This is a genomic window from Pseudomonas sp. (genome assembly GCF_030150285.1).
Lineage (GTDB): Bacteria > Pseudomonadota > Gammaproteobacteria > Pseudomonadales > Pseudomonadaceae > Aquipseudomonas.
The window spans coordinates 1-53,933 of sequence record NZ_JASLGE010000080.1 but is presented as its reverse complement, the minus strand read 5'-3'; the positions used below and the strand labels follow the sequence as shown (position 1 = coordinate 53,933).

The 53,933-nt window shown below is 59.3% G+C and carries 40 protein-coding genes; 29 read left to right on the top strand and 11 right to left on the bottom strand.

All coding sequences use genetic code 11. The features are described from left to right. Positions 1–2,318, bottom strand: a 2,318-nt coding sequence (locus tag Q1W15_RS19345) for a penicillin-binding protein 1A (RefSeq protein WP_300731066.1), incomplete at its 3' end; no start/stop codon positions are given. A 202-nt stretch (positions 2,319–2,520) separates the two neighbouring features. Here Q1W15_RS19345 and pilM point away from each other — a divergent pair. From pilM to gspM, 24 genes are all read left to right on the top strand, one after another. Continuing rightward, positions 2,521–3,480 carry a type IV pilus biogenesis protein PilM gene (gene pilM / locus Q1W15_RS19340; protein WP_300731065.1) on the top strand — a complete coding sequence of 320 codons (960 nt, stop codon included), beginning with the start codon at positions 2,521–2,523 and terminating at the stop codon, positions 3,478–3,480. Continuing rightward, the gene (locus Q1W15_RS19335; RefSeq protein WP_300731063.1) at positions 3,480–4,046 is read left to right on the top strand and encodes a PilN domain-containing protein; all 567 of its coding nucleotides are present in this window, start codon (positions 3,480–3,482) and stop codon (positions 4,044–4,046) included. The genes pilM and Q1W15_RS19335 overlap by 1 nt, the downstream gene beginning before the upstream one ends. Before the next feature lie 95 nt (positions 4,047–4,141). Beyond that, complete coding sequence (locus tag Q1W15_RS19330) at positions 4,142–4,654, top strand: type 4a pilus biogenesis protein PilO (RefSeq protein ID WP_300731061.1); 513 nt, start codon at positions 4,142–4,144, stop codon at positions 4,652–4,654. Further along, positions 4,651–5,178: a pilus assembly protein PilP gene (locus Q1W15_RS19325; RefSeq protein WP_300731060.1), complete on the top strand. Its 528-nt coding sequence runs from the start codon at positions 4,651–4,653 to the stop codon at positions 5,176–5,178. The genes Q1W15_RS19330 and Q1W15_RS19325 overlap by 4 nt, the downstream gene beginning before the upstream one ends. Positions 5,179–5,190: 12 nt before the next feature. Further along, on the top strand, positions 5,191–6,549 hold the full coding sequence (locus Q1W15_RS19320; RefSeq protein WP_300731059.1) for a type IV pilus secretin PilQ: 1,359 nt from the start codon (positions 5,191–5,193) through the stop codon (positions 6,547–6,549). Positions 6,550–6,553: 4 nt separating this feature from the next. Beyond that, positions 6,554–7,072 (top strand): shikimate kinase AroK, encoded by a 519-nt coding sequence (gene aroK / locus Q1W15_RS19315; RefSeq protein WP_300731058.1) that lies wholly within the window; start codon positions 6,554–6,556, stop codon positions 7,070–7,072. A gap of 149 nt (positions 7,073–7,221) precedes the next feature. Then, positions 7,222–8,322 carry a 3-dehydroquinate synthase gene (aroB, locus tag Q1W15_RS19310; protein WP_300731056.1) on the top strand — a complete coding sequence of 367 codons (1,101 nt, stop codon included), beginning with the start codon at positions 7,222–7,224 and terminating at the stop codon, positions 8,320–8,322. 10 nt (positions 8,323–8,332) lie between these two features. Beyond that, entirely contained in the window at positions 8,333–9,910 is a 1,578-nt protein-coding gene (locus Q1W15_RS19305; protein WP_300731055.1) for an AAA family ATPase, read from the top strand. A 332-nt stretch (positions 9,911–10,242) separates the two neighbouring features. After that, positions 10,243–14,691 (top strand): glutamate synthase large subunit, encoded by a 4,449-nt coding sequence (gltB, locus tag Q1W15_RS19300; RefSeq protein ID WP_300731054.1) that lies wholly within the window; start codon positions 10,243–10,245, stop codon positions 14,689–14,691. A gap of 125 nt (positions 14,692–14,816) precedes the next feature. Beyond that, complete coding sequence (locus Q1W15_RS19295; RefSeq protein WP_300731053.1) at positions 14,817–16,235, top strand: FAD-dependent oxidoreductase; 1,419 nt, start codon at positions 14,817–14,819, stop codon at positions 16,233–16,235. A gap of 196 nt (positions 16,236–16,431) precedes the next feature. After that, positions 16,432–17,499, top strand: coding sequence for a uroporphyrinogen decarboxylase (gene hemE / locus Q1W15_RS19290; RefSeq protein ID WP_300731052.1), 1,068 nt, complete (start codon positions 16,432–16,434; stop codon positions 17,497–17,499). Positions 17,500–17,893: 394 nt separating this feature from the next. After that, positions 17,894–19,366, top strand: coding sequence for an N-acetylglucosamine-binding protein GbpA (gbpA, locus tag Q1W15_RS19285; RefSeq protein WP_300731051.1), 1,473 nt, complete (start codon positions 17,894–17,896; stop codon positions 19,364–19,366). A gap of 72 nt (positions 19,367–19,438) precedes the next feature. Then, positions 19,439–19,951, top strand: coding sequence for a cytochrome b/b6 domain-containing protein (locus Q1W15_RS19280; RefSeq protein ID WP_300731050.1), 513 nt, complete (start codon positions 19,439–19,441; stop codon positions 19,949–19,951). Then, positions 19,948–20,472, top strand: a complete 525-nt coding sequence (locus Q1W15_RS19275) for a type II secretion system protein N (protein ID WP_300731048.1) — start codon at positions 19,948–19,950, stop codon at positions 20,470–20,472. The genes Q1W15_RS19280 and Q1W15_RS19275 overlap by 4 nt, the downstream gene beginning before the upstream one ends. Before the next feature lie 32 nt (positions 20,473–20,504). Next, positions 20,505–22,379, top strand: coding sequence for a type II secretion system secretin GspD (gene gspD / locus Q1W15_RS19270; protein ID WP_300731068.1), 1,875 nt, complete (start codon positions 20,505–20,507; stop codon positions 22,377–22,379). Continuing rightward, a complete protein-coding gene (gene gspE / locus Q1W15_RS19265) occupies positions 22,376–23,848 on the top strand; it encodes a type II secretion system ATPase GspE (protein WP_300731046.1) in 1,473 nt (490 codons plus the stop codon). The genes gspD and gspE overlap by 4 nt, the downstream gene beginning before the upstream one ends. A gap of 2 nt (positions 23,849–23,850) precedes the next feature. After that, positions 23,851–25,062, top strand: a complete 1,212-nt coding sequence (gspF, locus tag Q1W15_RS19260; protein WP_300731044.1) for a type II secretion system inner membrane protein GspF — start codon at positions 23,851–23,853, stop codon at positions 25,060–25,062. A gap of 3 nt (positions 25,063–25,065) precedes the next feature. Then, positions 25,066–25,506, top strand: a complete 441-nt coding sequence (gene gspG, locus Q1W15_RS19255; RefSeq protein ID WP_300731042.1) for a type II secretion system major pseudopilin GspG — start codon at positions 25,066–25,068, stop codon at positions 25,504–25,506. Between the two features lie 3 nt (positions 25,507–25,509). Beyond that, a complete protein-coding gene (gene gspH, locus Q1W15_RS19250) occupies positions 25,510–25,983 on the top strand; it encodes a type II secretion system minor pseudopilin GspH (RefSeq protein WP_300731040.1) in 474 nt (157 codons plus the stop codon). Continuing rightward, positions 25,973–26,341, top strand: coding sequence for a type II secretion system minor pseudopilin GspI (gene gspI, locus Q1W15_RS19245; protein WP_300731038.1), 369 nt, complete (start codon positions 25,973–25,975; stop codon positions 26,339–26,341). The genes gspH and gspI overlap by 11 nt, the downstream gene beginning before the upstream one ends. Then, entirely contained in the window at positions 26,334–26,882 is a 549-nt protein-coding gene (gene gspJ, locus Q1W15_RS19240; protein WP_300731036.1) for a type II secretion system minor pseudopilin GspJ, read from the top strand. The genes gspI and gspJ overlap by 8 nt, the downstream gene beginning before the upstream one ends. Next, complete coding sequence (locus tag Q1W15_RS19235) at positions 26,882–27,739, top strand: type II secretion system protein GspK (protein WP_300731035.1); 858 nt, start codon at positions 26,882–26,884, stop codon at positions 27,737–27,739. The genes gspJ and Q1W15_RS19235 overlap by 1 nt, the downstream gene beginning before the upstream one ends. Beyond that, complete coding sequence (gene gspL, locus Q1W15_RS19230; RefSeq protein ID WP_300731033.1) at positions 27,736–28,839, top strand: type II secretion system protein GspL; 1,104 nt, start codon at positions 27,736–27,738, stop codon at positions 28,837–28,839. Before Q1W15_RS19235 ends, gspL begins: the two co-directional genes overlap by 4 nt. Then, on the top strand, positions 28,836–29,279 hold the full coding sequence (gene gspM / locus Q1W15_RS19225; RefSeq protein ID WP_300731031.1) for a type II secretion system protein GspM: 444 nt from the start codon (positions 28,836–28,838) through the stop codon (positions 29,277–29,279). The genes gspL and gspM overlap by 4 nt, the downstream gene beginning before the upstream one ends. Before the next feature lie 9 nt (positions 29,280–29,288). On the opposite strand, the gene Q1W15_RS19220 is transcribed toward gspM, so the two are convergent. Continuing rightward, complete coding sequence (locus tag Q1W15_RS19220) at positions 29,289–30,467, bottom strand: MFS transporter (RefSeq protein WP_300731067.1); 1,179 nt, start codon at positions 30,465–30,467, stop codon at positions 29,289–29,291. 221 nt (positions 30,468–30,688) lie between these two features. On the opposite strand from Q1W15_RS19220, the gene Q1W15_RS19215 reads away from it, so the two are divergent. Both Q1W15_RS19215 and Q1W15_RS19210 read left to right on the top strand, forming a co-directional pair. Next, positions 30,689–31,597 carry a LysR family transcriptional regulator gene (locus tag Q1W15_RS19215; protein ID WP_300731029.1) on the top strand — a complete coding sequence of 303 codons (909 nt, stop codon included), beginning with the start codon at positions 30,689–30,691 and terminating at the stop codon, positions 31,595–31,597. 111 nt (positions 31,598–31,708) lie between these two features. Continuing rightward, the gene (locus Q1W15_RS19210; protein ID WP_300731027.1) at positions 31,709–32,482 is read left to right on the top strand and encodes a ParA family protein; all 774 of its coding nucleotides are present in this window, start codon (positions 31,709–31,711) and stop codon (positions 32,480–32,482) included. Here the strand turns inward: Q1W15_RS19210 and trxC are convergent. From trxC to Q1W15_RS19190, 4 genes are all read right to left on the bottom strand, one after another. After that, positions 32,479–32,919 (bottom strand): thioredoxin TrxC, encoded by a 441-nt coding sequence (gene trxC, locus Q1W15_RS19205; RefSeq protein ID WP_300731025.1) that lies wholly within the window; start codon positions 32,917–32,919, stop codon positions 32,479–32,481. The genes Q1W15_RS19210 and trxC overlap by 4 nt on opposite strands. 86 nt (positions 32,920–33,005) lie before the next feature. Next, positions 33,006–34,469 (bottom strand): protein adenylyltransferase SelO, encoded by a 1,464-nt coding sequence (gene selO, locus Q1W15_RS19200; RefSeq protein WP_300731023.1) that lies wholly within the window; start codon positions 34,467–34,469, stop codon positions 33,006–33,008. A 92-nt stretch (positions 34,470–34,561) separates the two neighbouring features. Then, positions 34,562–37,870: a mechanosensitive channel MscK gene (mscK, locus tag Q1W15_RS19195; protein ID WP_300731021.1), complete on the bottom strand. Its 3,309-nt coding sequence runs from the start codon at positions 37,868–37,870 to the stop codon at positions 34,562–34,564. 34 nt (positions 37,871–37,904) lie between these two features. After that, positions 37,905–39,647: a potassium/proton antiporter gene (locus Q1W15_RS19190; protein WP_300731020.1), complete on the bottom strand. Its 1,743-nt coding sequence runs from the start codon at positions 39,645–39,647 to the stop codon at positions 37,905–37,907. Positions 39,648–39,925: 278 nt separating this feature from the next. Here Q1W15_RS19190 and Q1W15_RS19185 point away from each other — a divergent pair, with 278 nt between their 5' ends. Continuing rightward, positions 39,926–40,414: a hypothetical protein gene (locus Q1W15_RS19185; RefSeq protein ID WP_300731018.1), complete on the top strand. Its 489-nt coding sequence runs from the start codon at positions 39,926–39,928 to the stop codon at positions 40,412–40,414. 82 nt (positions 40,415–40,496) lie between these two features. On the opposite strand, the gene putA is transcribed toward Q1W15_RS19185, so the two are convergent. Beyond that, positions 40,497–44,450: a trifunctional transcriptional regulator/proline dehydrogenase/L-glutamate gamma-semialdehyde dehydrogenase gene (gene putA / locus Q1W15_RS19180; RefSeq protein WP_300731016.1), complete on the bottom strand. Its 3,954-nt coding sequence runs from the start codon at positions 44,448–44,450 to the stop codon at positions 40,497–40,499. Between the two features lie 434 nt (positions 44,451–44,884). Here putA and putP point away from each other — a divergent pair, with 434 nt between their 5' ends. Then, positions 44,885–46,372: a sodium/proline symporter PutP gene (gene putP, locus Q1W15_RS19175; protein ID WP_300731014.1), complete on the top strand. Its 1,488-nt coding sequence runs from the start codon at positions 44,885–44,887 to the stop codon at positions 46,370–46,372. 232 nt (positions 46,373–46,604) lie between these two features. Further along, on the top strand, positions 46,605–47,441 hold the full coding sequence (locus Q1W15_RS19170) for a 23S rRNA (adenine(2030)-N(6))-methyltransferase RlmJ (protein WP_300731012.1): 837 nt from the start codon (positions 46,605–46,607) through the stop codon (positions 47,439–47,441). A gap of 92 nt (positions 47,442–47,533) precedes the next feature. Here Q1W15_RS19170 and msrA read toward each other — a convergent pair whose 3' ends face one another. The 4 genes from msrA to Q1W15_RS19150 all read right to left on the bottom strand — a co-directional run. Continuing rightward, positions 47,534–48,181, bottom strand: a complete 648-nt coding sequence (msrA, locus tag Q1W15_RS19165) for a peptide-methionine (S)-S-oxide reductase MsrA (RefSeq protein ID WP_300731010.1) — start codon at positions 48,179–48,181, stop codon at positions 47,534–47,536. 25 nt (positions 48,182–48,206) lie between these two features. Beyond that, positions 48,207–50,909, bottom strand: coding sequence for a GGDEF and EAL domain-containing protein (locus Q1W15_RS19160; protein ID WP_300731008.1), 2,703 nt, complete (start codon positions 50,907–50,909; stop codon positions 48,207–48,209). Positions 50,910–51,088: 179 nt separating this feature from the next. Next, positions 51,089–52,465: an alkaline phosphatase D family protein gene (locus Q1W15_RS19155; protein WP_300731006.1), complete on the bottom strand. Its 1,377-nt coding sequence runs from the start codon at positions 52,463–52,465 to the stop codon at positions 51,089–51,091. Between the two features lie 453 nt (positions 52,466–52,918). After that, a partial coding sequence (locus Q1W15_RS19150) for a 2-oxo acid dehydrogenase subunit E2 (protein ID WP_300731005.1) occupies positions 52,919–53,933 on the bottom strand: 1,015 nt, incomplete at its 5' end.

Below are 53,933 nucleotides of genomic sequence, written 5' to 3'. Positions count from 1 at the left end.
CTGACGATGCCTTCAGGCTCGGCCTGGGTGTGGGCTGGCTTGTCCTTCAGGGCGGCGCCCATGTAGTCCATCCAGATCGGCAGCGCCACGGTGCCACCGAACTCGCGACGGCCCAGGGTTTCGGGCTGGTCGAAGCCAGTCCACACAGTGGTCATGTAGTCGGCGTTGTAGCCGGAAAACCAGGCGTCCTTGGAGTCGTTGGTGGTGCCGGTCTTGCCGGCGATGTCCGGACGGCCCAGCGCCAGTGCGCGGCGGCCGGTACCCAGCTTGATCACGTCCTCGAGCATGCTGTTGAGGATAAAGGTGGTGCGCCCGTCCATGATCCTCGGCGCATAGGCCGGGGCACCTGGAGCGCTGGTCAGCGCCGGGCTGGCGTCGTTGCCGGTGCCGGTGGCAGGGGCAGCAGGCGCAGTACCCGTCGCATCGGCGCTGGCGATTGGCGCGTCGGTGGCGGCAGGTGCCGGAATCGGTGAAGAGCTGGCAACGTCATCCGGCGGTACGCTCGGCGGGTTGGCGGTGAACAGGGTGTCGCCGCTACGGCTTTCGATCTTGTCGATCAGGTACGGTGTGACCTTGAAGCCGCCGTTGGCGAACACGCTCCAGCCGGTGGCGATTTCCATCGGCGTCAGCGTGGCGGTGCCCAGGGCCAGCGAGAGGTTGTTCGGCAGGTCCTGTTTGTTGAAGCCGAACTTGCTGATGTAGTCGATGGTGCGGTCCACGCCCAAGCTCTGCAGCAAGCGAATCGAGACCAGGTTGCGCGACTTGTACAGGGCTTCGCGCACGCGAATCGGGCCCAGGAAGGTGTTGGTGTCGTTCTTCGGGCGCCAGACTTTATCCAGGTACTCGTCAACAAATACGATGGGTGCATCATTGACCAGTGTGGCGGCGGTGTAACCGTTATCCAGCGCGGCGCTATAGATGAAAGGCTTGAAGCTTGAGCCCGGCTGGCGCTTGGCTTGCATCGCACGGTTGTAGTTACTCTGCTCGAAAGCGAAGCCGCCCACCAGCGCGCGAATGGCACCGTTGTCCGGATCAAGCGAGACCAGAGCACCCTGCACGCTAGGGATCTGGCTAAATTTCAGGCTGCCATCGGCTTGTGGCTGGACGCGGATCAGATCGCCGACCTGAGCTACATCCGAAGGTTGTTTAGGTACCGGCCCCATGCTGTTGGTGTTCAGGAAGCGTCGTGCCCATTTCATGCTGTCCCACGGCACCTGCGCCTCGCCGGTACGGGTCAGCACCTGCAGGCCATTTTTGTCGACCTCGGTCACGATGGCGGGCTCAAGACCGCTGAAGGGGCGCTGCTTGGTGAGATCTTGTGCCCAGGCCTCGCGGGTTTTGCCAGGGAATCGCGACTCCGGGCCTCGATAGCCGTGGCGTTGGTCGTAGGCCATCAGGCCTTCGTGGACCGCCGTATTGGCCAGGCCCTGAAGGTCGCTCGGTACCGTGGTGGTCACGCGATAGCCCTCGGTGTAAGCCTCGCTTCCGTAGCGGCCGACCATTTCGGCGCGTGCCATTTCAGCAATATAGGGCGCACTGACTTCGGGCGTAGGGACGTGATAGCTGGCGTCGACCGGCTCAGCGATAGCGGCTTCATAGCTGGCCAGGTCGATCTTGCCCAGCTTGTACATGCGGCCCAGGATCCAGTCGCGGCGTTCTTTGCTGCGGACCGGGTTGGCGAGCGGGTTGAAGCGTGAGGGTGCTTTGGGCAGGCCGGCAATCATTGCCATCTGCGCCAGGCTGAGGTCGCGAATGGACTTGCCGTAGTAAACCTGGGCCGCAGACTCAATACCGTAAGCACGGTTGCCCAGATAAATTTTGTTCACGTACAGCTCAAGGATTTCGTCCTTGGTCAGCTCACGCTCAATTTCCAGCGCCAACAGGATTTCGTTGGTCTTACGGGAAAAGCTCCGCTCACTGGACAGGAAATAGTTCTTCGCCACCTGCATGGTGATCGTGCTGCCGCCTGACTGAATGTGTCCGCTTTTTACCAGTTGTGTCGCGGCGCGCATCAGGCTGCTGGGGTCGACCCCATAGTGATTGGCGAAATTATCATCTTCTGCGGAAAGCAGGGCATTAATGAAATTGGGGGGAATGTCGGCGAATTTGATGGGCGAGCGGCGCATTTCGCCAAACTCTGCAATTAATTTCCCGTCGCTGGTGTAAACCCGCAAAGGAATCTGCAACTGGATGCTTCTCAACGACTCTACGGACGGCAAGCCAGGACTAAGATAGAGAAACGCGCCGCTTAACACGAGCAAAAGCCCGCAGATAACAGCAACGAAAGACCACCCGAAAAACTTCAGCAGACGAATCAAGGCTTTTGGATTTCCAGATTAAGGAATAGATGTGCACGTCATAGTAGTGCGCGGCGGCGCGGGTCGACAGTACGGGAAAAATCGCCCGGCATTATAAGCATTTTTCGATCATGGGCGTCATGGGCCGCATGTCAGAAGGGGTTCTGAACGGATCTCATTTTTTACCCTCCGTAAGTGACGGATTGCATTAGGGAAAACAGCCGTGCCCGGATTTTTCAGCAAGACATCTCAGCGCCGCGTGGGCATCGATATCAGTGCTCAATCGATAAAAATCGTCGAATTGCGCCGTTCACGCAGTGTGTTTACGCTTGAGGCCTATGCCATTGAACCGTTGCTCATCAAGCCCTCAGGCGATCTGACCAGCGCAGATCCCAAAAGTGTCGCTGTGGTGTTGACCAACGCATTGGAAAAGGCGGATGTGCTTGCTAGACAGGCCGTTGTGGCGGTTCCTGACGCTCTGGCGACCAGTAAGACCCTGGCGGTAGAGGCTGATTTGACGGGCGATGATCTTGAACTCTATGTGCGCCTTGAGGCTGAACAGCACGTTCCTTATGGTCTTGAGGACATGGCGCTGGACTTTGAGGTGCAAGGGCGTTCGCACAATTATCCGGGGCGATCTGATGTGTTGTTAGTTGTTTGCCGTCAGGCGACATTGGCGTGGTATCAAACCGTTTTGAATCGTGCCGGGTTGAGTGAACGCGTGATTACCGTTCAGGCCCATGGCTTGGCGCGTGCTGTTGGCGTGCTGGCGGGTGCGCAATCCTCCCGGGCAATAGCTGTGGTCGACTTTGGCTTGCGCACGACGCTGCTGAGCGTGGTAAGCCGAGAGCAGGTGATCTATTCCCGTGAGTTACTCTTCGGTTCTGACGGCCTTGATGACGAGGCGTTTAAAGTGGCTGCACTCGAGCACCTCGGACGCGGGCTTGCGCTGTTTGCCGAGTCCGGCACTGGAGGGGTTGTCAGCTCGATTCTGCTGAACGGCGAAAACCCATTGCCAGCAATGTTGGGTGTATGGATTGAAGGGCAGTGCGGGCTGCCGACACAGTTGGCCAACCCGTTTGCAACCATGGCCCTCAACCCGGTACTCACGCCTGATACCTTGCGCGGTGATGCTTCAAGGTTGTTGACTGCTTGCGGCTTGGCCATAAGAGGGTTTGATTGATGGCAAGAATCAACTTATTGCCGTGGCGCGCTGTGTTACGCGAAAAAAGGCGCAAACGCTTTTTGATTGTACTGGCGGCTTTGCTGGCAGTGACGCTAGGAGGGCTGCTGGCGATTGATCGCTTTATCGATCGGGCAGTAGAGCGCCAGCTTGTGCGTAATGATCTGATCAGAAGTTCGATGGTGCAGCTCGATGGGCGGGCTCAGCAGATCGATCAGTTGAAAGTGCGTCGAGAACAATTGCTGGAGCGCATGCAAACGATCGAGACGCTTCAGGGTAATCGCTCGGACAGCGGGATTATCCTTGAGCAGTTGGCGCGCAGCCTGCCTGACGGGGTGCATTTCACTGATGTCAAAATGACAGAGCACACCATCGTTATCACCGGGGTGGCCCGGTCCAATAATCTCGTTGCTGAGTTGATGCGCAATCTGGACGCCTCGCATTGGCTGGAAACACCTGCACTGATTGATGTTAAAGCGGGCCCGGCGCGCCCCGATGGGCCTGAACAGCTGTTTCAGATGACCGTGCAACAAACTCACCATGCGCGCACGGGGACTCACTTTTGAGGGCGCTGCGTGGGCTGCTGTTGGGGCACGGTCTCGATATGCAGGCGCTTGATGTTCGGCGTTCGGGGGCGTGGTCGTTAAAGCGGCAGGTTGGTGTGGCCCTGTTGTCCGTGGGGCTATTGCTGACGTTGGGGTGTGTGCTTCTCCAGGCACCTTTGGCACGGCTTGAGCAGCAGCGTTTGGCTGAAACCGGGCTTAAAGCCGAGTTCGAGGTTAAAGCTGCGCAGGTGGCGAGCCTGGATAGCCACATGTTGCACCTGCAGGCCCTGGAAGCGGCTCTTGGGGCGTTATTGAAACAGCTCCCCAGTCAGGCTGAAGTCCCCGACCTGCTTGAAGATGTGTCGCGCCTTGGGCTAGCCAGTGGCCTGGAGGTTGAGAGCATTCAGTGGTTGCCGCAAGTTCTTCAACCCTTCTATATCGAACTGCCCCTGCAATTGACGCTCGTTGGCGGGTATCACGATATGGGGCGGTTTATCAGTGGTTTGACGCATTTCCCACGGATTGTGACCGTGCATGATTTCTCGTTGGCACCGCTCAGTGATGGCCCGTTGCGCATGACGCTGCTGGCCAGAACCTACCGCACGCACGATCAAGGATTGATCCCATGAGTGTTTACGTTCAACTGATGTGCGTCGGGCTGGCGGTGGCGTTGTCGGGGTGCGATGACACGCGCGACATCGACCTTCTGCAAACGTACTTGCAAGCCGTGCAGGCGCGCCCGGGGCAAGCTGTGGCCCCTGTTCGGAGTGCGGAGCCCATGAGCATCGTCGAATATGGCGCGGCGGGCTTGCGCAGCCCTTTTCAGGAGTTCCATGGTGACAGCGCTGGCACGTGGAAGGTAAGCCTTGCAGGGTCGGATGAAGAGACGCTTAGAGCGAGGGCGTTTCTGGAAAGCCTGGGTCTTGAGCAATTCGAGATGGTTGGCACGCTGTCCAATGACCACGGGGCGAATGCCTTGATGCGTGCGCAGGGCGTTGTTCATCGCTTGAAAGTAGGGGATTACCTGGGTCGCAACAACGGCCAGATCGTCTCGATTGAAGCAACTCGCGTTGAAGTGTTTGAAGTGATTTCGGATGGCCGGGGCGGATGGTTGGAAAGAACCTTGGCGATCCCTCTAAAACAGCAGTCTTAACGGAAATACAGTATGAAAAGGATTTTCCCGGTCTGTGGGCTGGCGCTATGGAGTGCGCTGAATTCACCGATGGTGCTGGCCATGGCGCCTCGCGATTCCCCCTCACAGGCAGCGGCTCCCGGCTTTGTCGGGGACAAGCTGTCATTGAATTTTCAAGCGATTGAAGTGCGCACGGTGTTGCAGTTGCTGGCGGATTTTACAGGTTTCAACCTGGTGGTTAGCGACGCGGTGCAGGGCAGTATTACCCTCAATCTTCAAGAGGTCCCGTGGGATCAGGCACTTGACCTGGTGCTCAAAAGCAAAGGGCTTGAAAAACTTCAGCAGGGCAATGTGATGTGGATTGCTCCCGCAGAAGAGGTGGCTGCCCGTGAGCGGTTGGCGCTGGAGGCCCGCAATCAGTTGGCCGACCTGGCACCTTTGCGCCGTGAACTGGTACAGGTCAATCACGCGAAAGCGGCGAGTATTGCCGCGTTATTCCAGTCTGTGGCGGGGGCGCAGGCCGGTGGCAACGAGCGCGGCTCTGTCACGGTGGACGAGCGCACCAATCACATCATTGCCTTGCAGACCGAGGAACGCCTCGACGAGTTGCGGCGCATCGTGGCTCAACTGGACGTGCCGGTACGCCAAGTGCTGATTGAGGCGCGTATTGTTGAGGCCGGCGTGGACTTTGAGAAAAGCCTGGGCGTGCGCTGGGGTGGGAGTCTGCGTGTGGGTGGAAACTGGCGGGCAGGTGGCGTCAGGCCTGAAGGCTCGGGCAATGATTCGGGGGTTCAGAGTGCCCCTTTTGTGGACTTGGGGGCCAAGGGTGCTACGTCAGGGGTGGGCATTGCCTTTATCAGCAACAACGTGCTGCTGGACCTGGAATTGAGTGCCATGGAAAAAACCGGCAATGGTGAAATTATCTCCCAGCCCAAGGTTGTCACGTCGGACAAGGAAACAGCCAAAATTCTGAAAGGCACTCAGATTCCGTATCAGGAGTCCAGCTCCAGTGGGGCCACCTCGGTGTCATTCAAAGAGGCCTCGCTGTCGTTGGAGGTCACGCCTCAGATCACTCCGGACAACAGCGTCCTCATGGCTGTGGTGGTGACCAAGGATGAGCCTGACTACGCGAACATGGTCAACGATGTGCCGCCCATCAAGAAGAACGAAGTGCAGGCCAAAGTGCTGGTCAAGGACGGTGAAACCATCGTGATTGGAGGCGTTTTCTCAAAAACTCAAAGCAAAGTGGTAGATAAAGTGCCATTTTTAGGCGATCTACCGTATGTTGGCCGACTTTTCCGTAAAGACGTTGTCCTGGAAAAAAAATCCGAACTGCTGGTGTTCCTGACTCCGCGTATCATGAACAACCAGGCGACTGCTGTGAGTCATTGATTCTGTGAGAAATTTGATTCTTGTTGGGCCAATGGGGGCTGGTAAAAGCACCATCGGTCGTTTGCTGGCCAAAGAGCTGCACCTGCCGTTCAAGGATTCCGATAAGGAAATCGAAGTGCGCACGGGTGCAAATATTCCGTGGATCTTCGATAAAGAAGGCGAGCCGGGCTTTCGCGACCGAGAAGCAGCGATGATCGCTGAACTCTGCGCGGCAGAAGGCGTGGTGCTGGCGACGGGGGGGGGCGCAGTTATGCGGCCCGAAAACCGCACGGCGTTGCGCGCCGGAGGGCGAGTGGTTTACCTGCATGCTTGTGTCGAACAGCAGGTCGCGCGCACTGCCCGTGACCGCAATCGGCCCTTGTTGCGCACGGCAAATCCCGAGAAAACCCTGCGTGACTTACTCGCCTTGCGTGACCCGCTTTATCGCGAAATCGCTGACCTTGTGGTTGAAACCGATGAGCGGCCACCGCGAATGGTGGTTCTGGATATTCTTGAACGTCTGGCGCGCCTTCCCCCCCGTTAAAGTGGGGTACGAAATGCGCTATCCTCGGTGCCAGCCATGCCCGTTCAGCGGTATGGCTAAAGGCTATTGGGTTGCATCTGCACGCGATGCAGCCATCACTTGATAATTGCGAAGCGGGTCGTTGGCGTCCCGCTTCAACGCGGGGATTCATGCAGACACTGAAGGTTGATTTAGGCGAGCGTAGCTACCCGATTCATATTGGCGAAGGTTTGTTGGATCAGCCTGAGTTGCTGGCCCCGCATATCGGTGGTCGCCAAGTGGCGATTGTGACCAATAAAACCGTTGCGCCACTCTATCTTGAGCGTCTGACCCGCAGCCTGGCAGGGTATTCGGTGTTATCGATCGAGCTGCCTGATGGCGAGTCGTTCAAGAACTGGGAAACCCTGCAGTTGGTGTTCGATGGCCTGCTGACCGCACGTCATGACCGTCGCACCACGGTCATTGCCTTGGGTGGCGGTGTGATTGGCGACATGGCCGGTTTTGCAGCGTCGTGCTATCAGCGCGGGGTTGACTTCATTCAGGTGCCGACGACGTTGCTGTCCCAGGTCGATTCGTCGGTGGGCGGCAAAACCGGTATCAACCACCCGCTGGGCAAAAACATGGTCGGTGCTTTTTATCAGCCCAATCTGGTGCTGATTGATACTCAGACCCTCAACACCCTCCCGGCCCGAGAATTGTCCGCCGGGCTCGCCGAGGTCATCAAATACGGTCTGATCTGCGATGAGCCGTTCCTGACCTGGCTTGAAGAGAACATGGACGCTTTGCGTGGCCTCGATCAGGCGACCCTGACCACGGCGATACAGCGCTCCTGTGCTGCGAAGGCAGCTGTGGTGGGGGCCGATGAGCGCGAGTCGGGGGTGCGCGCCACGCTCAACCTCGGCCATACCTTTGGCCATGCCATTGAAACCCATATGGGGTACGGCGTGTGGCTACATGGCGAGGCAGTGGCAGCAGGCACCGTGATGGCGCTGGAAATGTCTGCGCGCCTGGGCTGGATCACGGATGCAGAGCGCGATCGTGGCATTCGCCTGTTCCAGCGCGCGGGTTTGCCTGTGGTACCGCCTGCCGAAATGACCGAAGCCGACTTCATGCAGCACATGGCGGTTGATAAAAAAGTAATCGACGGTCGTTTGCGGCTGGTGCTGCTGCGTCGCATGGGCGAAGCCACAGTGACTGACGATTATCCACTCGAGGTTCTCCAAGCCACGCTGCGTGCGGATTACCGTGTGCTGGCTCAGCTTAAAGGTTAATAAAATTCCGATGACTAGTTTGCATGCCGACGAGGCGTTCCTCGGTCACTTCCAACTGAACCACGACCCTTTTGCACCTCGGGTGCCGGGCTTCAAGTTTTTCCCTGCGCAGCGCAAACCGGTGCTGGGGCAGTTGCATCACCTTGCTCGCTACAGTCAGTTGCTGCTGGTGGTTACCGGGCCTGAAGGCAGTGGCAAAACCCTGCTGCGCCAGGCGCTGGTCGCCAGCACGAACAAGCAGTCTGTGCAGAGTGTGGTGGTATCGGCGCGCGGAGCGGGTGATGCCGCCGGTATCTTGCGTCAAGTCGCACAAACCCTGAACGCGGCGCGTGCCGATGTGGGCGCGATTCTGGCGCAAGTGGTGCAATTGGCGCTGACCGGCCAAGAAGTGTACCTGCTGGTCGACGATGCCGAGCAGCTTGATGAATCGGCACTCGCAGCGCTGCTGGCGCTGGCAGCCGGGGCGCCGGAAGGCCGTCCGCATGTGTTCCTGTTCGGCGAGCCGTCAATGATTGCCGGCCTGGAGCAACTGAGTGCGGGTGAAGAACGCTTCCATGTGATCGAGCTGCAACCGTACACCGAAGAAGAGACCCGCGAATACCTGGCTCAGCGGCTTGAGGGGGCGGGTGCCGGAATCGAACTCTTTAACGCACAGCAACTCTCAGCTATACACGAGAGCTCCGAAGGTTGGCCCGGTGTGATTAACCAGGTCGCCCGTGATGCAATGATCGAAGTCATGATTGCCAGCCGCTCAGCGGTCAAGCGACCAAGTATGGGGTTCAAGATGCCGAAAAAACACGTAATGGCCATCGCTGCCGTCGTCGTCGTGGCGGTTGCCGCCGCCGTTATGATTCCAGGTCGCGGGAAGTCACCGAGCCCTTCAACTGAAGAGCAGACGCAATTGGGGCAGGCCGCACCGAAAAGCGGCTCAGGGCCATCGGTTGATTTCGCCGGCTCATCGCAGCCCATGCCGTTGCCGCTGGTCGGTCAGTCGCAGCCGGTGATGCGTGGGCCGCTGGCGGAAGCCGCGGGCGGTATTTATGAAGGCGATGATGGGGGCGCGCCTGCCGTTGATGGCGGTGTTTCCCAGCCGCCTACGGTCACCACCACTGCGCCTCCGGTGGGTGTCCCGGCAGGTCCAGCCCCAGTGGCTGCTCCGCGACCAGCGCCTGCGCCTGCGGTTGCTACGGCCAAGCCTGCACCTGCACCCGTGACCAAGCCCGTTGCCACCCCGACGCCTGCGCCAAAACCGGTGGTCAAGCCTGTCGAGAAGCCAGTCGCTGGCACCAAGCCTGCGCCGGGCGCTAGCTGGTACACCAGCCAACCAACGGGTAATTACGTGGTGCAAGTCGTCGGTACCAGTTCCGAAGCGTCTGCGCAAAATGTGGTGAAAGAGTTGGGTGGCGAGTCTCGTTACTTCAAGAAAACCCTCAACGGTAAACCGTTCTTCGTTGTCACCTACGGCAACTTCCCAAGCCATGCCGCGGCCACTGCGGCAATCAAAAACTTGCCAGCCAAGACGCAGGCTGGTAAACCTTGGCCTCGCACTGTCGCCAGCGTACAACAAGAGCTGGCAGCAGCTCGCTGATGACCCGGCGACCTTACCCAGGTCGCCGTTCTAGCCCATCAAAATATTCGCCTGAGCATGCGGCTTTTCAAGCCGTGTGCCTTGTGGTATCTGCGCTGTGCGGCGGTCAACATTAAAAATGTTTTGACTAGCACAGCTAATCGCTTTAAACCTTCATAAATGCGACATAAGTTTACGGTTAATCGCCGCTTAATTTGTGGGTCTTTGTGACGGTGTGTAGAATGACCACCCTTTTGCTCTTGCCAAGCTGGCGCACGTTCAGCGCGGGATGCATGTGGTTGAATTAAAAAGAAATTTGCCCCTTTTTGGGGCAGCCTGGTGAGAAAGTGTCTATGAAAGCAGGTCTGTACCACCCCGATGAATTCAAGGATAACTGTGGTTTCGGCCTGATTGCCCATATGCAGGGCGAACCCAGCCATACCCTCTTGCAAACCGCCATTGAGGCCCTAACCTGCATGACCCACCGCGGTGGGATCAACGCAGATGGCAAGACCGGTGACGGTTGTGGCCTGCTGATTCAAAAGCCCGATCAGTTCTTGCGTGCAGTCGCCAAAGAACAGTTCGGCACCGATTTGCCCAAGCAATACGCCGTCGGCATGGTGTTTTTTAACCAGGACCCCATTAAGGCTGAAGCGGCCCGCGCCCATATGAACCGCGAAATCCTTGCGGCGGGCCTGCACGTGGTGGGCTGGCGCAAAGTACCGATCGACACCCGCGTGCTGGGTCGTCTGGCGCTGGAGCGTTTGCCACAAATCGAGCAAGTGTTCATCGCAGGCGACGGCCTCAGCGATCAGGACATGGCGATCAAGCTGTTCAGCGCCCGGCGCCGTTCTTCGGTGGCCAACGCAGCGGACACCGATCACTACATCTGCAGCTTTTCTCACAAGACCATCATTTATAAAGGCCTGATGATGCCGGCGGATCTCACCGCCTTTTATCCGGACCTGAGTGATGAGCGCCTGAAAACCGCCATCTGCGTGTTCCACCAGCGCTTCTCCACCAATACCCTGCCGAAATGGCCGCTGGCACAACCCTTCCGTTTTCTCGCCCACAACGGCGAGATCAACACCATCACTGGCAACCGCAACTGGGCAGTGGCCCGTCGCACCAAGTTCGCCAATGACCTGATCGGTGATCTGGACGAGCTCGGCCCGCTGGTTAACCGCGTGGGTTCTGACTCCTCCAGCATGGACAACATGCTGGAGTTGATGGTCACCGGCGGCATTGACCTGTTCCGTGGCGTGCGCATGTTGATTCCGCCTGCATGGCAGAACGTTGAAACCATGGACCCCGACCTGCGGGCGTTCTATGAGTACAACTCCATGCACATGGAGCCGTGGGACGGCCCGGCGGGAGTGGTCATGACCGATGGCCGCTACGCGGTCTGCCTGCTTGACCGTAACGGCCTGCGGCCTGCGCGTTGGGTCACCACCACGAACGGCTACATCACCATCGCGTCGGAAATCGGCGTGTGGAACTACCAGCCGCAAGACGTGATTGCCAAAGGCCGCGTAGGCCCGGGTCAGATCCTCGCCGTTGACACCGAAACCGGTCAGGTGCTGGACACTGACGCCATCGACAACCGCTTGAAGTCGCGCCACCCGTACAAACAGTGGCTGCGCAAGAATGCCCTGCGCATTCAGGCCACTATTGAGGACAATGACCACGGCTCTGCGTTTTACGACGTCGACCAGCTCAAGCAATACATGAAGATGTACCAAGTCACGTTCGAAGAGCGCGACCAGGTACTGCGCCCGCTCGGTGAGCAAGGCTACGAAGCCGTGGGCTCCATGGGTGACGACACGCCAATGGCCGTGCTGTCTCAGCGCGTGCGCACACCGTACGACTACTTCCGCCAGCAGTTCGCGCAGGTCACTAACCCGCCGATCGACCCGCTGCGTGAAGCCATCGTCATGTCGCTGGAAATCTGCCTCGGTGCCGAGCGCAATATTTTCCAGGAGTCGCCGGAACACGCTTCACGCGTCATCCTCAGCTCGCCGGTGATCTCGCCGGCCAAATGGCGTTCGTTGATGAACCTGGATCTGCCGGGTTTTGAGCGTCAGATCATCGACCTCAACTACGACCAGGCGTTGGGCCTTGAAGCGGCTGTGCGTCATATCGCGGACCAGGCTGAAGAAGCCGCTCGTGCGGGCCGCACCCAGATTGTGCTGAGCGACCGCCATATCGCACCGGGCAAGCTGCCGGTTCACGCCGCTCTGGCCGTGGGTGCTGTTCACCACCGCCTGACGGAAAAAGGCCTGCGCTGCGACAGCAACATCCTGGTCGAAACGGCGACCGCGCGTGACCCGCACCACTTTGCCGTGTTGATCGGCTTCGGTGCTTCGGCGGTGTACCCGTTCCTGGCGTATGAAGTGCTGGGTGACTTGATCCGTACCGGCGAAGTGCTGGGCGACCTTTACGAAGTGTTCAAGAACTACCGTAAAGGCATCACCAAGGGCTTGCTCAAGATCCTCTCAAAGATGGGCATCTCGACCATTGCGTCCTACCGCGGTGCGCAGTTGTTTGAAGCCATTGGCCTGTCGGAAGAAGTGTGCGACTTGAGCTTCCGTGGCGTGCCAAGCCGCCTGAAAGGTGCCCGTTTTGTCGATCTGGAAGCCGAGCAAAAATTGCTGGCAGCCGAAGCCTGGAGCGCACGCAAGCCCATTCAGCAAGGTGGCCTGCTCAAGTACGTGCACGGTGGCGAGTACCACGCCTACAACCCGGACGTGGTGGCTACCCTGCAAGCGGCTGTGCAGCAGGGCGACTACAGCAAGTTCAAGGAATACACAACGCTGGTCGACAAGCGCCCGGTGTCGATGATCCGTGACTTGTTGCAGGTCAAAACCCTGGAAACCCCGCTGGCGATCGAAGAGATTGAGCCACTGGAGTCGATCCTCAAGCGTTTCGACTCAGCGGGCATCTCACTGGGGGCCTTGTCGCCAGAAGCGCACGAAGCCTTGGCCGAAGCGATGAACCGCTTGGGCGCACGCTCCAACTCCGGTGAAGGCGGCGAAGACCCGGCGCGTTACGGCACGATCAAAAGCTCGAAAATCAAACAAGTGGCCACCGGCCGTTTTGGCGTCACCCCGGAATACCTGGTTAACGCCGAAGTGCTGCAAATCAAGGTTGCCCAAGGTGCCAAGCCGGGCGAGGGCGGGCAACTGCCAGGCGGCAAAGTAAACGGCCTGATCGCCAAGCTGCGCTATGCCGTACCCGGTGTGACCCTGATTTCGCCACCGCCACATCACGACATCTATTCTATTGAAGACTTGTCGCAACTGATTTTCGACCTCAAGCAGGTCAACCCCAAAGCGCTGGTTTCGGTGAAGCTGGTGGCCGAAGCGGGCGTCGGCACCATCGCCGCTGGCGTGGCCAAGGCCTACGCCGACCTGATCACCATTTCCGGTTATGACGGCGGCACCGGCGCATCGCCGCTGACCTCGATCAAATACGCGGGCGCACCGTGGGAGCTGGGCTTGGCGGAAACCCACCAGACCCTGCGCGGCAACGACTTGCGAGGCAAAGTGCGGGTGCAGACCGACGGCGGCCTGAAAACCGGCCTGGATGTGATCAAGGCCGCCATCCTCGGCGCTGAAAGCTTCGGCTTCGGTACCGCGCCAATGATCGCGCTGGGCTGCAAATACCTGCGTATTTGCCACCTCAACAACTGCGCGACCGGTGTGGCCACCCAGAACGAATCGCTGCGTAAAAACCACTACATCGGCACCGTCGACATGGTGGTCAACTTCTTCACCTATGTGGCTGAAGAAACCCGCGAGTGGCTGGCCAAGCTGGGCGTGCGCAGCCTCGAAGAGCTGATCGGGCGTACTGACTTGCTGGATATTTTGCCGGGCGAAACCGCCAAGCAGAACCATCTCGACCTGACGCCGTTGCTGGGCAGCGACAACGTGCCTGCCGACAAGCCGCAGTTCTGCCAGGTGGACCGCAACCCGCCGTTCGATAAAGGCTTGCTGGCCGAGCAAATGCTCGACATGGCGCGCTCGGCCATCAACGACCTGAGCGGTGCTGAGTTTGCACTCGATATCTGCAACTGCGACCGCTCCATTGGTGCGCGGATCTCGGGTGAAATCGCCCGTGCCCACGGCAACCAGGGCATGGCCAAGGCACCGATCACCTTCCGCTTCAAAGGCACTGCCGGTCAGAGCTTTGGTGTGTGGAACGCCGGTGGTTTGAACCTGTACCTGGAAGGTGACGCCAACGATTACGTGGGCAAAGGCATGACTGGCGGCAAGCTGGTGATTGTGCCGCCAGTAGGCAGCGTCTACAAAACCCAGGACAGCGCCATTATCGGCAACACCTGCTTGTACGGTGCCACCGGCGGCAAGTTGTTCGCCGCCGGCACCGCAGGCGAGCGTTTCGCCGTGCGTAACTCCGGCGCGCACACCGTGGTTGAAGGCACGGGCGACCATTGCTGCGAATACATGACGGGCGGCTTTGTCTGTGTCTTGGGCAAAACCGGTTACAACTTCGGCTCTGGCATGACAGGCGGTTTCGCCTACGTGCTGGATCAGGACAACACCTTCGTCGACAAGGTGAACCACGAACTGGTGGAAATTCAACGTATCAGCGGTGAAGCGATGGAAGCCTATCGCAACCACCTGCAACACGTGCTGGACGAATACGTTGAGGAAACCAACAGCGAGTGGGGCCGTAATCTCGCGGAAAACCTCGATGATTACCTGCGTCGTTTCTGGATGGTCAAGCCTAAGGCTGCCAGCTTGAAAACGTTGCTTTCCAGCATCCGTGCCAATCCGCAATAACGATGCAGGGGCAAGCTTGCAGCTTCAAGCTGCAAGCTTGAACGCAGAATGCGGTGTACCGGTAAACGTGTTTGTCTTGCAGCTATGAGCTTGAAGCTTGTAGCTGTCGTAAAGAGGTTTTGAAGATGGCCGAACGTCTAAGTAACGACTTCCAATTCATCGATGTCGGGCGCAAAGATCCGAAGAAGAAACTGTTGCGTCAACGCAAAAAAGAGTTCGTGGAAATCTACGAACCCTTCAAACCCCAACAGTCGGCCGACCAGGCCCACCGCTGCCTGGGTTGCGGTAACCCGTACTGTGAATGGAAATGCCCTGTGCATAACTTCATTCCCAACTGGCTCAAGCTGGTGGCTGAGGGCAATATTCTCGCCGCCGCTGAACTGTCGCACCAAACCAACACCCTGCCCGAAGTGTGTGGCCGGGTGTGCCCGCAAGACCGTCTGTGCGAGGGCGCTTGCACCCTCAACGATGGTTTTGGCGCGGTCACGATCGGTTCGGTCGAGAAGTACATCACCGACACCGCTTTCGCCATGGGCTGGCGACCGGACATGTCCAAAGTGGTGCCGACGGGCAAGCGCGTGGCGATCATCGGTGCCGGGCCTGCGGGCCTGGGTTGTGCCGACGTGCTGGTGCGTGGCGGCGTGACCCCGGTGGTGTTCGACAAGAACCCGGAAATCGGCGGCCTGCTGACCTTCGGTATTCCGGAGTTCAAGCTTGAGAAAACGGTGTTGAGCCATCGTCGCGAAGTCTTCACCGGCATGGGGATCGAGTTCCGCCTCAATACCGAAATCGGCAAAGACATCAGCATGGAAGAACTGCTGGCCGAGTACGACGCGGTCTTTATGGGCATGGGCACCTACACCTACATGAAAGGTGGTTTTGCCGGTGAAGACTTGCCGGGCGTGCACGACGCGCTGGATTTTTTGATCGCCAACGTCAACCGCAACCTGGGCTTTGAAAAGTCGCCGGAAGACTTCGTCGACATGAAAGGCAAAAAGGTCGTGGTGCTGGGCGGTGGCGACACGGCCATGGACTGCAACCGTACCTCGATCCGCCAGGGTGCCAAATCGGTGACCTGTGCGTACCGTCGCGATGAAGCCAACATGCCCGGTTCGCGTAAAGAGGTTAAAAACGCCAAGGAAGAAGGCGTCAAATTCCTCTATAACCGTCAACCGATTGCGATTGTGGGTGAAGGCAAGGTTGAAGGTGTGAAAGTGGTCGAGACCCGTCTTGGCGAACCGGACGCCCGAGGCCGTCGCAGCCCGGAGCCGATTCCGGGTTCCGAAGAGATCATCCCGGCAGACGCCGTGATCATCGCGTTCGGTTTCCGCCCGAGCCCGGCCCCATGGTTTGAGCAGTTCAGCATCGCGACCGACAGCCAGGGCCGCGTGATTGCGCCTGAGCAGTCGCCGTTCAAGCACCAGACCAGCCACCCGAAGATCTTCGCTGGTGGCGATATGGTGCGCGGTTCTGACCTGGTGGTCACCGCGATCTTCGAAGGCCGTACGGCAGCGGAAGGGATCATGGATTACCTGGGCGTTTAACCTAAATCCTGTAGGAGCGAGCTTGTCTCGCGATCTTTTGATCTTTAAAAAGCCCGCGAGCAAGCTCGCTCCTACAGGGCGGTGGGGGTTGTATACCCTGCGTCAAATCGCCCCGATAGATAAAAGGCACGGCTCTTGCCGTGCCTTTTGCGTCTGTCTCTGAGAAAATGCCCTCACTTTTTTTCCGGATGCTGACATGACTTCTCTCAAGAATGACCGTTTCCTTCGCGCTTTGCTCAAGCAACCCGTAGACGTAACGCCTGTCTGGATGATGCGTCAGGCCGGCCGTTACTTGCCGGAATACCGTGCCAGCCGCGCCAAGGCCGGTGATTTCATGAGCCTGTGCAAGAATGCCGAATTCGCCTGCGAAGTCACAATGCAGCCTCTGGACCGCTTCCCTCAGTTGGATGCGGCCATCCTGTTTTCGGACATTCTGACCATCCCCGATGCCATGGGGCAGGGCCTGTATTTTGAAACGGGCGAAGGTCCGCGCTTCAAAAAGGTGGTCAGCACCCTGGCCGACATCGAAGCACTGCCCATTCCCGACCCGCAAAAAGACCTCGGTTATGTGATGAACGCGGTCAGCACCATTCGCCGCGAACTCAACGGCCGTGTGCCGCTGATTGGCTTCTCGGGTAGCCCGTGGACCTTGGCCACTTACATGGTCGAAGGCGGCTCGTCCAAAGATTTCCGCAAAACCAAAGCCATGCTCTATGACACCCCGCAGGCCATGCACTTGCTGCTCGACAAGCTGGCGCAGTCGGTCACCTCGTACCTCAACGGCCAAATCCTGGCGGGCGCGCAAGCGGTGCAGATTTTCGACACTTGGGGCGGAAACCTGTCATCAGCGGCGTATCAAGAGTTCTCCCTGGCCTACATGCGCAAAATCGTCAGCGGCCTGATCCGCGAGCACGAAGGGCGCAAGGTGCCGGTGATCCTGTTCACCAAAAACGGTGGGTTGTGGTTGGAGAGTATTGCGGATGCCGGTGCCGATGCACTGGGCCTGGACTGGACCTGCGATTTGGGTGAAGCGCGCCGTCGTGTCGGCAATAAGGTTGCGTTGCAAGGCAATATGGACCCGACGGTGCTGTACGCCAACCCGGAAGCGATTCGTACTGAAGTCAAACGCATTCTGGCCAGCTATGGCAAAGGCTCCGGCCATGTATTCAACTTGGGGCACGGCATCACGCCAGAAGTGAAGCCTGAGCACGCGGGTGCTTTTATCAGCGCGGTTCATGAGTTTTCGGCGCAGTATCACGTTTAATCGCATGAGTTAAATGAAGCGCCCGGCCTATGCCGGGCGTTTTAGTTTTCGCGCTATTTCTAGATTTGGAGTAATTATTCTATTTTTTATGTAAGGCTTTTATATTTTTTAAATAAGAATCAGATCGGCGTCTTAAGGTTTTTTTCCGTATTTAAGTTTATTACTACAGCTATGTAGGGAATGTCCTACATCATTAATATTCCAGACTCGTAGAATTCGTTTCGCTTCAAGTAAGTACTTATTCCTGGGGTGAGTTAAAGATTCCAGGTTGTGCTTTCTCTCAGGTCTCAAGAATCTTTTTGGTTTTCTGGAGCTTCTTGGGCGCTGATGTTTCGTACAGTGTGTTGTCCCCATAAATACTGTTAGTTGATATAAGCCGATCTGGAGTTTAAAGATGAAGTTTACACACGCGAAATCGCGTACGTTGATGGGGTGTGCCTCCTCGTTGGCATTGATGGCAAGTTTGTTTGCCTCGCAACAGGTTGCCGCTCATGGTTATATGAGCGAACCGCCTTCGCGCGCTTATGCTTGCAAGCTCGGGCTAAATGCCAACTGTGGCCAAGCCCAGTACGAGCCACAAACTGTGGGTGAGGCTCCAAAGGGCTACCCGGCCAGCGGCCCTGCTGACGGTAAAATTGCAAGTGGCGGCCTGGCTCCGTTTGCAGTGCTGGATGCTCAATCGGCCACGCGTTGGCACTCGACAGATATCACCGATCGCAATATCAAGTTCGGCTGGTTTTACACCGCTGCCCACAAGACTACTCGCTGGGAGTATTTCATCACCAAAGCGGGCTGGAGCGCGAACAAGCCACTGACTCGCGATACCTTTGACGCAGAACCGTTTTGCAGCGTCGAATTCGGCGGCGGTGTACCGATTGATGGCCCTGCGGGCGGCAATGGCCCAGGCGAGCAAAAACATGACTGTGTGATCCCTGCAGACCGCAACGGTCAGCACGTCATTCTGGGTGCATGGACTGTTGATGACACCGGTGCCGCTTTCTACAACGTTGTCGACGTCAACATCGTCGCTGCCGCTCCGGACCCGGATGGCTGGACCAACGTTGGGGCTATCTCGCCAAACCAGGCATTGCTGCCGGGTGACACGATCAAGGCGCGTGCCTTTGTGGGGAGTGCCGAAAGCCCTGAGAACAGCTTCAGCGTGGGCATTGCCAGCGTTGAAGAGGGCAAACCTGCCAACGTGTCCTTCAAACTGGCTGAAGCTGTGAATGCTGCAAACAAGCCTATTCGTGCCGGTGTGCGTAACGAAGAGGGAGCCATTGAGCCGATCAAGGGCACCAACATTCTGTATGTGAAGCCTGAAAGTGGCATTACGACTTACCAGATGGAAACCACCCTGGTACCAGACCCTAATGCCTACATGCATGTCCATAATGTGGCACCACAATACGTGCTGGACAAGGGCCGTACCAATGTTGAATTCACGGTGATGACCAACAAAAAAATCACCGTTGAAGCCACTGTGTTTAACGAAGCCGATAAGGCTGTCGGCGTGACGACACAAACGGTCGACGCAACCACTACGCCGCTGAGCATTGCGGTTAAAAGTGCACCGGGTGCTCACTCGTTGAAGCTGATCGCTACCAGTGAAAATGGCCGCGAGAACTTTCAGGAACTCAAAGAGCTGTCGATGACCGGCGAGGGTGCTTCTCAGGAGTACGATGCGGTATTCCCTGAAGGCTTGAAGAACTACACCGTCGGAACACGTGTTCTGCAGGAAAAGACTGGAAAAGTATACGAGTGCCTTCCGATTGGTAATGGTGGCTATTGCACTCAATACACGCCGAGCTCGACTCAATACGAACCGGGTACCGGTTCAGATTGGGAAATAACGTGGGCTGAGCAGTAAGCACTTCTTGATACACCGGGCTATTGATGGTCAATAGCCCGGCCACATATTGCCCCAGGAGTCATTATTGTTATGAGTGTAAGGACTTATACAGTAACGCAAAAAATACTTCACGGCCTGTCGGCGCTATTGATTGTGTGGTTGTTGGTTTCGGGGTTTTATGTGGCGCTGGTTAATGTATCAGCGCTCTCAAAACAATATGTAAGTGAATTTAATGTCTCACTAAGTCTGTTGTTGATGGGGGTTTTCGTGCCGAGGTTGTTTATATCGTTTGGGCGAGGCATTCACGCGGTTGCCGAATCCAGGCAACTGATGCCGTGGTTGGCTTTTATTATTCACACCCTGATCTATCTGGTCGTTATCACGGTACTGGTTACAGGTATTTTGATGATGAGCGGCCCGATCAATTTTTTTAATGTGTTCACCTTCCCTCAACCGCTTACCGATTCTGTATGGATTAAACGGTTCGCTCTGCTTCATACCCAGGCGTGCGCGGTTTTGGCGTTGTTGGTGACGGTTCATGTCGGCGCGGCGATCAAGCATCAGCTGTCGGGCCGTGCCCTTTTGCAACGTATGTTTACGTGAGTCGTTACGGCCCCTTGGCACTGAGTGGCGCGTTGTGGATGCTGGCGGTGTGCTATGGCGCTTATCAAGCGTTTCAGGAACACGTGTTTCGCCAGTCTGTGGCCGCATCGCCCGTTGCCGCTTCTGCGCCTGCACCCGCGGCACCCGACGCCATTCGTTTCAACCCTGCTGCGATCGTCACCGTACTGGGCTTCGATGCCGGGGGCGGGCGGGTGAACAGCGCTGAGTCACTGCAGTTGCGCGCCAGTTTTGTTTCCAGCCAAGGCCCTTCTCAAGCCTTGTTGGCAGGCGCTCAGGGAGCACGTTTTTTTCAGATCGGCGAGCAACTGCCGGGTGGCAGCGTGTTACGGCGTATCGAAGTCGACCATGTCGTGCTATGGCGCAACGGCCGTGAAGAACGCCTGACGTTGAAGCCCGCAAGCCGGCACCTGGTTTCGACCTCGGATGCAGCACGTCTGAATACGCCTGGTACCCCCCGCTACCTACGGCCTCCTTCCCCAACCCTCCGAGAGACGCCATGACCCTGTCACGTGTGTGTTGCATCAGCGCCTTAATGATCGGTGCGATGGTATTCCAGCGTTCAACGCTGGCCGAGAATCAGTTTTGGCGGCTGGCGATGAAAGATGCCGAACTGCGTGATGTGGTGCAGGAAATGTCTTCGGCACTGGGCGAGACCGTGGTCCTCGACCCTCGGGTTCAGGGGCGGATAACGGTCATATCTGATCAGGATCTGGACCGTGAAGGGGTCCGCCGGCTGTTTTACTCAGTACTCGATGCCCATGGGTTTTCAATTATTGACCAAGGCGACCGCTTGCTGATTATTCCCGCCGCCGAGGCCAAGGTGCGCGCGTCTGACCCGCAGGCCAAGCCCGCTCCGGCTCAGGGCTTTGTCACGCAGGTGATTGAACTCAATGCCAGCACGGCGGCTGATCTGGCAAACCTGTTGCGGCCGCTGGTGTCGAGCAATGGGTATGTGGGGCCATCGGCCTCTGCCAATGCCCTGATTATTACTGACACGGCGGGCAATACGGCACGTATCGCCGGCATCGTCCGCCAATTGGACGCGGGGACGCAGTATGGCCATACGGTCGTAGCGCTCAAACATGGCGTGGCCAGTGACATTGCCAAAGTCATGGAGCAATCGCTGGACAAGAAAACCACCGGTGCGAAGAGCCAAGTGATCGCCGATTCGTCGGCCAATCGCCTGATCATTCTGGGCAGCGACACCGTGCGCAAGCGTTTGGTCACGTTGGCCCGAACGCTTGATACCCCGGCCAACGCCGAGCAGGAAAACGCGCGGGTGATTCGCCTTCGTCACAGTGATGCCAAGCAATTAGCCGAGGTGCTGGAAGCGGTAGGGCAAGGGATCAAGCAAGAGACCGCGTTGGCCGGGGCCACGCAGAAGGCGTCGAGCCGTGACGTGAAGGTCGCCGCGGATGAAAGCCAAAATGCGTTGGTGATCATGGCGGACCCGGTGCAGGTGCGAACGCTGGAGCGCATCGTGCAACAACTCGATCAACCCCGTTCTCAGGTACTGATTCACGCCGCTATCGTCGAAATTTCAGGGGATATCGTTGAAACCCTGGGCGTGCAATGGGGGGTTAATTCGGGCAGTGCCCAGGGCGCTGTTACCTTTCCAGGTACCAATGTTCAGATCGGCGGGTTGTCGGCAAGTGACGTCAAACTTCCGGAAGGGGCTGTGCTGCAACTGGGCGGCGACCGTTTCAACGCGCTGATTTCGGCGTTGGCCAGCGACACCAACAACAACGTGCTGTCCACGCCAAGCCTACTGACCCTGGACAACCAGGAGGCCGAGATTCTGGTAGGGCAAAACGTGCCGTTCAAAACCGGTTCCTACACGGCCACGGGCGAGGGCTCGCAAAACCCCTTCACCACCGTGACACGTCAGGACATCGGTATCAGCTTGAAGATCAAGCCGCACATCAATGATGGCACTTCGCTGAGGCTGGAGGTCGAGCAGGAGAACTCCGAGCTGGCTCCCTCGTTGCAAGGGGTCGATTCAACCGATTTGATTACCAACAAGCGCGCGCTTAAAAGCACCATTCTGGCTGAAGACGGCGAAATCATTGTGATCGGCGGGTTGATCAAGGACAGCGTGCGTACCCAGGTCAGCGGTGTGCCCTTACTGCGCGACATTCCGTATTTGGGTGCCCTGTTTCGTTGGAACAAGGACTCGCACACCAAGACCAACCTGATGATTTTCTTGCGCCCGACCATTGTGCGTAGCAAGACCGACCTTCGCGACATCAGCGATGACCGCTACAACGCGTTGCGCTCGCTCAGCCAGCCGGGGCCAAAAGACAGTAATTCGCTGCTGTTGCCCAGTGACCCGCACCATCTGTTCGACGCCCCTCAGCAAGCCCCAGGCACCGTTGACCTGCGCCAACCCAAAGCTGCGCAGCCATGATGGTGCCCCTCGCGCGTTTGCCTTTTAGCTACGCCCGGCGTCATGGGTTGCTGCTGGATACTTCGACCACCCCGGCCCAGTTGGTCATGCGTGCCGACACGCCCTTGAGCGCGGTGGCCGAAGCCCGGCGCTGGGCGGGGAGTGAGGTGACGTTGCTGAGCCTGGCGGATGCAGCCTTTGCCCAGCGCTTGGCCAGCAGTTACAGCGCCGGGCATAGCGCGGCCGAGCAAGTGGCCCTGGGCCTGGATGACGAACTCGACCTGATGAGCCTTGCCGAGCAAGTCCCGCAAACGGCTGACCTGTTGGAGCAGGAAGGTGATGCGCCGATCATTCGTCTGATCAATGCCTTGCTGCGCGAAGCCATGCGTGAAAAAGCCTCCGACGTGCACCTTGAAACCTTCGAGCATTACCTGGCGGTACGCATGCGCATCGACGGCCAACTGCGTGAGGTGCTGCGGCCCAAGCGCGAACTGGCCAACTTGCTGGTGTCGCGGATCAAAGTCATGGCCCGGCTCGATATCGCGGAAAAACGTGTACCGCAAGACGGGCGCATCAGCCTGCGCCTGGCGGGCCATGAAGTTGATGTACGGGTTTCGACCTTGCCCTCGGCCCACGGCGAGCGCGTGGTGATGCGGTTGCTGGATAAACAGGCCGGGCGTCTGGACTTGAAATGCCTGGGCATGCCGGCTGCAACCCTGGGCCGCTTTGAGCACATTCTGGCGCGCCCCCACGGCATATTTTTGGTCACGGGGCCTACGGGCTCGGGAAAAACCACCAGCCTGTACGCGGCCTTGAGCCATCTCAATCACCAAACGCGCAACATCCTCACCGTGGAAGATCCGGTGGAGTACCACTTGCCGGGCATTGGCCAAACACCGGTCAACACCAAAGCAGACATGACCTTTGCCCGTGGGCTGCGGGCCATTTTGCGTCAGGACCCGGACGTGGTCATGGTGGGTGAAATCCGTGACCCTGAAACGGCCGACATTGCGGTACAGGCGTCACTCACGGGGCACCTGGTGCTCTCCACACTGCACACCAACAGCGCCATCGGCGCCGTCACCCGCCTTGTGGACATGGGGGTGGATGCCTACCTGCTGGCATCCTCACTGGTGGGCATTCTGGCGCAGCGGTTGCTGCGCACGTTGTGTGCCGATTGCAAGGTGCCTTACACCGCCGAGGCGGCGACCTGCCTGCGGCTGGGTGCCGAACCGCAGGCCGCGCTGACCCTGTATCGCGCCCACGGGTGCGGCCATTGCCAGCAAGGCTATCGCGGGCGTACCGGCATTTATGAACTGGTCAGCATCACTTCGGCACTGGCCGGGCTGATTCATCAGGGTGCCAGTGAAACGGACCTCACGCGTGAAGCCCGTCAGCAGTCTCACAGCCTGTTTCAGGACGGGCAGCGGTTGGTGCTCGAGGGCCTGACCAGTGTCGATGAACTGCTGCGCGTGACACAGGAGGACTGAACATGCCCGGTTTCGACTATCAGGCCCATGACGTCAACGGACGCCGTTGCCGGGGCGTGCAAGAGGCCGACAGCGCACGCCATGCACGGCAATTGCTGCGCGAGCGCGGGTTGCGTCTGACGCAATTGACTGCCGCGAAACATTCGGGGCAGCCGGGTCAGCCTGCACAGGGGCGAACGCGGTTGGGCGTGACCGACCTGGCGCTGCTGACGCGGCAATTGTCGACCCTGATTCAAGCGGGTTTGCCCCTCGAAGAAGCGCTGGGGGCGGTGGCCGCGCAAAGTGAAAAGCGTGCCGTCAGCGCGGTGCTGGCCGCCGTGCGCAGCCGCGTCACCGAGGGCCATGCCCTCGCAACCGCACTGGCCGCGTTCCCCCGGGCGTTCCCGGACTTGTTTCGCGCCACGGTGGCGGCGGGGGAACGCAGCGGTTATTTGGGGCAGGTGTTGGAGCAATTGGCCGACTACACCGAAGCCCGACAGATGTCGCGGCAAAAAATCCAGTTGGCCTTGGTGTACCCGCTGATTTTGTTGATCACCTCGTTTGTCATCGTTGGCTTTCTGCTCGGCTATGTGGTGCCGGACGTCGTCAAGATTTTTATCGGCAGTGGCCAGCCGTTGCCTTTCCTGACCCGCGCCCTGATTGCTCTGAGCGATGGCCTGCGCCAACAGGGTTGGCTGTTGCTGTTGGCCGTCATCGCGGGGGTGAGCGCTGCTCGTTGGGCGTTGTGTCAGCCTCGACTGAAGCTGCGCTGGCATGTGCTGTTACTCAACGTGCCGCTGGCGGGCGGTGTTTTGCGGGCGATGGAAGCGGCCCGCTTTGCCAGCACCCTGTCCATTTTGGGCCGCAGTGCGGTGCCTTTGGTGGACGCGCTGGAGATCGCCGCCACGGTGATTTCCAACCTGGCGATTCGCCAACGCATGCTCGATGTGGCGCGTTCTGTACGCGAGGGCGGCACGCTGGCCCGAGGGCTGGAACGCAGCGGCGATATCCCGCCGATGATGCTGCACCTGATCGCCAGCGGCGAGCGCGCCGGTGAACTGGACAGCATGCTGGCGCGGGCCGCCGAGCAGCAGGAAAAAACCCTCGCCGCGCGCATCGCGCTGGTGGTGAGCCTTTGTGAACCGATCATGTTGGTGCTGATGGGCGGCGTGGTGTTGTTGATAGTGCTGGCCATTCTGTTGCCGATTCTCAGCCTTAATCAATGGGTGAATTGACCGATGAAATACCCCTCAAAAGCTTCGCAGCACGGTTTTACTTTGATTGAAATCATGGTCGTGGTGGTGATCATTGGCGTGCTGGGTGCCATTGTCGTGCCGCAGTTCATGAGCCGCCCGGACCAGGCCAAAGTGACGGCCGCCCGGACGGACATTCAGGCCATTTCCACGGCCCTGGAGATGTACCGTCTCGACACCTTCAATTACCCCTCCACCCAGCAGGGCCTCGAAGCCTTGAGCAAACGCCCGAGCGGTACACCGGTCGTGAAAAACTGGAACCCGCAGGGCTACCTCAAAAGCATGCCGCTGGATCCGTGGGGTGCGCCGTACCAATACCTCAACCCGGGCTCCCATTCCGCAGGCTATGACCTGTTTTCCTATGGCTCGGACGGTGCGCCGGGGGGCGAGGGCTACGCCGCTGACATCGGCAACTGGAGCGACTGAGCCATGCGTCGGGCGATGGCCGGGTTTACCTTGATCGAAATGATGGTGGTCATCGTAGTGATCGGCGTGCTCATTTCAGTGGTGCAGATCAGCCTGGGGGATAACCGCCCCCGGCAGGCCCGTCAGGAGGCTGACGTGCTGCTGCGCTTGATGCACGGGTTGCGTGAGAAAGCCGTACTCGACGGCCAGGAATACGGCCTGCGCTTGACCCCCGACAGTTATCAATTGATGGGGTTTGATAGTGAACGCTGGCAACCGCTTGAACGGCCCGTGCACATACCGGACGGGCTGGTTTTGGCCTTGACGCTGGACGGGCACGCGCAACCGCTGTCGGGCACGTCGCCAACGCCCCAGTTGCTGTGGCTAAGCAGTGATGAAAGCACCGCGTTTGAGCTGCACCTCGACAGCCCGCCCGAGCGCTGGCTCACCCTCGCCAGTGATGGGCTCAATGCGCCGCAGGTGTCTGATGAAGGCTGAGAAAGGCTTTACGTTACTGGAAGTCATGATCGCCCTGGCCGTGTTCGCCACGTTGTCGGCTGCGGTCACGTCTGCCAGCCAGTTTGTGCTGGGGCAAAGCGCGCGGGTTGAAGCGCGTTTGCTGGCCGCGTGGCTGGCGGATAACCACCTGACGGAATTGAAACTGCAGCACGCGCCTTTGGCGGTGGGCAGCCAGCGCTTCGAGACCCGCTATGCCCAGCGCGATTGGACCCTTACCCGTAAGGTCGAGCCCGGGACAGGCAGTGGTTTTTTGCGGGTTGAGCTGAGCGTCAGCCCGGCGGGCAGCGACCAGGTGCTCGAAACCGTCACGCAGTGGGTTGCCATCCACCATGACTAAGTCCCAGACGGGTTTTACCTTGCTTGAACTGGTGATCGCCATGGCGGTTTTTGCGCTGTTGGGGTTGGGTTGCTGGCAGTTGTTCGACGTCGTGGTGCGGGCTGAGCGCAGCAGCAGCGCCCATGAGCAGGCATTGCGCAACCTTCAGCGTGCCGTCGCGTTAATTGAGCGCGATGTGCTGCAGGTGCAAACCTCAATAAAACACCCGGGACTGAGCGTGCACCCTGACCGCCTCACCTTGCGCCGAGGCAATTGGCGCAACCCGTTGGGACAGCCGCGCAGCGAGGTGCAAGACGTCACCTACAGCGTTGAAAACGGCGTGCTCTGGCGTCGCAGCCAAGGGCTGGGGCTGGCAGATATTCAGGCTCAGAAAGTACTGAGCGGAGTCAGGGACTTGCGCTGGCGCGTGTACGGCAGCGAAACCGGCTGGCGTGGCGAGTGGACCACCGGCAAAGCCCTGCCCAGCGCACTGGACGTGCAATTTTCGGTTGGCAACTATGAGCAGATTCGCCGTGTTCTGCTGTTGCCGGAGGGCGAGTAGTGCCCGGTACCCAGCGCGGCGTGGCGTTGATTACCGTGCTACTGGTCATGAGCCTGGCACTGCTGATCACGGCGGGCATGTTGCGCAGCCATCGGTTGGCGCTTGGCAGCAGCGGCCAGCAACTCCATCACTTGCAGCTCCGGCAACTGGGGCTGGCGGGTGAGGCCTGGGGCCTGCAACGCTTGCAGGTGGTGATGAACGACCCCAAGGCGGCGCTGGTGTTGGGGCCAGCGTGGGTGGGCGTGCAACCGCCGCTGCTGCTTGAGCAAGGCCAGATTGATGTCAGCGTCGAAGACCTGGCCGCCCGCTTCAATATTCGCCCGTTACTGGCCAGTAACGGGCCTGACGAGGTGACAGCGCAACGCTGGCAGCGGCTGCAAACCGGGTTGGGCCTCACCCCTCTCAGAGCCGATGCATTGGCAGGCATGACGTTCAGTGACATCAGCCAATTGCGCCAGGTCCCCGGCGTCGACGCGCAGACCTACGCCCGGCTGCAGCCCTGGATTGTGCTGTTGGACGGCACCGCGACACTGAATATCAACACCGCCTCGGCCACGGTATTGGCGACCCTTAAAGGCGTAACGCCGGTTGTCGCTCAAGCGCTGGTGGCGCAGCGCCCGGCGCAAGGCTACACCCGGGTCGAAGACTTTATCTTGGCCCCGGCCCTGATCGGGCTGGGTGTTAACAGCGCCGGGCTCGGTACCACGAGTCGCCAGCTCCGCCTCACCACGCAGGTGCGTGTGGGGCAAGGCCAACTGCGCCTCGAAAGCGACGTGGCACGGGACAAAAAAAGTGGCCAGTGGCGCATTTTGCAACGGCGTTTTCTGGCACCTACACACAGCGGACCTCTTCCATGAACAGTTGGCTTTATCTGAGTGCGGCGGGCTTCGCCGGTGCTGAAAACCCTGATATTCACGATGCGCCTGTGTGCTTCTGGCACGCGGATTTGAACCTGTGCCATGCCCCGCTCAGCGAGGCCTGCGCAGCGTTACACGGGTGCGCAGTCAAGCTGATCCTGCCGATGGAGCTGTGCAGTTACGTGCTCACAGAGGCTTGGCCCGGGCGGCGGCAACCCGCTGTGCAAGCCCTGGCGTTTGCGGTGGAGGAGCAGTTGGCCAATGACCTCGAAGACCTGCACTTCGCGGTGGGCCCCCAGGACGCGCAGCAGCGCTACCCTTTGCTGATTATCGCCAAGCAACGGCTCGAACACCTGCTGAGCCTGCTCAAGACCCAAGGCTTGAGGGTGGTGAGTGTGCAGGCGGACGCGGACCTGTTGCCCGCTGATCGCCCCGGCGGCTTGTGGTGGGACGGGCGCTGGATCATTGGCGGCGCGCAAGACGTACGGTTGGCGTTGTCAGACGCCGACCTGGCCGTGCTCGGCAGCGCGTTACCGGCCGATATGGCATGGGGCGGTGTCGAGGCCGAGCAGTGCTTGAGCATGACCCCGACGCGGGGTATCGACTTATTGCAAGGCCCGTTCAAACCCGCGTCGCGCCGTTGGCCGTGGCGAACCCTGGGGGGCACCGGGGTGCTGGCCTTTGCGTTGGCGCTGGGCTTTACCCATGCGCGCAGTGGCTTTCTGGAGGCGCGGGCCGCGCAGTTGTATGCCCAGAGCGAAGCCCGGTTCAAAGCGCTGTACCCCGGGCAAGACCGTATCGTTGACCTGTCGGCGCAATTCAGCGCTTTGCAACAACGGGGCAGCGCGCCTGTGGACGGCCACCTGACGCGTCTGTTGCAACTCTCCGAGCGCGTGATAGGTGCCAGCGGTGTCGAGGTGCAGCGCATGGAATGGCGCGCCGCCGCGGGCTGGACCCTCGCCATTTCGGCCGGCAGCTTTGCCGAGCTGGAGCGCTTGCGTGAGCGTTCTGTGCAGCAAGCCTTGGCGGTCACGGTGGCGAATGCGAGCCAGCAGGGTAACCGGGTCACTGCGCTGCTGACCCTGGAGGACACGCTATGAAGGCTCGTTTGATTGGACGATGGAGACAATTGCCGCAGCGTGACCGCCAATTGTGCGGGGTGCTTGCCGTGTTTTTGGCGGTGATTGTCGGGGTGTACGGCCTGTGGTTGCCCGCGCAGCAACGCCAGGCGGCGGCTCACAGGCTGTATGACAAACAGTTGGCGCTGGCCACACAATTACAGCAGGCCCGGCCTGTGCGGGCGGCTCCGGTATTTGACCAACCCCTGTCGACCCGCCTCAGCGAAAGCGCCGCCAGCGCAGGGCTGGCGGTGCAGCAATTTGATCTGGACGCGGACGGGGTGCGCATCACCCTGAGTGGCGATGCCGTGACACTGTTGGCGTGGCTCAACCGCATCGAACACGAAGGCGCGGTATTTCAAAGCCTGGCCCTGGATAAACGCGACGCCAGCCTTGAGGCTCGCCTCTACCTCAACAACTGAACCGGCGGCTCAGGCGGCTTTTGCGTTGCCTGGCAGCACGGGCAGTCGGGCCAGGTGCAGCGCCACCAGCAGGGCGATCACCAGCAACCCGCCGATAAACAGGCCAATCCCATTCCAGCCGCCAAGGTGCCAGAACACGCCGCCCAACGTCCCGGCAATACTCGACCCGGCGTAGTAACTGAACAGGTACAGCGATGACGCTTGCCCCTTGGCGCGGGTGGCACGCCGGCCGATCCAACTGCTGGCCACCGAGTGAGCCCCGAAAAAGCCAAAGGTGAACAGCACCATGCCGATAATGACGAAGGCGATGGGTTCGAGCATGGTGATGGCCATCCCGATCAGCATCAGCACAATCACCGCCCACAGCACCCGACGGCGCCCCAGTTTGTCGGCCAGCGCACCAATTTGCGCTGAGCTGTAAATACCCGACAGGTACACCACCGACAGCAAGCCGACCATCGCCTGGCTCATGTTGTAAGGGTCAGCCAGCAAGCGATAACCGATGTAGTTGAACAGCGTCACAAAGCTGCCCATCAACAGGAACGCCTCCAGAAACAGCCACGGCAAACCGGCATCGCGAAAGTGCACGGTAAAGCCGTCCAACAGGCTGCGCGGTTTCATCGGTTGGGCGTGGAAGTTGCGTGAGGGTGGCAGGATCTTCCAGAACACCACCGCCGCCAGCAGTGCCAGCCCGCCGATGATCAGCATTGCGGTGTGCCAACTGACAAAGTCGATCAATACCCCGCTCAGCAACCGCCCACTCATGCCGCCAATGGCGTTGCCGCCGATATACAGGCCCATTGCCAGGCCGATGTGCTGCGGGTGAATTTCTTCACTCAAGTAAGTCATGGCCACGGCGGCCAGGCCGCTGAGCGATAAACCCACTAACGCACGGGTGATCAGCACGCCTTCCCAGGTGGGCATCAGGGCGCTGAGTACGGTAAACAGCGCCGCCGAAAACAGCGCAAACACCATCACCGGTTTACGCCCGAAGGCATCAGAAATGGGCCCGGTGATCAGAAGGCCGATGGCTAGCATTGCGGTTGCCACCGACAGAATCAGGCTGCTTTGCGCCGCGTTAATCCCGAAGTCATGGGACAGTATCGGCATCATGGGCTGCACGCAGTACAGCAGCGCAAAGGTCGCAAACCCGCCCGAGAACAGCGCCAGCACGGTGCGCATGAACATCGGGGTGCCTTTTTCGATAAACACGTCATTGAATTGAGCGACAGCATCATCCAGCGCTGAAGGGGTAACTTCGTGGGCAAGAGGAGCAAAAGCAGTTTTCACGGGGACCTCAAACAGGCGTAAAGCCGAGCGGCAATGACAAAAGAGTATAGGTGGCTAACGATTCTTTCCAATATATTATTCGACCTGTTTAATAGGTTTTACGACCTAATGGAGAAGGTATGGAACTGCGCCATTTGCGCTACTTCATTGCTGTGGCCGAAGAGCTGCACTTTGGCCGGGCGGCTCAGGTACTGGGCATTTCCCAACCGCCTCTGAGCCAGCAAATTCAAGCGCTGGAGAACGAGTTGGGGGCGCGATTGTTCGACCGCACCAACCGCCGCGTCGAGCTGAGCGAAGCCGGGCGGCTGTTTCTGGAAGAGGCGCGCCTGGTGCTGGCACAGGTGGATAAAGCTGCCGATGTGGCCCGCCGCGCGCAATTGGGTGAGCTGGGCGAGTTGAAGATTGGCTTCACCTCGTCGGCCCCCTTCAGTTCGAGTATTCCCCAGGCAATTTTTGCCTTTCGTCAGGCGTTCCCGGCGGTGCACCTCAACCTTCAGGAGATGAGCAGCCGCGAGGTGCTGGACGGCCTGCTGGATGAGAGCCTCGAAGTGGGCATGATTCGGCCCTTGTTATTGCCCGACTCAGTGGTGGTCACGGAGTTGTTTCGTGAGCCTTTGGTTGCGGTCATCCGGGCGGATAGCCCGCTGGCGCAAGGGAGTGAAGAGGGGTTGTATCTGTCGGCGTTGGCTGAGGAGCCTTTTGTGTTCTTTCCGCGCAGTTACGGCAGCGGCTTGTATGCGCAACTGTTGAGCCTGGCCCGCCAGGCAGGTTTCAGCCCGCACTTCTCGCAGGAAGCCGGGGAGGCCATGACGATTATCGGGCTGGTTTCGGCGGGGCTGGGGGTGTCGGTGTTGCCGGCGTCGTTCCAGCACATGCGCATTAATGGCGTGGTGTACCGGCCGTTGCTGGACCCGGACGCCAACACGGCCGTATTGCTGGTGCAGCGTAAAGACCATGCGTCGCCAATGGCGCAGGCGTTTGCGGAATTATTGACCCGTAAAACCGTGACGGCACCGGCGCGTGCGTGAGGTGAAAGTCGGTTGTTGCGCAGAAAGCTGTGGTTCATTTCGCGGCAAGGTAGCGAAGCCGCGCAAAGGCCAACTACACTCGGGCACTTATCGATACACGGAGGTTTTGAAATGCGTCGCGTGGTGTTCAATCAAAAAGGCGGTGTGGGTAAGTCCAGTATCGCTTGTAACCTGGCTGCGGTGAGTGCCAGTGAAGGCTACCGCACCTTGTTGGTAGACCTGGACGCTCAGGCCAACTCCACTCAGTACCTCACCGGGCTCACCGGAGACGACATCCCCATGGGGATTGCCGAATTCTTCAAGCACAGCTTGTCGGCGAGCGTGGGCTCCAAAAAGAAACGGGTCGATATTTACGAAACACCCTTCGAGAATTTGCACGTCATCACGGCCACCGCCGAGTTGGCGGACTTGCAGCCCAAGCTCGAAGCCAAACACAAGATCAACAAGCTGCGTAAGTTGCTGGATGAACTGGCCGACGACTATGACCGCATCTACATCGATACGCCTCCGGCCCTGAACTTTTATGCCGTATCGGCGTTGATCGCCAGTGATCGTGTACTCATCCCGTTCGATTGCGACACGTTTTCACGCCAGGCGCTGTACGGCCTGCTGGCTGAAATCGAAGACTTGAAAGAAGACCACAACGAAGACCTGCTGGTCGAAGGCATCGTGGTCAACCAGTTTCAGGCCCGGGCCAGTTTGCCGCAGCAAATGCTCGACGAATTGATGGCTGAAGGCCTGCCGGTATTACCGGTGTACCTCAGCAGTTCCGTGCGTATGCGCGAATCGCACCAGGCGTGTCAGCCCCTGATGCATTTCGACCCGCGCCACAAACTGACCCAGCAGTTTATTGAACTGCACGACTACCTGGATCAGAACGCCTAAGCACTGACGCCCTGGCTTTGCAGCCAGGCCTTGAGCTGGGGCAATGGGAAGGCACCGCTTTGACGGGCGATTTCCTGACCGTTTTTAAACAGGATCAGGCTGGGGATTGAGCGAATGCCCAATTGCCCGGCCAGTTGCGGGTTGCTTTCACTGTCGAGCTTGGCCAGCCGGCACTTGCCCGCCAACTGGCTGGCGGCCTGTTGAAAAATCGGGGCAAAGGCTTTGCATGGCCCGCACCATTGAGCCCAGACGTCGATCAACAGCGGCAGGTTGCCCTTGATCTGGCTGGCGTAGTCCGTTTGCTTCAGCTCGAAGGGGTGAGTCAGCAGCACGTCATTTTTGCAGCGGCCGCATTTCGGATGCTCGCCCACGCGTGCAGCGGGGATGCGGTTCAGGCCGTTGCAGTGAGGGCAGGGAATCAGCAGCGGGTCGGTCATGACAGTTCTCCACGAAAGAGGGTCAGTTCAGCAGAGGATGGCCCAATGTGCCACCCGTGTTGTGTGCGCTGTATCGGCGCCGTTCATTACGATGAACAACTGATTTCCAGGTGCTTGCCCCATTCAGGCGGCCGCTGGGCATAGCGTTCCATGCCCGGTTGCTCGGTAAACGGTTGGGTCAGCACGGTGTGCAATCGCTTAACTTCGCTGTAATCACCCGCTTCAGCCGCGCCGATGGCTTGTTGTGCCAGGTAATTGCGCAGGATGTACAACGGGTTGACCGCGTGCATGCGTTCGCGGCGGGCGGTTTCATCCGTCGGGCCTTCGCGCTCGACCCTGGCCACATAGCGCCCGGCCCAGTCGTCAAAGCCCTTGAGGTCGATAAACTCATCGCGCAAACGTGCCACGGCCTGCGCGGCGGGGGCATCACCCAAGTGGCGGAAAAACAGGGTGTAGTCGATGTGGCTGCCTTGCATCCGCTGCAACAGCGACTCGACCAGTTGCTGATCGCCGTCTTCAGCGGTGGTCAGGCCCAGCCGGCGGCGCATCAGGTCCAGGTAATGGGCTTGATACAGCGGCAGGTACAGCGCCAGGGTTTCGCGCAAGGCTTCAACGGTGATAAACGGTGTGAGGGCTTGGGCCAGCGCGCTGAGGTTCCATTGGCCGATGGGCACTTGGTTGCTGAAGGCGTAACGGCCCTGATGGTCGGAATGGTTGCAGACAAAGCCCGCGTCAAAATCGTCGAGAAAGGCAAACGGGCCGAAGTCGAAGGTCATGCCCAGAATCGACATGTTGTCGGTGTTCATCACGCCGTGGCAAAAGCCGTAGGCCTGCCATTGGGCGATCAGCGCGGCGTTGCGCTCGACCACTTCGCGGAACATCGCCAGGTAAGGTTCCGATTGCTCCAGGCACTCGGGGAAGTGCATCGCCAACACATGTTCGCCCAGTTGTTTTTGCAGTTCGGGCTGTTGGGTGTAATAGAAGTATTCGAAATGCCCGAAACGCACATGGCTCTGCGCCAGACGCAGCACCATGGCGGCACGCTCCTGTTTTTCGCGCCACACCACGGTGTCAGAGCCGATCACGCACGCGGCGCGGCTGCTGGGAATGCCCAGCGCATGCAAAGCTTCAGAGGCCAGGAATTCACGGATCGATGAGCGCAATACGGCGCGCCCGTCGCCCATGCGCGACCAGGGCGTCATGCCCGCGCCCTTGAGGTGCAGGTCCCAATGCTCACCGGCATCGTTGTACACCTCGCCCAGCAGCAAGCCGCGGCCGTCTCCCAATTGCGGGTTGTAGCTGCCGAACTGATGCCCGGAATAGACCATGGCGCGGGGTTCTGCATCGGCCCACAACGTGTGCCCGCCGAACAGTTTGGCAAACACCGGGTCTTCGGCGGCGGCGAGGTCGAGGTCGAGCAAGGCCAGGGCCGCCTCGCTGGCAACCACGACACGCGGTGCATCGATGGGCTCGGGCAGCACGTGGGTCGAAAACGCATCACCCAAACGCGCGAAACGGTTATCGAAGATCAGTTCATCGAGGGCTTTCATTGGCGGCCTCCAGAAAAATGTGTGTATCCCATAAACCGGTGTAGGTTTTAAGATCAAAAGATCGCGAGCAAGCTCGCTCCTACACGGGGGTGTCAGTCCGTTTTTGGCACTTGCGGGTCGATGGGTACCAGCTTGTATTCCTGGCCTTCCAGGTTTTTGAGGTACACCTCCATCTGCTGGAACGAGATGTTGATGTGGTGCTTCTTGAATTCGCGGTTGATAAAGCGGTTGACCTCATCGACCACCGGGTTGCGGTCACCCAGGTCGCGCACGTGCATGCGCAGTTCATGGTCCAGGGTGCTTGGGCCGAAGTTCAGGAAGTACACGTGGGGCTCGGGGTCTTTGAGCACGCGTGGGTTTTCCTGGGCGGCCTTGAGCAGCAGTTGCTTGACCAGGTCCAGGTCCGAGCCGTAATCGACGCCCAGTTTGAGTGTGACGCGGGTGATGGTGTCGGTCAGCGACCAGTTGATCAGTTGCCCGGTAATAAAGGTTTTGTTCGGGACGATGATGTCCTTGCGGTCGAAGTCGGTGATGGTGGTCGCACGGATCCGGATCTTGCTCACGGTGCCGGACAGGTTGCCAATAGTAATGGTGTCACCGATACGCACCGGGCGTTCGAACAGGATCATGATCCCGGAGATAAAGTTGGCGAAGATTTCCTGCATGCCGAAACCCAGCCCGACCGACAGGGCCGCCACCAGCCATTGCAGTTTGTCCCAGCTCACCCCGAGGGTCGAAAGGGTCGCGACAAAGCCGATGCCGATGATCACGTAAGTGAGCAGGGTGGTGGTGGCGTAGGCGCTGCCCTGGGCCAGGTCGAGCCGGGACAGCACCAGCACTTCCAACAGCCCCGGCAGGTTGCGCGCCAGGGCAATGCTGATGCCAATGATGACCAGCGCGCCGAGCACGTCGCCAATGCTGATAGGCACCATGCTCATCGTTGCACCGCTGCCGCTGGTGTATTCGTACAGGGTGATGTTGTCCAGGTAAGAGAATACCGAGATCAAGTCGGACCATACCCAGTACAGCACCCCGACAAAGCATGCGAGCAGGGTCAGACGAATCAGTCGCAGGGATTGCTGGTTGACCTGTTCGATGTCTAGCGTTGGTTCCTCGATGACGATCTCGTTCCCTTCGCCGGCCTCTTTAGCCGCCTGGCGTTTGGCCAAGGCCCGCTGGTAAGCCAGGCGTCGAGCCGCCACGGCCAGGCCGCGCACAAAGGCCGCCTCGATCACCAACCACAGCATGAGCAGGTACAGGGTGTTGATCAGCCGGTCGCTGAGTTTGAGGGCGGTGTAGTAGTAGCCGAAACACACGGCCACAAACAGCGCGAGTGGCAGCAAGGCGAACGCAAAGCCCAGCAATTTGCGCAAGCGATAGGCTTTGGTTTCAGTCTCGAAGTCGTTGAGCAGCAGGCGGCACAGCAACCAGGCCATCGCGGCGTAACAACTCAATACGACGACGATGCCCAGCACATCGTCTGCCAGGGCCGCCGGTTGCTGTTCGGCAAAGGCGACCACGGCAACTAGGGCCAGTACCACCAAGCCCAAGCGTCGAATCCAGCCCTGCAGGAACGCCACCTGGGGTTTCTCCCAGCGAAAATGCAATTCGGCGACGCCACCCGGGGCCAGAATCCGGTAGGCGGTATAAAACACCAGCCAGGTTTCCGCCATTTGGATCAGGGCCGCGCCCATGTCGGCATTCATCCCGCGCGCGTCACTCTGTAGCGCGTACCCGCACAGGGCCAGCGCCATGGAGACGGGCAACGCCAGCAGGATGTTGATCAAAATCGCCAGCGGTGTGTTCCATTGGTTGTCACGTTTGAAATGGCCAATGTCCTGGTGAATCTCGTTCAACTTGGTATAGAGGTAATTGCGCTTCCACAGCAGGGCCACCATCAGCAGCACCAACGGTAAAAACAGCAGCGGCCGCTGGGCCAGGCCTTCACGCAGTTCCCCAAGGCTGGAGGCCCAGGGCAACGTCACGATCTGCTGTTTGAGCTGGCGCGGCGCGCTTTCCAGCCATTCCAGGTCCAGCGGTTTATTGCTGGGGATCCAGAACATTTGCTCATCCAGCGTGGCGCGCAGGCTCTGGGCGGTGCTGAGCAATTGTTTCTGGTTCAGTTGCAAGGTGATGGTTTCGTTGAGCAGAGCGCTCAGCTCGCGGTTCAGGCGGTCGAGTAGATCGCTGCGGGTATTCACCAGCTCAATCAGCGTTTTGCGCAGTTGTGGGGTGATCTGGTCGGGCGGTTGTGTGGCCAGCAGGTTATCGACGTAGGAGGTCGGGTTGCTGATCAGTTCGCGCTGCTGGTTGACCTCAAACTGGTAAAGACGAATATCCGCGATTTCGTCAGCCAGGTTTTTGTCCATTTTTTGCAGGCGGGGCAAGGCCTGTTTTTGCTTATAAAGAATCTTGGACAGCAACAAGCTGCCCTTGAGTACGCTGATTTGTTCATCCAGGGCTTGATCGCTCTGAGTGATGTTGTCCAGTTGTTGCTTGGTTTCAAGGTTCTGCTGGGTGACTTCGTTAAGCCGGTCCGTGCTGCGTAACAGGTAGTCGGACAGCCTCAGGTTGGCCGCGCTTTCGGTGGCCAGCAAGCTGCTGCTGCCCGACTTTTTCGCTTCGATGGATTGCTCGGTCACGGTCTGTTGCGACTGCGCCAGACGCTTCTGGTTGATCAGGGTTTGCAGGTCCTGAATCTCTTTGTCCTGGCGGGCGGTTTTTTCCAGCAACAGGTCATGCTGGCTGCCGCTCAGGTCTTGCAACTGGCTGTTGCCGGCCAGTTCCTGGCGGCGCAAGGCAATCAGCGCGTTGAGCGAGGCGGCTTCGGCGCTCAGTTGATTGCGCTGATCGGCCGTCAGCACCTTGCCGTTCTCGCGGCCTGACTTGAGCGTGGTGTTGATCTGTTGAATGCGTGTCTGGCTGCTGCTGATCTCGGCCTGTGCCCGTTCGGGCCGGGTTTGGGCGGCGATGCTCATGCTGTTGGCGTTGGCCAGGGCTTTCTGCAATTCCCCTTGCTGGGTGGTGCGGTCGGCCAGCAACTGTTCCAACTGGGGCACCGACAAGGTGGTGTAACGCTGTGCCACGGGTACCGGCGGGGTGGCTTTCAGGCGGGCCAGCTCGCGCTGATTTTCGCTGGTCTGGCGCGGTGCGCTTTCGAGCTGTTGCTTGACCGCACTCAGGCGCTGTTCGTAATCGGCTTTACTGGCCAGCAGGTTAAGGGTTTGTTCCAGCACCCCCTGCAGGGCTTTCTGATCGGCCTCGGGCAGCTTTCGGTCGGCAATTTTGTCGAGGCTTTGCTGGACCGATTCCGGGGAAGGCGGCTCGGCTGCCTGAAGCGTGCCAACGCAAAGGCTCAGGCCGAGCAGGACTGTAAACAACAACGGGCGCAGAGTGGGCATAGATACCGGTCAGACAGGCGTAGGAATTTGGAGTTTAGAGGAACAACCCCGGGCTCGGGGCACTTCCTTCGGGGAATCTGACGCCCACTTTGCCTATCTTGTTCCCGTCCATGACGGCCACTGTCCAAAGGGTGTTGTTCCATTCCACCTGGTCGCCGACCACCGGCGCGCCGCCGACTTTTTGTGTAATGAAGCGGCTCAGCGGCATATCGGGGTCGATGCCGTCGAGCTGCAGCCCATAAAGCGCCGATACCGCGCCCAGTTGAGCGTCGCCTTCAAGCACAAAGTCGCCGAAGAAACGCAGGTCCAGGCCGCGGGTGGGTGGCTGGCTGAACAGTTTGCCCAGGGCTGGCAAGTTGTGTTCGTGGCCAATCACACAGAGCAAATCGCCTATTTCCAGCGTGGTGCTGCCCGACGGATGGAGCAGTTGTTGACCGCGAAACAGCGCCGCGATACGAGTGCCTTCGGGCATTTTCAGTTCACGCAGGGCGGCACCGATGCACCAGTTTTGTGCGTCGAGTCGGTAAACGAACAGTTCCCACTCGCTGGTGACATGCACTTCCAGGGCAGCGCGGGAGATCGGGGCCAGGTCTGGCGGTACCGTCACCTTCAACAGTTTGGCGACCCACGGCAAGCTGGTGCCTTGTACCAGCAGCGACACCAGCACGATAAAGAAAGCGAGGTTGAAGTACAGCTGCGCATTGGGCAGGCCCGCCATCAGCGGGAACACGGCCAGAATGATCGGCACCGCGCCGCGCAAGCCCACCCAGGAAATAAAGGCTTTTTCGCGGGTATGAAAGGCCTTGAACGGCAGCAGCCCGATCATCACGGACAGCGGGCGGGCGAACAGAATCATCCACAGGGCCAGCACCAGCGCCGGCACCGCGATGGGCAGCAGGTCGTGCGGCGTAACCAGCAGGCCGAGCACCAGGAACATGCCGATCTGGGCCAGCCAGGCCATACCGTCGAGCATGTGCAAAATGCCGTGGCGGCTGCGGATCGGACTGTTACCGATGACCAGGCCGCACAGGTACACCGCCAGGAAACCGCTGCCGTGCAGGGCGTTGGTCAGGGCAAACACCACCAGGCCGCCGGCAATCACCAGAATCGGGTACAGGGCATTCGCCAGGTTGATGCGGTTGACCATTTGCAGCATCAGCCAGCCGCCCGCCAGCCCCACGGCCCCGCCGATGCCGAACTCGCGGAGCAAGTCGAGCAGCAGGGTGGCGTGCAGTGTGCTCTCACCGCTGGCAAGCATGTCGATCAGCGTGACCGTGAGGAACACGGCCATGGGGTCGTTGCTGCCGGACTCGATCTCAAGGCTGGCGGACACCCGTTCGTTGAGGCCTTTGCCGCCCAGCAGCGAGAACACGGCGGCGGCATCTGTGGAGCCGACGATGGCACCGATCAGCAAGCCCTGGATCAGGTTAAGGTTGAACAGCCATGCGGCCATCAATCCGGTCAGCCCGGTGGTGATCATCACCCCGACCGTGGCCAGCGATAGCGCAGGCCATAGCGCCACACGAAAACTCGACACTCGGGTGCGCAAGCCACCGTCGAGCAAAATCACCGCGAGGGCGAGGTTGCCCACCAGATAAGCCGTGGGGTAGTTGTCGAAAATAATACCGCCGCCATCGACGCCAGCGACCATGCCTACGGCGAGGATGATGACCAGAATCGGGATGCCCAAGCGTGAAGACAGGGAACTCACCAGAATGCTTGCACCTACCAGCAACGCGCCGATCAAGAACAGGCTGTTGATGGTCGTCGCATTCAAAGGCAGTACTCCGGAAAAACGTAAGGGGCGGGGCGTCAACAGCGGATGCAGTCAACGTGCCAGCGATTCTAACCTGCACGATTGGCGCACTGTCAAAAAGCTTTTGCGAGGTCGGCACAAACATACGCTAACGCGTAAAGCGGCCCGCTTATTCGTCACGTACGCTGGCGGCGGTCGTCAGTCTCGGTGATTTCGTATGAAGGTTTAGGATTAGTCTTACATTTTATATTGAGACAAAGTGTGCCTACTACAGGGCCTCATTTCGCTAAGGACGAGCCATGAAAGCCCCCCTTTCTCCCAGTGTCACTGCCCTGGGAACCCCCTGTGTGCCCGACCACCGTCGGTTCACGTTGTATGCCGTAACCATCTCGCGGTTCATGCTGCTGTACCTGCTGACGTGCGGTGGCTACTTGTTCTATTGGTCATACCGCAATTGGGCCTCCTACAAGGCCGCCACCGGCGACAATATCAGGCCGGTCGTACGCGGTGTGCTATGGCCGTTTTACATTCTTGCCTTGTTTGAATGGGTGCAGAGCGGCCTTGATAAAGTGGGCAGTTTTCACCGGTGGTATCCCGAAACCCGCGGCCTGTTGATCATGGTGGCGTTTGCGTTAAGCGCCCTGATTGCCCTGTTCTTCGACCGGCCTTCGGACACGGTGTTTGTGTGGGCGACCATCGCGGTATTGATCATCGGCAGTGTGCTGCTGTTTCTGGGGGCTCAACGTGCAATCAACCTCTTGGATGACGCTGCCAAGGGCGCTGCCTAATTCACCATGTGACGTTCAGAGCGGGCGAAAAAAAACCGGATAGCGGTTTAGGCTACCCGGTTTTTAGACCTGCGTTACACCGTTAACCGATGGTCATCAGGCTTGCGTTACCGCCTGCGGCTGCGGTGTTGACGCTCAGTGCGCGTTCAATCACCAGGCGTTCCAGGGCGATGGTGGTTTCGCCTTGAGACAACCCTTGCACGCCGACGATGGCACCTGCGCGCTTGGCCACTTGCTGGCACACGTCCCGCAGTTGGTCGCAGTCGCCGTGGTGCAGCACGGCGTCAAACACGGCTTCGTCCTTGGTCCAGTCAGCCACGAAGGTGAGGCGTGCCTTCACCTCCTTCGGCAGGCGGGCGAACAGGTCTTTGGCCATTTTGCCGTCTTGCACTACCGCTGAGCCGCCCACGGCCAGTACGGCCGCCAGTTGGGTCAGCAGGTCGCCTTCAGCATCGGCCAGGCACAGCACGTGTTCGCGCGGCAGGATGGCGTAGCTGTTGCGCTCGCCGGTCGGGCCGTTGAGCAGGCGCGTGATGCCGCTTTGCGAGTGGGCGGCGTATTCGTCGCACAGCTCGGCCAGCGCCGCTTGCTGATTGCTTTGTGCCCAGGTTTGCAGCGCTTTGAGCGGCTTGCTCAAGGCTTCGCGGGCCTGGGTGTCTGGCGCGTTGATGGCGTCGACTTTGGCAAACGATTGCTCAATGGCATCACTTGGGCGCGTCGACAACAGGCGGAACAGGTACAGCGGGCCACCGGCTTTAGGGCCGGTGCCCGACAGGCCTTCGCCGCCGAACGGTTGCACGCCGACCACGGCACCGACGATGTTGCGGTTAACGTACACGTTGCCCGCGTTGACGGTGTTGACCACCTTGGCAATGGTCTCGTCGATGCGGGTGTGTACGCCCAGCGTCAGGCCGTAACCCGACGCGTTGATCTGGGCGATCAACTGGTCGATGTCCTTGCGCTTGTAACGCACCACGTGCAGCACAGGGCCAAAGATTTCGCGCTCCAGTTCATCGAAGCTTTCCAGTTCGATCAGTGTTGGCATGACGAAGGTGCCGCGCTTGCTTTCTTCGATGTCGGCAATCGCCATCTGATAAACGCTGCGGCCTTTGTCGCGCATGCCCTGGATGTGTTTCTCGATACCGGCCTTGGCTTCGGCGTCGATCACCGGGCCAATGTCCACGCTCAAACGCTCCGGGTTACCCATGCGCGATTCGGCCATGGCTCCTTTGAGCATTTCGATCACGCGGTCTGCCGAGTCTTCCTGCAAACACAGCACGCGCAGTGCCGAGCAACGCTGACCGGCGCTGTCGAAGGCGGAAGACACGACGTCAATGACCACTTGCTCGGTCAGTGCAGAGGAATCGACGATCATCGCGTTCTGGCCGCCCGTTTCAGCGATCAGCGGGATCGGACGGCCCTGAGCGTCCAGACGACCGGCGATGTTGCGTTGCAGCAGGCGGGCCACTTCGGTAGAACCGGTGAACATCACGCCCTTGACGCGATCATCGCCCACCAGGCGGGCACCGACGGTTTCACCACGGCCCGGCAGCAGTTGCAGCACGCCTTGCGGAATGCCGGCTTCGAGCAGGATGCGCACGGCCTGAGCCGCCACCAACGGGGTTTGTTCCGCCGGTTTGGCCAGTACCGGGTTACCGGCGGCCAGTGCAGCGGCCACTTGGCCACTGAAAATGGCCAGCGGGAAGTTCCACGGGCTGATGCACACCACCGGGCCCAGTGGGCGGTGGGCGTCGTTGGTCAGGTCATTACGGGCCTGTACCGCGTAGTACCGCAGGAAGTCCACGGCTTCGCGCACTTCAGCGATGGCGTTGGCGTAAGTCTTACCGGCTTCACGGGCCAGCAAGCCCATGAGCGGCTGGATATCGGCTTCCATCAAGTCAGCGGCGCGTTCCAGGATCGCAGCGCGCTCAGCCGGCGGCGTGGCCTGCCAGATCGGTGCAACGTTCAGGGCGCACTGGATGGCGTTGTCGGCATCTTCAACCGTGGCTTCTTGCACGTAACCCACGATGTCACGCAGGTCTGACGGGTTAAGCACCGGCGCAGGGGCTTCGTTGCTGGACGTGCAGCCGAGCATCGGCAGCGCTTTCCAGTCGTTGTGCGCGGTGGCCAGCAAGGCACAGGACAGCGACGCCAGACGGTGTTCGTTGGACATGTCGATGCCGCTGGAGTTGGCGCGCTCGCTGCCATACAGATCGCGCGGCAATGGAATACGCGGGTGCGGCAGGCCAAAGCCGCCTTCTTGCGTGGCCATTTTCTCGATGCTGCTGATCGGGTCGGCCACCAACTCATGAATAGAGATGGTGTGGTCGGCGATGCGGTTCACGAACGAGGTGTTCGCGCCGTTTTCCAGCAGGCGGCGAACCAGATACGCCAGCAAGGTTTCGTGGGTGCCAACCGGTGCGTACACGCGGCACGGACGGTTTAGCTTGCCTTCGGATACTTTACCCACGACTTGCTCGTACAGCGGTTCGCCCATGCCGTGCAGGCATTGGAACTCGTACTGCCCCGGGTAGTAGTTCTGACCGGCAATGTGGTAAATCGCCGACAACGTTTGGGCGTTGTGGGTGGCAAATTGCGGGTAGATGGCTTCTGGCACTGCCAGCAGCTTTTTCGCGCAGGCCAGGTAAGACACGTCGGTGTACACCTTGCGGGTGTAGACCGGATAGCCTTCCAGCCCTTCGACTTGGGCGCGCTTGATTTCGCTGTCCCAGTACGCGCCTTTCACCAGGCGAATCATCAGGCGATGACGGCTGCGGCGCGCCAGGTCGATCACATAGTCGATCACATACGGGCAGCGCTTCTGGTAGGCCTGAATCACGAAGCCAATGCCGTTCCAGCCCGCCAGTTGCGGTTCGAAGCACAGGCGTTCGAGCAGGTCGAGCGACAGCTCAAGGCGGTCGGCTTCTTCGGCATCGATGTTCAGGCCGATATCATATTGCTTGGCCAGCAGGGTCAGCGACAGCAGGCGCGGGTACAGCTCGTCCATGACGCGCTCGTACTGGGCGCGGCTGTAACGCGGGTGCAGGGCCGACAACTTGATCGAAATGCCCGGGCCTTCATAAATCCCGCGACCGTTGGACGCTTTGCCGATGGAGTGGATGGCTTGCTCATACGACGCGAGGTATTTTTGCGCGTCATGTTCGGTCAGTGCCGCTTCACCGAGCATGTCGTAGGAGTAGCGGAAGCCCTTGGCTTCAAAGCGCGTGGCGTTGGCCAGGGCTTCGGCGATGGTCTCACCGGTGACAAATTGCTCGCCCATCAGGCGCATGGCCATGTCGACGCCCTTGCGGATCATCGGCTCGCCGCTTTTGCCGATGATGCGGCTCAGGGAGGAGGTCAGGCCCGCTTCATTGTGCGTGGACACCAGCTTGCCGGTCAGCAACAGGCCCCAGGTCGCGGCGTTGACGAACAGCGAAGGGCTGTTGCCCAGGTGCGGATGCCAGTTGCCGGTGCTGATTTTGTCGCGGATCAGCGCGTCACGGGTGCCTTTGTCCGGGATACGCAACAGCGCTTCGGCCAAGCACATCAGGGCCACGCCTTCCTGGGACGACAACGAGAATTCTTGCAGCAGGCCTTGCACGATGCCGGCACGGCCACCGGCGCTCTTCTGATTGCGCAGTTTTTCGGCAATCGAGGCGGCCAGGGTTTGCGTGGCTTCGGCCATCGGTGCGCTCAGGCGGGCCTGTTCCAGCAGCATCGGTACCACTTCAGGTTCCGGGCGGCGGTACGCCGAAGTGATCGCGGCGCGCAGAACAGACTGCGGCAGGATGCTTTCTGCGAACTCCAGGAAGCACTGGTGCGTGTGATCGGCTTGCACGTCGTCGGCGTCATCGCTGGCAGTACCAGGGGTGCCGCTCAACTCTGTCAGGGTTGCACCACCCTCGAGTTTTTCCAGGTAATTGAAGATTGCCTGCTTGATCAGCCAGTGTGGCGTGCGATCAATCGAGGTTGCGGCCGCCTTGAGGCGCTCGCGGGTCGGGTCATCGAGTTTGACCCCAAGGGTGGTGGTAGCCATATTTTTATCCTCATGGGTGCCACAGTTGCGCGGCATCAGCTGGTGGCAAGATTAGCGCTGCGTTGCGCGGGGTGCAACTAGGTGCAACCCGCTTTTGTCGGAATTTTCCCCCTTTATATATCCCCTCTGCAGGTGGGGTTTATGACGATAGGGTGGGCGCTTTTGCTGCGAAAAGCTGCAAAAGGTACGGGTTTGAGTCGAAAAGGCGACAGGGTGCAACTGCTCGGTCAGAAACTGGTTGCACCTCGTTTGCTTTGTTGCATAGCATTCGCGGCCTAGGTGCAACCGCTTAAGGCGGGGGTTCATCGGCGGGTAGATTTCCTGGGGAAGCGCCCGCCATCAGTGCGCGGCTATGTTTTTCGTCTCAAACAGGACGTTTGTGAGCGTTCAACGAGACTGCTGCTAAACATAAAAACAATGCCAAGGCTTTATTCATGAGTATTACCAACCCAACCCTGATCACGTTCGTGATCTATATCGTGGCAATGGTGTTGATTGGCTTTATGGCCTATCGCTCCACCAACAACCTCTCCGATTACATCCTGGGTGGCCGAAGCCTGGGCAGCGTTGTGACCGCTTTGTCCGCAGGTGCTTCGGACATGTCGGGCTGGCTGTTGATGGGGTTGCCGGGTGCCATTTATATTTCCGGTCTGTCGGAAAGCTGGATTGCCATTGGCCTGGTGGTCGGTGCCTACCTGAACTGGCTGTTTGTGGCGGGTCGCCTGCGGGTGCAGACCGAACACAACGGCGATGCGCTGACCCTGCCGGACTACTTCGCCAGCCGTTTTGAAGACAAAAGCGGCCTGCTGCGTATTATCTCGGCCATCGTGATCCTGGTGTTCTTCACCATTTACTGTGCTTCCGGCATTGTGGCCGGTGCGCGTCTGTTCGAAAGCACCTTCGGTATGCCTTACAGCACCGCCCTATGGGCCGGCGCTGCAGCGACCATTGCCTACACCTTTGTGGGCGGGTTCCTGGCGGTGAGCTGGACTGACACCGTACAAGCCACCCTGATGATCTTCGCGCTGATCCTCACGCCGATCATCGTGCTGCTGGCCACCGGCGGCGTGGACACCACGTTCCTGGCCATTGAAGCCAAAGATCCCAGCAACTTCGACATGCTCAAGGGCACCACCTTTATCGGCATCGTCTCGCTGATGGGCTGGGGCTTGGGCTACTTCGGCCAGCCGCATATCCTGGCGCGCTTCATGGCGGCCGATTCGGTCAAGTCGATTGCCAAGGCACGCCGCATTTCCATGGCGTGGATGATCCTGTGCCTGATCGGCACCGTGGCGGTGGGCTTCTTCGGTATCGCTTACTTCTCGGCGCACCCTGAAGTGGCCGGGCCTGTGAACGAAAACCCGGAGCGCGTGTTTATCGAGCTGGCCAAGCTGCTCTTCAACCCGTGGATTGCCGGTGTGTTGCTGTCGGCCATTCTCGCGGCGGTCATGAGCACCCTGAGCTGCCAGTTGCTGGTGTGCTCCAGCGCCCTGACCGAAGACTTCTACAAAGCCTTCCTGCGCAAAAATGCCTCCCAGCTTGAGCTGGTATGGGTAGGGCGTTTCATGGTGCTGGTGGTTGCATTGATCGCCATCGCGTTGGCCGCCAACCCTGAAAACCGTGTGCTGGGCCTGGTGAGCTACGCCTGGGCAGGTTTTGGTGCTGCATTTGGTCCTGTGGTGCTGATTTCGGTGCTGTGGAAAGGCATGACCCGTAACGGTGCGTTGGCCGGTATCCTGGTCGGTGCCATCACGGTGATTGTGTGGAAACACTTCAATCTGTTGGGGCTGTACGAAATCATTCCGGGCTTTATCTTCGCCAGCATCGCCATTGTGGCGGTCAGCGTGCTGGGCCAAGGCCCAAGCAAGAAGATGATCGAGCGTTTCGACGCGGCCGAGAAAGACTTCCAGCAAAACCACTGAGTGCCTTGAGCTTCGGCTCAATCGGTGCCTGAGAAACGGCCCGTCTCTTCAAGAGGCGGGCCGTTTTTTGTGGTGTGCACTCGGGGCTATGGCCATGGCGAACGGCCGTTTATAACAGGCTGTTGCGACCTCAGGTCGTCTGATTCAGGCACCGTCCGGCGTGGATACGGGCACCCCCTCCTGACGTTAGGCGCTGCACAGGGTAAACTTCGGCCCCTGCGCAGGAGCAACCATGAACTATCGTCACGCCTTCCACGCCGGCAACCACGCCGACGTCTTCAAACACATTGTCTTGACCCGCCTCATCGCCTTGATGTCGCGCAAAGAGCAGCCTTTTGCCTACCTCGATACCCATGGCGGTATCGGTTTGTATGACCTCAAGGGCGACCAGGCCAATCGTACGGGCGAGTACCTGGAAGGCATTGCAAGGTTGTGGGGGCGTAAAGACTTGCCCGCGCTGACGGCGGACTACATGCAAGTGCTGCACAAAATGAACCCGGACGGCGAATTGCGTTACTACCCGGGTTCGCCTGAGTGGGCGCGCCGGTTGACCCGCTCTCAGGACCGCGTGCTGTTGAACGAGAAACACCCTGAAGACGGGTTGTTGCTCAAAGACAACATGAAGGGTGATCGCCGCGTTGCGGTGCACTTGGGCGAAGGCTGGCATGTGCCGCGAGCGCTGCTGCCGGTGGCTGAAAAGCGTGGGCTGATGCTGATCGACCCGCCTTTCGAAAAGCTTGATGAAATGAAGCGCTGCACCGACTCATTGAAAGATGCCATTGGGCGTATGCGCCAGACAGTGGTTGCGATCTGGTACCCGATCAAAGACAAACGCCAACTGCGACGCTTCTACCAGGACCTGGCAGGCTCGGGTGCGCCTAAATTGCTGCAGGTTGAGCTGTTCGTGCACCCGCTGGACACCCCCAACAGCCTGAACGGCTCGGGCCTGGCGATTGCCAACCCGCCATGGGGGCTGGAAGAAGAACTCAAGGAACTGTTGCCGTGGCTGGCCAAAACACTGGGCCAAACCCAGGGTGGCTGGCAGATGGAATGGATCATCGCTGAATAAAGATCACCTCACCCTGTAGCAGCGAGCTTGCTCGCGATCTTTTAAAGATCAAAAGATTGCGAGACAAGCTCGCCCCTACAAGGGGTGTGGCGTCAGATCGGGCACGTCACGCCTGTACCGCCGATGCCGCAGTAGCCTTGCGGGTTTTTCGCCAGGTATTGCTGGTGATAAGCCTCGGCAAAGTAGACCGTGGGGGCCTGGTCGATCTCGGTGGTGATCTCGCCCAGGCCAGCCTTGGTCAGTTCAGCCTGATAAGCCGCTTTGCTGGCCTGCGCTTCGTCCAGTTGCTCGGGCGTGGTGCAGTAGATCACCGAGCGGTACTGAGTGCCGATGTCGTTGCCCTGGCGCATGCCCTGGGTTGGGTTGTGCAGTTCCCAGAACATCGTCAACAGCTCTTTGTAGCTGACTTTGTCTTGGTCATAGACCACCAGCACCACTTCGGTGTGGCCGGTCAGGCCCGAGCAGACTTCTTCATAGGTCGGGTTCGGCGTAAAGCCGCCCGCGTAGCCGACGACGGTGCTGACCACGCCTTCACGTTGCCAGAACTTGCGCTCTGCACCCCAGAAGCAACCCAGCCCAAAGATCGCAAACCCGACATTGCCCAGAAACGGGCCCAGCAAGGGTTCGTTCGTGACGAAATGCTTTTCAGGCAGTTGTACGTGGGCTTCACGCCCCGGCAGGGCTTGTTCTTTAGTCGGTAGCACGTTTTTGTTCACCAGAATGTCCGAGCGCAAGACCATGGCTCAAGTCCTCTCAGTCAGATAATTAGAAGTCGGACCCCAAAGGGCCGCGGGGGTAGCGTTTAAGCCTTTTGAACAGTTCGCTGCCGCAGATCGGGCGGTCGAACAGGTAGCCCTGGCCCACATCGCAGCGATGACGACGCAAGAAGGCCAACTGTGCAGCGGTTTCGATGCCTTCGGCAACCACTTTCAGTTTGAGGTTGTGGGCCATGGCGATCACGGCTGAGGTGATTTCCATGTCGTCCTGGTTATCGGGAATGTCATTGATAAAGCTGCGATCGATTTTGATGATGTCGATCGGGAATTTTTTCAAGTAACTGAGCGAAGAGTAGCCGGTGCCGAAGTCATCCATCGCCAGGGTCAAGCCCAGCTCCTTGAGCTGATCGAGTTGCTGTCGGGTGTCCTCCGTGGCTTCCAGCAGCAGGCCTTCTGTCAGTTCAAGCTCCAGCAGTGCAGGGGGCAACTGTTCTTCTTTGAGGATGCTGGCGATTGAGGCCACCAGGTCCGGGTCGGAAAACTGCTTGGGTGACAGGTTAATCGCCACTTGCAGGTTGCCCAGCCCCGCGCTGGTCAGTTGCTTGCTCATGCGGCAGGCCTGGCGGGCAACCCATTTGCCAATGGGAATGATCAACCCGGTTTCTTCGGCCACGCTGATGAACTGGTCGGGGCGGATCATGCCTTTTTCGGGGTGGTTCCACCGTAGCAAGGCTTCCATGCCCAAGAGCCGCCCGGAGCGCAGGCAGAGTTTGGGCTGGTAGAACACATCGAGTTCATTTTGTGTCAGGGCGCGCCGCAGGTTGTTTTCAACAAACAGCTTGTAACTGGCCTCGGCGTTCAGCACTTCGGTAAACACATGCACTTGGTGCTTGCCGTTGGCTTTGGCCTTGTGCAGCGCCAACCCGGCGTTACGCATCAGGGTTTGCGGGTCGAGCCCGTGCAACGGGGCGCAGGCAACGCCCACCGAGCCGGTCACGCTGATCAATTGGTTGTCGACAAACATCGGCTTGTCGAGGGTCATGAGCAGTTGGCTGGCGATTTTCTGGCCTGTTTCGAGGCGAGTGTCGTTGAGCAGAACGGCAAACTCATTGCTGGCGAAACGGGCCAGGTTGTCTTGGGGGCTCAGGCTGTTGCGCAGGCGTCGGGCCAGGCTAATCAGCAGTTTGTCGCCAGTCTGGTGGCCGAGGCTGTCATTGATGCGCTTGAAGTTGTCGATGTCTACCAGCAGCAGGCACACAGGTGTTGTGGGCGAGCGCGAGAAATGTTCATCCAGGTTGCGGATAAAGGCGGGGCGGTTGCCCAGGTTGGTGAGGTTGTCTGTGTACGCCAGGCGTTCAATGCGTTGCTGGGCCAGTTTGGCGTCGGTGATGTCTTCGTAAATGCCGATGTAGTGCGTCAGTTCGCGGTTGTCGCCATACACCTTGGAAATCGACATCTGGCCCCAGTAGGGTTCCAGGTTTTTGCGCCGACTTTTGAATTCGCCTTGCCAACTGTTGCCCTTGCTCAGGCTTGAGTGGGCATCGAACAGCAAATTGCTGAGGTTTTCCAGCGCCGGCAGTTCGGACAGTTTATGGCCTTGAACTTCGTCGGAGCTGTATTGCGTAATCGCCGTAAAGCTAGGGTTGACGTACTCCACCACACCGTCGCAATTGACCAGCAAAAAGGCATTGGCGCTTTGTTCGACCGCTCGTTGGAACAGGTGCAGGGCGTTGGTGGCGGTGCGCCGGTTGTGGTTGTTGATGACTTGGGCAAACTGGTCCGCCAACTCCCCCGCAAAGGCGATTTCGTCGGCCTGCCACACCCGGGTTTTTCCGGTTTGCTCAAGGCACAGAACGCCGACGACCTGACCGTCAATGCGAATACTGGCATCGAGCATGGCATTGGTGTCGAAAGGGTTCAGGCTGGCAATCAGTTCACGGGTACGCGGGTCGCGGTTGGCGTTTTGTGCATCAATGGAGCGGCTGTTGTGCAGGGCTTCGAGGTAGTCCGGGAAAACGCTGGCGTCGATGACATTCTGCGTGACGTAGGCTTGGCTTTCGCGATGGTAGGTCGAGATCGGCAGCAGTTGCTTGCCTTCCAGGTTCCACAGGCTGGCACCGTCGATCTGGTAAATATCGCAGGCGCTGCGGGTGATCAGTTCAGCGGCTTCTTGCAACGAGTTGTGCTGGCTGTAGCGGTGACGGGCCAGGCGCAGAATCAGGTCCTGCTGGGCGCGCACACGCTCCAGGTGCTGAAGCTGTTCCTGCTGGGCACGCTGGTTGAGCTCAAGGGCGATGTGCAGGCGGCTGTTTTGCGTTTCAAGTTCTGTGGCTGGCGTTTGCGGCGTGCGTGACGGGGAACCTTCGAGTACCAGCAGGTAGCCGCGCAGCAAATGGCGGTTGTGCTTTTTATACGCCTCGCCGGCTTCCATCAAGTTCAGTGCGCCATACGGGGTGTGCAATGTGTAATGCACCACGTAATGGGCGCTGGCCTGCAATTGAAGCTCAATGGCGTCGTGCAGGCGATAACGGGCCTTGGGTTCCATCAGGCTGGCGTAGGGCGACCCGACGAGCGCGCACAGGTCTGATGTGGGCAAGCCGAAATGACGTTCACAGTTCGGGTCGAGGTAGAGCAGTGCCCAACTGGCTTCATTAAGCCGTTCGAAACGCAGCATGCCCAGCCGCGAAGGCACGGGCAGTTGCGTGACGACCTCGGCTGCCACGCGCGTGGCAGCATCAGGTTGGCTTTTCATGGGGACACTCGCTCACAAATGCTGGTTACGCACGGGCTAGAGCCCTGTCTTTGCGGTCTGCCGCAAGGTTGCATCATGCTCATTGCGCTGACAAGTGAGGATAACGGCTTAGTGCTACATGTGCGCATGACAGGCCGGAAAATTTATTGCGTTTGCACCTGTTGTTTATCGGCGTGGCGCTATTGCAAGGCAATGGTCACCGCCTCGAGCACATGGCCATCGCGGTTGTGAAACGCGACATGCAGGTGCTCCTTCTCGACGGTCAGGCAGGCGAAATTATCTTCTCTGACGACCTTGCTGGTGAGCGTTGGCCAGTAAGTGCCTGAATCGGGCGCGGCCAGAGGCACGTCAAGGCTCAGGTTCTCAGCACTGGCGTAGGGCAGCAGTGTTGAATTGCACAGCGGGGAGGACACAATGCTGTGGATGACACAGTCCGGGTCCTGGCTGTGGTTCAGGCGGCAGGTCAGGGAGCCGTGGATATCACCAGACACAAACAGCACATTGCGTATGGTGCGAGTGCGGATCGTGTCCAGAATCCGCTGGCGCTGCCCGGCGTAGGCCTTCCAGCCGTCATCGCCGTTACGGTGCAGGTCAGGAAATACCAGCACGCTGCTGACGATCAGTTTGACGCTCGCCGTGCTGCGGGTCAGCCAGGACAGCAAGGCTGTTTCTTGCTCGTGGTCGAGCATGTCGGTGTGGCTGCGTTGCGTGCGGCAGTCCAGCACAAACCAGTCGGTGTCACCATCAGCGAACGAATACCAGTAGTGGTTGACCTTGCGGCTGACGTGACCGGTGGGGAGCAGCGTGTGGGCCGGGCCGTGGCAGGACTGATAGATCTCATAGGCCCGCATGGCATTGTCGTACAGCACCTGATCGTTGCTGCCTTTGCGTGCTGGCCAATTATCTTCGATTTCGTGGTCGTCTAGGATCATGTACGTCGGCGTACCGGCCATCAGGCTGCGAATGTGAGGCTGTGAAAACGCCGCGCGGTATTTCAAGCTGATGGACGGGAAATCGCGGTCCGGGGCCACGATATTCAGGTCATCGACATACACTTGATCGCCCACCATCAGCAGGCCGTCCAGCGGGGTGGTGGCATTCAGGGCCTGGATGGCCGCGAAGATCCTGTCGCCCTGTTCCGGTCGGGCAGGAGAACCCAGCGTGAGGCGCAGGTAGCGACATGAGCCCACCACATAGCGATGGGTGCGGTGACGTGTGGGGGAGGCGGATTTAAACCGATAGACCGTCGAGGGCCATTGCAACGCACCGTGTTTGAAGGGCTGCGGGGTGTCATCGGGGTGAGGGGCCGTGAACCAGCCAGCCTGGTATTCGTAGGGGGTGTCAGCACTCAGGCCGTCCAGGACAAGCACCTCGGACAGGTCGTATTGGTCGCTGAGCTGTGAAAATACGCCTGCAGACCAGGCATCAGTACCGGCTTCGCGGTGGCGAATACCGGCGAAAACAGCTTCTTTATGACTGGGGGCCCCTCTCACCAGAATGCGGGTTTGCGCTGGGGTGGTGTAGCCCACAATGGGGCCGACGGTTGGGTTTTCCACATCGAAGTCCTTTTTGATTCTTGGCGATCACTGTCGCGTGGGTGATGTCCTTTTGTTAACCGTAGAAGTGAGCCGGGGGATGTTCGCCTCTTCACATCAGCAGGTTTCGTAGTGCCGGGCTGTTGTGTGGTGAGGGAATTTTCTGGTTACAGAATCAAGATCAAACGATCGCGAGCAATCTCGCATCCTACGGATGGCAGCGTTTGTAGGAACGAGCTTGCTCGTGATCTTTTGATCTGGTTTTTGATCTAAAAGCCCCCTGTCAATCATGTGCCCGGTCTATAGAAGATCAAACGATCGCGAGCAATCGAGCGTCGACCGGCTGCTCCTACAGGGTTTGTGGCATTTCAGGCAAAAAAAAGCCCCGCTTATTGGGCGGGGTTGAGGTACGAGCGTGGCGCTCGGAAAACAGTGCGCAGCCCCGGCCTTCGGTGAAGAAGGCCGGGGCGTGGCTTACAGCAAGATGGTGCGGATGTCGCCCAGCAACTGGCTCAGGCGCTGGGTGAAGCGTGCAGCGGCTGCGCCGTTGATCACACGGTGATCGTAGGACAGCGACAGCGGCAGCATCAGCTTAGGCTGGAAGGCTTTACCGTCCCAGACTGGCTGGATGGTTGCCTTGGATACGCCGAGGATCGCCACTTCCGGTGCGTTGACGATCGGTGTGAAGCCGGTGCCGCCAATGTGGCCGAGGCTGGAAATGGTGAAGCAAGCGCCTTGCATGTCGTCTGCGGTGAGCTTCTTGTCGCGGGCCTTGGCGGCCAGCGCAGCCGCTTCACCTGCCAGTTGCAGCAGGCTCTTCTGATCAACGTTCTTGATCACCGGTACCAGCAGGCCATCCGGGGTGTCCACGGCAAAGCCGATGTTCACGTACTTCTTGCGGATGATCGCTTTGCCGCTAGGTGCCAGCGAGCTGTTGAAGTCCGGCATTTCCTTGAGCAGGTGCGCGCAGGCCTTGAGCAGCAACGGCAGTACAGTCAGTTTCACACCGGCTTTTTCTGCGACGGCTTTCTGCGCAACGCGGAAAGCTTCCAGCTCGGTGATGTCAGCCTGGTCGAACTGCGTCACGTGCGGGATGTTCAGCCAGCTGCGGTGCAGGCTCGACGCGCCGATTTGCATCAGGCGGGTCATGGCCACTTCTTCAACTTCACCGAAACGGCTGAAGTCGACTGTCGGGATCGGCGGAATGCCTGCGCCGCCAGTTGCAGCGCCGGCAGCCGGAGCTTCCTTGGCCTTCTGCAGAGCGGTTTTGACGTAAGCCTGTACGTCTTCTTTCAAGACGCGACCGTGTGGGCCACTTGGGCTCACCGCGCTCAGCTCTACGCCGAATTCACGGGCCAGTTGACGCACGGCAGGGCCGGCGTGAACTTTGGCACCGCTTTTGGCGGGAGCGGCAGCCGGGGCAGGGGCGGCTTCGGCTTTGGCAGCCGGTGCTGGAGCCGCGGCAGGTGCCTGTTCCTTGGCTGCTGGA

What these genes read in the sequence shown, in the direction of transcription:
- gspI (WP_300731038.1), top strand. Translation starts at nt 25,973, where the DNA reads ATGAAGGCTGAGAAAGGCTTTACGTTACTGGAAGTCATGATCGCCCTG.
- gltB (WP_300731054.1), top strand. Translation starts at nt 10,243, where the DNA reads ATGAAAGCAGGTCTGTACCACCCCGATGAATTCAAGGATAACTGTGGT.
- gspM (WP_300731031.1), top strand. Translation starts at nt 28,836, where the DNA reads ATGAAGGCTCGTTTGATTGGACGATGGAGACAATTGCCGCAGCGTGAC.
- trxC (WP_300731025.1), bottom strand. Translation starts at nt 32,919, where the DNA reads ATGACCGACCCGCTGCTGATTCCCTGCCCTCACTGCAACGGCCTGAAC.
- Q1W15_RS19210 (WP_300731027.1), top strand. Translation starts at nt 31,709, where the DNA reads ATGCGTCGCGTGGTGTTCAATCAAAAAGGCGGTGTGGGTAAGTCCAGT.
- gspE (WP_300731046.1), top strand. Translation starts at nt 22,376, where the DNA reads ATGATGGTGCCCCTCGCGCGTTTGCCTTTTAGCTACGCCCGGCGTCAT.
- Q1W15_RS19170 (WP_300731012.1), top strand. Translation starts at nt 46,605, where the DNA reads ATGAACTATCGTCACGCCTTCCACGCCGGCAACCACGCCGACGTCTTC.
- Q1W15_RS19220 (WP_300731067.1), bottom strand. Translation starts at nt 30,467, where the DNA reads ATGTTCATGCGCACCGTGCTGGCGCTGTTCTCGGGCGGGTTTGCGACC.
- gspL (WP_300731033.1), top strand. Translation starts at nt 27,736, where the DNA reads ATGAACAGTTGGCTTTATCTGAGTGCGGCGGGCTTCGCCGGTGCTGAA.
- Q1W15_RS19325 (WP_300731060.1), top strand. Translation starts at nt 4,651, where the DNA reads ATGAGTGTTTACGTTCAACTGATGTGCGTCGGGCTGGCGGTGGCGTTG.
- gspF (WP_300731044.1), top strand. Translation starts at nt 23,851, where the DNA reads ATGCCCGGTTTCGACTATCAGGCCCATGACGTCAACGGACGCCGTTGC.
- msrA (WP_300731010.1), bottom strand. Translation starts at nt 48,181, where the DNA reads ATGGTCTTGCGCTCGGACATTCTGGTGAACAAAAACGTGCTACCGACT.
- putA (WP_300731016.1), bottom strand. Translation starts at nt 44,450, where the DNA reads ATGGCTACCACCACCCTTGGGGTCAAACTCGATGACCCGACCCGCGAG.
- Q1W15_RS19215 (WP_300731029.1), top strand. Translation starts at nt 30,689, where the DNA reads ATGGAACTGCGCCATTTGCGCTACTTCATTGCTGTGGCCGAAGAGCTG.
- gspG (WP_300731042.1), top strand. Translation starts at nt 25,066, where the DNA reads ATGAAATACCCCTCAAAAGCTTCGCAGCACGGTTTTACTTTGATTGAA.
- putP (WP_300731014.1), top strand. Translation starts at nt 44,885, where the DNA reads ATGAGTATTACCAACCCAACCCTGATCACGTTCGTGATCTATATCGTG.
- gspH (WP_300731040.1), top strand. Translation starts at nt 25,510, where the DNA reads ATGCGTCGGGCGATGGCCGGGTTTACCTTGATCGAAATGATGGTGGTC.
- mscK (WP_300731021.1), bottom strand. Translation starts at nt 37,870, where the DNA reads ATGCCCACTCTGCGCCCGTTGTTGTTTACAGTCCTGCTCGGCCTGAGC.
- aroB (WP_300731056.1), top strand. Translation starts at nt 7,222, where the DNA reads ATGCAGACACTGAAGGTTGATTTAGGCGAGCGTAGCTACCCGATTCAT.
- Q1W15_RS19185 (WP_300731018.1), top strand. Translation starts at nt 39,926, where the DNA reads ATGAAAGCCCCCCTTTCTCCCAGTGTCACTGCCCTGGGAACCCCCTGT.
- gspJ (WP_300731036.1), top strand. Translation starts at nt 26,334, where the DNA reads ATGACTAAGTCCCAGACGGGTTTTACCTTGCTTGAACTGGTGATCGCC.
- Q1W15_RS19160 (WP_300731008.1), bottom strand. Translation starts at nt 50,909, where the DNA reads ATGAAAAGCCAACCTGATGCTGCCACGCGCGTGGCAGCCGAGGTCGTC.
- Q1W15_RS19295 (WP_300731053.1), top strand. Translation starts at nt 14,817, where the DNA reads ATGGCCGAACGTCTAAGTAACGACTTCCAATTCATCGATGTCGGGCGC.
- Q1W15_RS19280 (WP_300731050.1), top strand. Translation starts at nt 19,439, where the DNA reads ATGAGTGTAAGGACTTATACAGTAACGCAAAAAATACTTCACGGCCTG.
- hemE (WP_300731052.1), top strand. Translation starts at nt 16,432, where the DNA reads ATGACTTCTCTCAAGAATGACCGTTTCCTTCGCGCTTTGCTCAAGCAA.
- Q1W15_RS19335 (WP_300731063.1), top strand. Translation starts at nt 3,480, where the DNA reads ATGGCAAGAATCAACTTATTGCCGTGGCGCGCTGTGTTACGCGAAAAA.
- Q1W15_RS19305 (WP_300731055.1), top strand. Translation starts at nt 8,333, where the DNA reads ATGACTAGTTTGCATGCCGACGAGGCGTTCCTCGGTCACTTCCAACTG.
- selO (WP_300731023.1), bottom strand. Translation starts at nt 34,469, where the DNA reads ATGAAAGCCCTCGATGAACTGATCTTCGATAACCGTTTCGCGCGTTTG.
- gbpA (WP_300731051.1), top strand. Translation starts at nt 17,894, where the DNA reads ATGAAGTTTACACACGCGAAATCGCGTACGTTGATGGGGTGTGCCTCC.
- gspD (WP_300731068.1), top strand. Translation starts at nt 20,505, where the DNA reads ATGATCGGTGCGATGGTATTCCAGCGTTCAACGCTGGCCGAGAATCAG.
- Q1W15_RS19320 (WP_300731059.1), top strand. Translation starts at nt 5,191, where the DNA reads ATGAAAAGGATTTTCCCGGTCTGTGGGCTGGCGCTATGGAGTGCGCTG.